Origin of the sequence: Pseudomonas sp. NPDC089422, assembly GCF_044749405.1 — a bacterium.
In the GTDB taxonomy this organism is placed as follows: domain Bacteria; phylum Pseudomonadota; class Gammaproteobacteria; order Pseudomonadales; family Pseudomonadaceae; genus Aquipseudomonas.
This window is the reverse complement of the sequence record NZ_JBIVHW010000016.1, coordinates 1-55,984: the sequence shown is the minus strand read 5'-3', so window position 1 is coordinate 55,984 and position 55,984 is coordinate 1. Positions and strand designations below refer to the sequence as shown.

The window sequence follows — 55,984 nt, the reverse complement described above, 5'->3', positions numbered from 1 at the left end:
AGCATCAGCGGCACGGCGCCGAACAGCGCGGCCAGGGTGGTCATCAGGATCGGCCGGAAGCGCAGCAGCGCCGCCTGGTAGATCGCATCGCGCGGGCTCATGCCCTGGTGGCGCTCGGCTTCGAGGGCGAAGTCGATCATCATGATCGCGTTCTTCTTGACGATGCCGATCAGCAGGATGATGCCGATGATGGCGATCATGCCCAGGTCGTTGCCGCTGAGGATCAACGCCAGCAAGGCACCAACCGCCGCCGACGGCAAGGTCGAGAGGATGGTCACCGGGTGGATGTAGCTCTCATAGAGCACGCCCAGCACGATGTACATGGTCACCACGGCCGCCAGGATCAGCAGCAAGGTGCTCGACAGCGAGGCCTGGAAGGCTTCGGCGGCGCCCTGGAAGCGGGTCTGCACGCCGAGGGGCATGCCGATGTCCTGCTGCACCTGTTCGATCGCCTTGACCGCCTCGCCCAGCGACGCACCATGGGCCAGGTTGAACGACAGGGTCACCGCCGGGAACTGGCCGATGTGCGAAATGGCCAGCTGCGCCTGGCGCTGCTCGATACGTGCCAGCGCCGATAGCCGCACCTGGCCGCCATCGGTGGCCTTGACGTGGATCGACTCCAGCGCCTGCGGGCCGATGACCGCCGCGTCCTGCGCCTGCAGCACCACGCGGTACTGGCTGGCCTGGGTGTAGATGGTGGAAATCTGCCGTTGGCCGAAGGCGTCGTACAGGGCGTTGGTGATCTGCGACACGGTGATGCCCAGGCGGCTGGCCATGTCACGGTCGATCACCAGGTACACCTGCAGGCCCTTGTCCTGCAGGTCACTGGCCACGTCCTGCAGTTCCGGGCGTTCCTGCAGGGCCTGCACCAGCTTGCCGCTCCACTGCGCCAGCAGGTCGGCATCGGGCGACGACAGGCTGAACTGGTACTGGGTGCGGCTGACCCGGTCCTCGATGCTCAAGTCTTGCACCGGCTGCATGAACAGGCGGATACCGACCAGCTTGTCGAGCTGCGGTTGCAGGCGGTTGATGACTTCACTGGCGGTGACGTCACGCTCGCCGTGGGGCTTGAGGTTGATCAGCAGGCGACCGCTGTTGAGCGTGGCATTGTCGCCGTCGACACCGATGTAGGACGACAGGCTCTGCACTGCCGGGTCCTGCAGGATGACCTTGCTCAGGGCCTGCTGGCGCTCGCTCATGGCGGCGAACGAAGTCGACTGCGGCGCTTCGGAAATACCCTGGATCACCCCCGTGTCCTGCTGAGGGAAGAAACCCTTGGGCACCACCATGTACAGCAGCACGGTCAACGCCAGGGTGGCCACGGCCACCAGCAGGGTCAGCGGCTGGTGCTTGAGCACCCACTGCAGGCCGCGGCCGTAGTGTTCGATCATCCAGTCGATCCAGGCACCGCTGGCGCGGTAGAAACGGCCCTGCTCTTCCTCCTTGGGCTCGCGCTTGAGCAGGCGCGCGCACATCATCGGGGTCAGGGTCAGCGACACCACCAGGGAAATCAGGATGGCCACCGCCAGGGTGATGGCGAATTCGCGGAACAAGCGGCCGACCACGTCGGCCATGAACAGCAGCGGAATCAGTACGGCGATCAGCGAGAAGGTCAGCGAGATCAGGGTAAAGCCGATCTGCCTGGCGCCCTTCAGCGCTGCCTGCAGCGGCGTTTCGCCTTCTTCGATGTGGCGCGAGATGTTCTCGAGCATGACGATGGCGTCGTCGACCACGAAGCCGGTGGCGATGGTCAGGGCCATCAGCGTCAGGTTGTTGACCGAGAAGCCGGCCAGGTACATCACGCCGAAGGTGCCGACCAGTGACAGCGGTACCGCGATCGAGGGAATGATCGTGGCGCTGAAGCGGCGCAGGAACACGAAGGTGACCATGACCACCAGCACGATCGCTATCAGCAGCTCATGCTGCACGTCCTTGACCGCCGCGCGGATGGTCTGGGTGCGGTCGGTGAGCACCGAGACATCGAGGCCGGCCGGCAGGTTGTCGGTGATCGAGGGCAGCAGTTCCTTGATGCGGTCGACCACCTCGATGACGTTGGCACCCGGCTGACGCTGGATGTTCAGCAGCACGGCCTGGTTCTGGTTGGCCCAGGCGGCCAAACGTTCGTTCTCGGCGCCGTCGACGATCTCGGCAACATCCTTCAGGCGCAGCGGCGCGCCATTGTTGTAGGCGAGGATGAGGTTGGCGTATTCCTCGGGCGAGCGCAGCTGGTCGTTGGCGTCGAGCATCGATACCCGGGTCGGGCCATCAAAGTTGCCCTTGGGCTGGTTGACGTTGGACGCGCCAATCAGGGTGCGCACGTCGTCGAGGTTGAGGCCGTTGGCCGCCAGCGCATCGACGTTGACCTTGATCCGCACGGCCTGGCGCTGGCCGCCGGCGATGCTGACCATGCCCACGCCACTGATCTGCGCGAGCTTCTGCGCCACGCGGGTGTCGACCAGGTCGTTGAGCTTGGGCAGCGGCATGGTCTTGCTGGTGATGGCCAGGGTGAGCACCGGGGTGTCGGCCGGGTTGACCTTGTTGTACACCGGCGGCGCCGGCAGGTCGCTGGGCAGCAGGTTGCTGGCGGCGTTGATCGCGGCCTGCACCTGTTGCTCGGCAACATCCATGTTCATGTCCAGGCTGAAGCGCAGGGTCAGCACCGAGGCACCACCGGAACTGGTCGATGCCATCTGCTCGAGGCCCGGCATCTGGCCGAACTGGCGCTCCAGCGGGGCGGTGACCGCACTGGTCATGACCTGCGGGCTGGCGCCCGGGTAAAGGGTCATGACCCGGATGGTCGGGTAGTCGACCTGGGGCAAGGCCGACACCGGCAGCAGCTTGTAGGCGATCAGGCCGGCCAGGACGATGGCCAGCATGGTCAGCGTGGTGGCGACCGGGCGGAGGATGAAGAGGCGTGACAGGTTCATGCGCCCGCCTTGCCTGCCGCTTTGCCGGAAGGTGCTTCATCGGTCTGCGCCGAACCCTTGGCGTCCTGGCCCTGCAGGTGCTGGCCGGGGGTGGTCGGCACTTGCGAGCTGTCTTCGACCACTTCGACCTTGGTGCCTTCACGCAGGCGGTCGGTGCCTTCCAGCACCAGGCGCTCACCGGCCTTGAGGCCGTCGAGGATGACACTGTTCTGGCCATCGCTGGCACCCACCTTGAGCTTGCGGATATTGACCGTGCTCTGGTCATTGACCACATAGGCGAAGGTGCCGTCGTTGCCGAACTGCACGGCCGCTGCCGGCGCCATCACCACCTGCTTGAGGGTGTCGGCCAGCAGGCGCACGTTGACGAACTGGTTGGGGAACAGGGCCAGGTCCTTGTTCTCGAAGCGGCCCTTGAACTTCAAGGTACCGGTGGTGGTGTCGATCTGGTTGTCGATGCTGCCCAGCACACCGGTCGACTGCAGTTTGCTGTCGCTGCGGTCCCAGGCTTCGACCGGCAGGCTGGCGCCGCTGCGGTAACGGTCGAGCACGGTGCTCAGCTCGGTTTCGGGCAGGGTGAAGGCAACACTGATCGGCTCGGTCTGGGTGATCACCACCAGGGCGGTGGTGTCGTTGGCCGCCACCAGGTTGCCCAGGTCGATCTGGCGCAGGCCCACGCGGCCATTGATTGGCGCGCGAATCTGGGTGAAATCGAGGTTCAGGCGGGCATCATTGACCTGGGCCTGGTTGGTCTTGACCAGCCCCAGGAACTGCGCGACCTGGGCTTCGGCGGTGTCGAGGGTCTGCTTGGCGATGCTGTCCTGGGCGTACAGGCCCTTGTAACGGGCCAGGTCGACCTGGGCGTTTTTCAGTTGCGCCTGGTTCTGTGCCAGGGTGCCTTCGGCCTGCTGCAGGGCGATGCGGTAGGGGCGCGGGTCGATTTCAGCGAGCAGGTCGCCGGCCTTGACCTGCTGGCCCTCCTTGAAGAGGATCTTGACCAGTTCGCCGGCCACACGGCTGCGCACATTCACCGTGTTGGTCGCGGTGACCGTGCCCAAGGCCTTGTAGTAGAGCGGGAAGTCGCCCACCCGCACCGGTTCGACGCGCACCGGCACCGGGTCGGTGGAGCCGCCGAAGCCCGGCCGGCCCATGCCCATCCCCATGCCTTTGCCGCCGCGCCCGCCTCCGGCCGCTTTGTGGGCAGGCGTTGCCGCAGGCCACAGCCACCAGGCCAGCAAGGCCACCAGCAGCAGGATCAGCAGGCCGACGAGCCAGCGACGAGGGGATCGGGAATTGGACACTTGCATGGGTTGAACGAACCTTGTTCGGAAATGGCGACTTGGGAGATTGAACGATAAGCACTGGCATCGTTCTAGCAAAGGCTCTTTACCAGAGGTTTACCTTTGCCTGACGTTGCCAAAAGGTTGAACTTTAAACGAAAACGGCCCGGAAAGCGTTCCGGGCCGTTACAGGGTGTTGCTTGGAGAGGGGCCAGACAGAAGAGTTCCTTGACCCTCCCCCAGGCAATTCTTACTTCAGTACAGCCAGGGCTGCTTCGTAGTTCGGCTCGTCAGCGATTTCGCCAACCAGCTCGCTGTGCAGCACCTTGTCGTTCTCGTCCAGTACCACCACGGCACGGGCAGCCAGGCCGGCCAGCGGGCCGTCGGCGATGGCAACGCCGTAGTTCTGCAGGAACTCGGCACCGCGCAGGGTCGACAGGTTCTTCACGTTCTCCAGGCCTTCGGCACCGCAGAAACGCGCCTGGGCGAACGGCAGGTCGGCCGAGATGCACAGCACCACGGTGTTGGCCACGTCGTTGGCCTGGGCGTTGAACTTGCGCACGGAAGTGGCGCAGGTCGGGGTGTCGACGCTCGGGAAGATGTTCAGCACCTTGCGCTTGCCGGCGTAGTCCTTCAGCGACTTGTCAGCCAGGCCTTCACCGACCAGGGAGAAAGCTGGAGCCTGGGCGCCGGCCTGTGGCAGGTTGCCGTTGACCTGAACCGGGTTGCCTTTGAGGGTCACTTGAGCCATGACGAAATCCTTATGCGGGGTTTGAAAAGGACACTGAGTTAATCATGAAGGCGGCCGGGTGCCTATGGGCACATTTAAATTGTTCTATTGCCAGACAATTTCTGTGGACAAAAAAAGGCCCGGATGGCGACAAACGCTCCGGGCCTTTTCTGTTTCAGGCAGCGAATCAGCCGATCAGGCCGTACACCACCGAGGTCAGCGCAACCACACCGATCACCACAACGAACACGTTCGACAGCGCACCGCTGTACTTGCGCATCGACGGCACGCGACGGATGGCGTACATCGGCATCAGGAACAGCAGCACGGCGAGGATCGGGCCGCCCAGCGATTCGATCATGCCGAGGATGCTCGGGTTGAGGGTGGCGACGATCCAGCAGACCACCAGCATCAGCGCGGCGACCACGCGGTCCAGGGTCTTGGCGCCCGGGCGCGCGCCGGTCTTGGCGATGATGCCCTTGAGGCCTTCACTGGCACCGATGTAGTGGCCCAGGAACGACTTGGCAATCGCGACGAAGGCGATCAGCGGCGCGGCAAAGGCAATGGTCGGGTTGCTGAAGTGGTTGGCCAGGTACGACAGGATCGACAGGTTCTGTGCCTTGGCTTCGGCCAGCTGGGCGCTGCTCAGGGTGAGCACGCAGCTGAACACGAAGAACAGCACCATCACCACCATCAGCAGGTGGGCACGGCGCAGGATCTGGCCGCTGCGCTCGTCGGCGTGCTCGCCGTAGCTGCGCTTCTGGTCGACGGCAAAGGCCGAGATGATCGGCGAATGGTTGAACGAGAACACCATCACCGGAATGGCCAGCCACAGCGTATGCAGGAAGGCCGAGCCCGACGGCACCTGGGCAGCGCTGTCGAGGATGCCACCGGTCCAGTGCGGGACCAGGTACAGGCCGAGCAGCCCCAGGGCCACGATGAACGGGTACACCAGCAGGCTCATGACCTTGACCGTGGCCTGTTCGCCGCAGCGCACGATAGCCAGCAGGCCGAGGATCAGCACGAACGACAGGATGACCCGTGGTGGCGGCGCCATGTGCAGCTGGTGCTCCATGAAGCTGCTGACGGTGTTGGTCAGCGCCACGCTATAAATGAGCAGGATCGGGAAGATCGCGAAGAAGTACAGCACGGTGATCAACGCACCGGCCTTGATGCCGAAATGCTCTTCGACCACTTCGGTGATGTCGCCCCCGTTACGCCCGGACAGCACGAAGCGGGTCAGGCCACGGTGGGAGAAATAGGTCATCGGGAAAGCCAGTGCGGCCAGGATCAGCAGCGGCCAGAAGCCGCCGAGGCCGGCGTTGATCGGCAGGAACAAGGTCCCCGCGCCGATGGCTGTGCCGAACAGGCCCAGCATCCAGGTAGTGTCGTTACGCGACCAGGCGCCGAGGGTGGCGGGGGTCGATTCTACAAAGCGTTGTTCAACGCTTGGGGCCTGCTCATTCATTCCGGGTGAAGCTCCACTCGCAAGACTGCAACAGGCTGAGAATGGCGAACTAGACGATTCGCCCAACTCAACCGGGGAAGAGGGGCGCGATTGTGCACGGAAAGGTTGCACTTGCGAAGCCCCTTTCCGAGGAGCGGTTGCACTTGTCTTTACAAGCGGGTTGTGCCCGGGGCCGCAAAGCGGCCCCGTGCAGTTTTACTTCTGTACCGCGGCGAAGGCCTCGGCAACCCGTTGCAGGTTGGCCGGGCGCAGGCCGGACATGCACACCCGGCCGCTGTCGATCAGGTACACGCCGAACTCGTCACGCAGGCGACGCACCTGCTCGACGCTGAAGCCGGTGTAGCTGAACATGCCGCGCTGGCGCAGGAAGAACTGGAAGTCCTGGCCTGGCAGCAGCACCGCCAGGGCATCGACCAGCGCCTGGCGCATGTCGAGGATACGCTTGCGCATCACTTCCACTTCTGCGGCCCACTGGGCGTTGAGTGCGGCATCGCCGAGCACGCCAGCCACCAGCTGGGCACCGAAGTTGGGCGGGCTGGAATAGTTGCGGCGCACGGTGGCTTTGAGCTGGCCGAGCACGCTCTGGGTGGTGGCTTCGTCGTCGCAGACCACCGACAGGCCCCCTACCCGCTCGCCGTACAGCGAGAAGATCTTGGAGAACGAGTTGCTGACCAGGCACGGCACGCCGGCACGGGCCATTTCGCGGATGGCGTAGGCGTCTTCCACCAGGCCTTCGCCGAAGCCCTGGTAGGCGATGTCGAGGAACGGGATCAGCTGACGCGCCTTGACCACTTCCACCACCTGTTGCCACTGCGCAGGCTCCAGGTCGGCACCGGTCGGGTTGTGGCAGCACGGGTGCAGCAGCACGATACTGTTGGCCGGCAGGCCCTGCAGGGCTTGCAGCATGCCGTCGAAGTCGACGCCACGGCTGGCCTGGTCGAAGTACGGGTAGGTATGCACCTTGAACCCGGCACCTTCGAAGATGGCGCGGTGGTTGTCCCAGGTCGGGTTGCTGACCCAGACTTCCGACTGCGGGAAGTAGCGCTTGAGGAAGTCGGCACCGACTTTCAGCGCGCCGGAGCCGCCAACGGTCTGCACGGTGGCCACGCGCTTGCCGGTCACCGCCGGGTGATCGGCACCGAACAGCAGCGCCTGGATCGCCTGGCGGTAGCTGGCCAGGCCTTCCATCGGCAGGTACAGCGAGGCTTCATGGGCCTGGCCGGCAATGCGTTTTTCCACCGCATCCACCGCTGCCAGCTGCGGCACCACACCGGCCTCATCGTAATACAGGCCGATGCTCAGGTTGACCTTGTCGGCGCGCGGGTCGGCCTTGAAGGTTTCCATCAACGAGAGGATCGGGTCGCCGGCATAGGCATCGACATGTTTGAACACAGCGTGCAGCTCCTTGGATCAGGACAGTTCGGAAAGACTGCCCTGAGGATACCCGGACTCGGGCCCAAGGAACATCACATAAGTGCAAGGTTGTCTATGCAACTTTGCACAACGGCTCAATCCAGCAGCGCCTTAAGGCCCTGCAGTTCCTGTTCGGTCAGTGCCACCCCTTCCCGCTCGGCCAGTTCCCGCTCGCGGTAGCGGCGTTCGCCAGGCATGCGCGACAACCCTGCGGCGTGCATGTGCTCGACCAGTTCGCGGCTGCGCTGGGCAAACCGGCTACCCTCGGCCTTGCTCGGGTCGATGACGATGATCAGTTGCCCGGTCCACGGCGTCTTCGCCCCCGGATGCCCCGACCAGTCGAACTCCCAGGAGAAATGCCCGCCGGTCAGCGCCGCCGCCAGCAACTCGACCATCATCGACAGCGCCGAGCCCTTGTGCCCGCCAAACGGCAACAGCGCGCCACCTTCGAGAATGGCCTTGGGGTCGGTGGTCGGCTGGCCCTGGGCATCCACGCCCATGCCCTCAGGCAATGCCTGGCCGGCCCGCGCGGCGATCTGCACGTCGCCATGGGCCATGGCGCTGGTGGCCATGTCGAAGACGATCGGGTCATGCCCCGCACACGGCGCGGCGAAGGCAATCGGGTTGGTGCCGAACAGCGGTTTGCGCGCACCGTGCGGCACCACGCAGGTCATGCTGTTGACCACGCTCAGTGCCACCAGGCCCTCATCGGCAAAGGGTTCGACATCAGGCCACAGCGCGGCGAAATGGTGCGAGTTATGGATCGCCAGCACCGCGATGCCGGCGCTGCGGGCCTTTTCCACCAGCAACCCACGGGCCGCTGCCAGGGCGGGCTGGGCGAAGCCACCGGCGGCATCCACGCGCACGTAGGCCGACGCCACATCGGTCACCTGCGGTGTCGCACGCCCATCGACCCAGCCACTGGCCAGGGTCGAAACGTAACCGGGAATACGAAACACACCATGGCTGTGAGCGCCATCGCGCTGGGCACTGGTGCAGTTGTGGGCCAGCACGGTGGCGACCGTTTCGCTGCAGCCGTGGCGCTGAAAAATCGCTTGCAACAACCCCTGCAGTTCGCTGAAGGGCACGCGCACGAGCGGGCTGGTGGAAGGTGCGGACATCTGTAGCTCCTTTATTGGAATTGGAATGGCAACAGCGTATGCGACGACAAAAACTTTCCGATAAGTGACAGCTATCTGTCAAATGTTGACGGCATGACAGAAAACAGCCATTTTCTATTCCACGCCTCACTGGAGCAGCAGCATGAGCCAACCGATCAAGCAACGCCTGGAAAACAGCCTGCAAGGGGCCGCAGCCTCGGGCCGCAAGATCGCCAGCTACATGCTCGCCAACCTGCACGAACTGCCGTTCCAAACCTCAGCCAGCATTGCCGACAAGCTAGGTGTCAGCGAGTCCAGCGTTGGCCGTTTCTGCCGCTCCCTCGGTTATGCCCATCTCAAGGCGCTCAAGCAAGACCTGCAGAGCGACCTCGGCGACGGGCCATGGCTGATGGGTGATCGCTTGCAAGAATATCGCCAGAACCAGGATATCAGCGACAACGCCGGCAGCCTGGAGCGGGAAATCGCGGCCTTGGTGCGCGTGCACGAATACCGCCAGAGCGATGCCTGGCACGCCGTGGCGCAGCGCCTGGCGGTAAAGCCACGGGTGTGCATCGCCGGTTTCCAGACCGAGCGCGGCATCGCCATGTGCATGAGCCACCTGCTGCAATACCTGCGCGACGGCGTGCAACTGGTCGATGGCAGCGCCGGGCACTTCGGCGACGTGCTGCTCGGCCGCAGCGAGGACACCGCACTGGTGGTGTTCGAGGCCCGTCGCTATTCACGCCATGCCCTGCAGCTGTGCCAGAAGGCGCGCGCCGCCGGCATCCCGGTCACCCTGGTGACCGACACCTTCTGCGAATGGGCCGATGCCCATGCCGACGAAGTGTTCCGCATCCCCACCGAATTCAACCTGTTCTGGGAGTCCACCGCGACCATGCTGTCGTGGGTGCACCTGATGGTCAACGAGGTCTGCAAGAAGCTCGGGCCTGATGTTGAAAAACGCTTGGAAGCGACTGCCGCTCTACATAACGAGTTCGTCGGCTACACCTCGTGGCCCGCGGGCAAACAACAATAGCAAGAGTGCAAGAGGTGCGAGATGAACAAGACCATGGCTTTGCTGGGTGCGTGTGCCCTGCTGCTGGCGGGTAACGCCAGCGCCGAGACCCTGCGCTTCGCCACCGAAGGTGCCTACCCGCCCTTCAACTATGTCGATGCCGATAACCAGCTGCACGGCTTCGATATCGACATTACCCACGCCCTGTGCGAACAGATGAAGGTCGAATGCACCCTGGTCGCCCAGGACTGGGAAGGCATCATTCCGGCCTTGATGGCGCGCAAGTACGATGCCGTGGTGGCGTCGATGATCGATACCGAAGAACGGCGCAAGAAAATCGCCTTCACCGACCACTATTACCGCACCCCGCTGACCGTGGCCGTGGCCAAGGACAGCAAGATCAGCGACGCCCAGAGCAAATTCGACGGCTACACGGTCGGCGCCCAGTCGTCCTCGACCCAGGCCATCTATGCCGAAGACGTGTACGCCAAGGCCGGCGCCGACGTGAAGCTGTACCCGACCATGGACGAGGCCAACGCCGACCTCGCCGCCGGCCGCCTGGACGGGGTGATTGCCGACAAGTTCCCGCTGCACGAGTGGATGAACAAGAACGGCAGCGACTGCTGCAAGATCCTCGGCGACGTTGCCGACACCAAGGCCAACGCCGCCATTGCCGTGCGCAAGGACGACGACGCCCTGCGCCAGCGGCTGAACACCGCACTGGCCGAGATCGTCGCCAACGGCACCTACCAGAAGATCGCCAGCAAGTACTTTGCCTTCGATATCTACAACTGATCTCCAAGCCAGCTTTGCCTGATCGGGCCTCATCGCCGGCAAGCCGGCTCCCACAGGTAGCTCACTGGCCTTGAATACAGTGGGGTACCTGTGGGAGCTGGCTTGCCAGCGATGAGGCCGGTGAGGTCAACACAAGGTGTTCGTCATGCTCGATCAATTGTCCTTGCTGTCCTTCGCCAGTGGTGGCTGGGGCCAGGCGCTGCTGGCCGGCGCCCTGGTCACCGTTTCCCTGGCCCTCGCCTGTCTGCCCGTCGGCCTGCCGCTGGGCCTGGCCGTTGCCCTGGCGGCGCGTTCGCGCAAGCGCCTGCCACGGGCCTGGGCCACTACCTTTTCCACGGTGTTCCGCGGCCTGCCCGAGCTGCTGACCTTGCTGATCATCTATTACGGCTGCCAGATCGCCGCGCAAAAGCTGCTGGCGGCGATGGGTTATGAAGGTGAATTCCTGATCAACACCTTCCTGGCCGCGATGATCGCCTTCAGCCTGGTATTCGCCGCGTTCTCCAGCGAAATCTGGCTGGCGGCGTTCAAGACCCTGCCCAAAGGGCAACTGGAAGCCTGCTCGGCGCTGGGCCTGAGCAAGCGCACCGGGTTCTTCAAGGTAGTGCTGCCGCAACTGACCCGCATCGCCCTGCCAGGCCTGTCGAACAACTGGCTGTCGCTGCTCAAGGACACCTCGCTGGTGTCGACCATCTCGCTGGTCGACCTGATGCGCCAGACCAACCTGGCGGTCAGCGTGACCAAGGAGCCGATGTTCTTCTATGGCGTCGCCTGCCTGGGCTACCTGCTGTTCTCGGCCGCCTCGGGACGGGTGTTCGCCTATATAGAACGCCGCAGCAACCGCCACCTGCAAGGAACACGCGCATGAGTGCCGAACAACTGCTGGGCCTGGTGCTGGACCCCGAGCTGCTGGAACGCTACGGCCCGCGCTTCGTCGATGGCCTGCTGGTGACCGCCAAGCTGGTGGCGATTTCCTTCAGTCTGGGCGCCGTGCTCGGCTTGCTGCTGGCCCTGGCGCGCATGTCGCGTCACCGGCTGCTGCAGCGCATCGCGGCTGGCTACATCTACTTCTTCCGCGGCTCGCCGCTGCTGGCACAGCTGTTCCTGCTGTATTACGGCCTGGGCTCGCTCAAAGGCTTCTGGCAGGACGTCGGCCTCTGGTGGTTCTTCCGTGAAGCCTGGTTCTGCACCTTGCTGGCGTTCACCCTGAACACCGCCGCCTACCAGGCCGAGATCTTCCGCGGCAGCCTGATGGCCGTGGCGCCCGGCCAGTACGAAGCGGCACGGGCGCTGAACCTGAAACGCTCGACCACCTTCTTCAAGGTGATCCTGCCGCAATCGTTGCTGGTGGCCATCGGCCCCCTGGGCAACGAGCTGATCCTGATGATCAAGGCCAGCGCCATCGCCTCGCTGGTGACCATCTACGACCTGATGGGCGTGACCAAACTGGCGTTCTCACGCAGCTTCGACTTCCAGATCTACCTGTGGGCCGCGGTGCTCTACCTGGTGATCGTCGAACTGGTCCGGCGCTTGCTCAAACACCTGGAAGCCCGCCTGGGCCGCCACCTGAACTGACCGAAGGATACATCCATGCATTGCCAGACCCTTGTTCTCGGCGCCGGCATCGTCGGCGTCAGTACCGCACTGCACCTGCAGGCCCGCGGGCGCCAGGTGATCCTGATCGACCGCGATGACCCCGGCAGCGGCACCAGCCATGGCAATGCCGGGCTGATCGAGCGCTCCAGCGTGATCCCCTATGCCTTCCCGCGGCAGTTTGGCGCCTTGCTGCGCTATGGCCTGAACCGTCAGCCCGATGTGCGCTACAGCCTGCTGCACCTGCCCAAGGCGGCGCCCTGGCTGTTGCGCTACTGGCAGCAGTCGGCGCCCGGTCGCCTGGCCGGGGCGGCGGCCGACATGCTGCCGCTGGTGCAGCGCAGCGTCGATGAACACGATGCGTTGATCCACGCCGCCGGCCTCGAGGGGCTGGTCCAGGCCAAAGGCTGGATCGAGGTCTATCGCCAACCGGCGCTGTTCGAGCAGGCCAAGGCCGAGCTCAAGGGCCTGGCCCGTTACGGCCTGCAGTACGAAATCCTCGAACGCAGCCAGCTGCAGGCGCGCGAACAGCAGCTCGACAGCACGGTGGTCGGTGGCATCCACTGGCTCGACCCGAAGACCGTCAGCAACCCCGGCGCCCTCACCCGTGGTTACGCGGCGCTGTTCGTGCAGCGTGGCGGGCAGTTCCTGCATGGCGATGCACGCAGCCTGCGCCAGGTCGATGGTCAATGGCAGGTCGACAGCCAACGGGGCCCGATTACCGCCGACGAGGTGGTGGCCTGCCTGGGCCCGCAGTCGGGTGACCTGTTCGAGCGCCTGGGCTACCGCATTCCGCTGGGTATCAAGCGTGGCTACCACATGCACTACGGCACCCGTGAAGGCGCGCAGCTGCAGCATTCGATCTGCGACACCCAGGGCGGCTATGTGCTGGCCCCCATGGCCCGCGGCGTGCGCCTGACCACCGGCATCGAGTTCGCCGCCAGTGACGCGCCGGGCAACGAAATCCAGCTCAAGCGCTGCGAAGCCCTGGCCCGCAAGCTGTTCCCGGCCCTGGGCGAGCGCCTCGATGACAAACCCTGGCTCGGCCGTCGGCCCTGCCTGCCCGACATGCGCCCGGTGATCGGCCCGGCGCCCCGGCACAAAGGCCTGTGGTTCAACTTCGGCCACGCCCACCACGGCCTCACCCTCGGCCCGGTCAGCGGCCGCCTGGTGGCCGAACTGCTCACCGGCGAGCGCCCTTTCACCGACCCTGCGCCCTACAGCGCGGCACGTTTCGACTGACACCCAGCGGGAGAACAACAACATGACCGCCCCCATGAGCGTTGCCAGCCTTGCCCCCGAACCTGACCCACGCCCGGAGCTGATCCGCATCGAGGGCCTGAACAAGCACTATGGCGCCTTCCATGTGCTGCGCGACATCGACCTGCAGGTGCGCGAAGGCGAGCGCATTGTCCTGTGTGGCCCGTCCGGCTCGGGCAAATCGACGCTGATCCGCTGCATCAATCGCCTGGAAATCGCCCAGCAGGGCAGCATCCAGGTTGCCGGCACCGACCTGGCCGCCAATACGCGCCAGGCGGCTCAGGTGCGCAGCGAGATCGGCATGGTGTTCCAGCACTTCAACCTGTTCCCGCACATGAGCGTGCTCGACAACTGCCTGCTCGCCCCCACCAGCGTGCGCGGCCTGTCGCGCAAGGACGCCGAGGAGCGGGCGCGCATGTACCTGAGCAAGGTGGGTATCGAGAGCCAGGCGCACAAGTACCCCAGCCAGTTGTCCGGCGGCCAGCAGCAGCGCGTGGCCATCGCCCGGGCGCTGTGCATGAAGCCACGGATCATGCTGTTCGACGAGCCGACCTCGGCGCTCGACCCGGAAATGGTCGCCGAGGTGCTGGATGTGCTGGTGCAGCTGGCCGGCACTGGCATGACCATGCTGTGCGTCACCCATGAAATGGGCTTTGCCCGGCAGGTGGCGGAGCGGGTGCTGTTCCTCGAAGGCGGGCAGATCATCGAGGACAGCCCGCCCCAGGTGTTCTTCAGCCAGCCGCGCACGGCGCGGGCCAAGGCGTTCCTGGCGCAGATACTGCACTGAGCCGTTGATCATTGCAGCGCTGCAATGATCCAACTGCGTCGTTAAATATAATTGACCTTACCCCCTGCCAAACCCTTGCCGGCTCAGGCTCGCAAGGGTTCAGCCCCCGTATTTCGGCGCCTTAACGGCTTTTTGCTCGTTTGACATATCGAACGGCTCTGGCAAGCTATCTACAAGCCCCGACCGGAATCGTCCAGTGACGAGCCGGCAGTGCTCGGGACTTCAGGTAGCACATCGAGGCCACGGGCCGTGCACCTGCACAACAACGACAGGCAGAGCCCTGTCATAAGGTGACATATGTCCAACAGCAACATTGGCAACAAGCAACCCTCCCTGCGCAAACCCGTCGTCCTGATGACCATGGGCAGCCAAGAGCGCAAAGGCCATGACTATCAGGTCATGACCCACAAATACATCACCCCGCTGGTCGACTTCGCCGATTGCGTCCCGGTCCTGGTGCCCACCTGCTGTGGCATCGAAGACCTCGAGACCTATCTGGACATGGCCGACGGCGTGTACCTGACCGGTGCCGGCAGCAACATCGACCCGACCCTGTACGGCCAGGAGAACGAAACCCCCGGCAAGGGCCAGGACAAGAACCGCGACCTGTTCGACATCCCGCTGGTCAAGGCAGCGCTCAAGCGCGGCCTGCCCATCTTCGGCATCTGCCGTGGCATGCAGGAAATCAACGTTGCCCTGGGCGGCGACATCTACCAGAAGGTCTACGCCGAGCCAGGCTTCAACGACCACCGGGAGAACCCGGAAGATCCGGTCGATGTGCAATACGCCCAGGTGCATGGTGTGAAGATCAAGCCGGGCAGCTGGCTGCGTGAAACCCTGGGCACCGACGAAATCCGCGTGAACTCGCTGCACGGCCAGGGCCTGCGCAACCTGGGTGCCGGCATCGAGCCGATCGCCCACGCCGAAGACGGCCTGGTCGAAGCGATCCATGCCCCGAGCATCTCGCCGTTCCTGTTTGCCGTGCAGTGGCACCCGGAGTGGCAAGCGGCGAAGAACCCTGATTCGATCAAGATCTTCCAGGCCTTCGGCGATGCCTGCCGCGCCCAGGTGCGCAAAAGCCAGATCAAGCGCCAACAGGCCGCCTGACACCCGGTTTCAGCTTCGTTAGCTTTGATCGCGGGGCGGCGCAAGGTCGCCCCCGCTTCCTCGATCACCCTCTGCTGGTCCCAGAACACTTCCCGTGGAAGCGGGCGGCGGGCTTGTGCCTGTCTCCGCGATCGTTTTTTTCCTTTTCCCTTTTAAGAGATACGATGACCTTCAGGTGGTTGTCGTAGGATCTTTTGCGCCTGTGAGATCGAGCGCCGCCCGCGCGGCGCATCGCAGGCAAGCCTGCTCCTACATCTGTTTCGGGCCAATTATTTCTGAGGGATTGGCGCGCGGCCCCTTGTTTGGGCGTCGCGATATCGAGCCAAGCACCAATGGCACAGACGTGACTGGCCCGAAACAGATGTAGGAGCAGGCTTGCCTGCGATGCGCCGCGCAGGCGGCGCTCGATATCAGCCCCACTGCAAATCCCGAACTGATCCCCAGAGGCCCACACAAAAAAATTCTGCAAAGGGGACTAGTCATCACACATGTTGTACGATAACTTACCTCCAACGCAGAACAACACCCTTCACCCCAAGCGCCACAGGATGCCTACAACAATGACTCCACAAGAACTGAAATCCATCCTCTCCCACGGCCTGCTGTCTTTCCCGGTCACAGACTTCAATGCCCAGGGCGACTTCAACCAGGCTGGCTACATCAAGCGCCTGGAATGGCTCGCCCCTTACGGCGCCAGCGCCCTGTTCGCCGCCGGTGGCACCGGTGAGTTCTTCTCCCTGGCCGCCAGCGAATACAGCCAGGTGATCAAGACCGCGGTCGACACCTGCGCCAAGTCGGTGCCGATTCTCGCCGGCGTCGGTGGCTCCACCCGCCAGGCCATCGAATACGCGCAAGAAGCCGAGCGCCTGGGCGCCAAGGGCCTGCTGCTGCTGCCGCACTACCTCACCGAAGCCAGCCAGGACGGTGTCGCCGCCCATGTCGAAGCCGTGTGCAAATCGGTCAACATCGGCGTAGTGGTGTACAACCGCAACGTCTGCCGCCTGAATGCCAACCTGCTGGAACAACTGGCCGAGCGTTGCCCGAACCTGATCGGCTACAAGGACGGCCTGGGCGACATCGAACTGATGGTGTCGATCCGTCGCCGCATGGGTGATCGTTTCAGCTACCTGGGTGGCCTGCCGACCGCCGAGGTGTATGCTGCGGCCTACAAGGCACTGGGTGTGCCGGTGTACTCGTCGGCAGTGTTCAACTTCATTCCGAAGACCGCGATGGACTTCTACCACGCCATCGCCCGCGACGATCACGCCACCGTGGCCAAGCTGATCGACGATTTCTTCCTGCCGTACCTGGACATCCGTAACCGCAAGGCCGGCTACGCCGTGAGCATCGTCAAGGCCGGCGCCAAGATCGCCGGTTACGACGCCGGTCCGGTGCGCACCCCACTGACCGACCTGACCGCCGAAGAGTACGAAATGCTCGCAGCGCTGATGGACAAGATGGGTCCGCAATAAGCGCACCCTGCGGCCTGCCATTGCCGCAACCGGAGTGGGCCCGCCCCACTCCGGCTACAACTCGTGAGCCCGCACAAAAATAACTAGTGGGAGTATTACCAGCATGCAAGCGACTAAAAAGACGCATGTGCGCTACCTGATCCTGTTCATGCTGTTTCTGGTGACCACGATCAACTACGCAGACCGAGCCACCATCGCCATCGCAGGCTCCAGCCTGCAGAAAGACCTCGGCATCGACGCCGTCACCCTTGGTTATATTTTCTCCGCCTTCGGATGGGCTTACGTGGCCGGGCAGATCCCCGGTGGCTGGCTGCTGGACCGCTTCGGTTCGAAAAATGTCTATGCCTTCAGCATTTTCACCTGGTCGCTGTTCACCCTGATGCAGGGCTTTGTCGGCGGCCTGCCGGTGGCCTGGGCGGTGGTGACCCTGTTCACCCTGCGCTTCCTCGTCGGTTTCGCCGAAGCACCGTCGTTCCCGGGTAACGCCCGTGTCGTCGCGGCTTGGTTCCCGACCCAGGAACGCGGTACCGCTTCGGCCATCTTCAACTCGGCGCAGTACTTCGCCACCGCACTGTTCGCCCCGATCATGGGCTGGATCGTATTCAGCTTCGGCTGGGAGCACGTGTTCGTGGTCATGGGCGCACTGGGCATCGTGTTCTCCATGGTGTGGCTCAAGACCATCTACAACCCGCGCCAGCACCCACGCATCAGCCAGAGCGAGCTTGAGCACATCGAGCAGAACGGCGGCCTGGTCGACATGGACCAGAAGCGTGGCAACGACGGCCCGAAATGGGGCTACATCAAGCAACTGCTGACCAGCCGCATGCTCCTCGGTGTGTACCTGGGCCAGTACTGCATCAACGCCATCACCTACTTCTTCCTCACCTGGTTCCCGGTGTACCTGGTGCAGGAACGTGGCATGACCATCCTCAAGGCCGGCTTCATCGCCTCGCTACCGGCGGTGTGCGGCTTCATCGGTGGTGTACTCGGTGGCGTGATCTCCGACTGGCTGCTGCGCCGCGGCAACTCGCTGACCTTCTCGCGCAAGCTGCCGATCGTCTGCGGCCTGTTGCTGTCGACCACCATGGTCTTCTGCAACTACGTCGATGCCGAGTGGATGGTGGTCGGTTTCATGACCCTGGCCTTCTTCGGCAAAGGCATCGGCGCGCTGGGCTGGGCCGTGGTGGCAGACACCTCGCCCAAGCAGATCGCCGGGCTATCCGGTGGCCTGTTCAACACCTTCGGCAACATCGCCTCGATCACCACGCCGATCGTCATCGGCTACATCATCAGCGCCACCGGCTCGTTCAAGTGGGCCTTGGTGTACGTAGGGGCCAACGCCCTGGTGGCGGTGTTCAGCTACTTGGTGATCGTCGGCCCGATCAAGCGCATCGAGTTGCGCGACGAAGCCCCAAAGCCACAGCCTGAGCCGGCCGCCAACGGCGAACTGGCCAGCTCGCGGCACTGAGTGAACACGCCCGCGCCGGCCGATGCCCGCGCGGGCGGATGTACAAAAAGCCTGAGAACCTGACAAGTAGGGCCCAAACATGCAGTTGATCGAACATTCCGACTCGCCCCGCTACGTCCGCCTGCACGATGACGACAACGTCGTGGTGGTGGTCAACGACGGCGGCCTGGGCGAAGGCGCCCGCTTCGCCGATGGCCTGACCCTGGTCGAAGGCGTGCCACAGAGCCACAAGGTTGCCACCGTGCTGATCGCCAAGGGCGAACCGGTGCGCCGCTACGGGCAGATCATCGGGTATGCGCTGGAAGACCTGCGCCAGGGCAGCTGGGTGCAGGAAAGCCAGTTGGCCATGCCGGCCGCCCCCGAGCTGGACAGCCTGCCGCGCTGCGACGCGGTACCGGACGCCCTGCCACCACTGGACGGCTTCACCTTCGAAGGCTACCGCAACGCCGACGGCACCGTCGGCACCCGCAATATCCTCGGCATCACCACCACCGTGCAGTGCGTGACCGGCGTACTGGAACACGCGGTCAAGCGCATCCGCGCCGAATTGCTGCCCAAATACCCCAACGTCGATGACGTCGTCGCCCTCACCCACAGCTATGGCTGCGGCGTGGCGATCAACGCCCGCGACGCCTATATCCCGATCCGCACAGTGCGCAACCTGGCACGCAACCCCAACCTCGGTGGCGAAGCACTGGTGATCAGCCTGGGTTGCGAAAAGCTCCAGGCCGGCCAGGTGATGCACGACAACGACCCATCGGTGGACCTCAGCGAACCCTGGCTGTATCGCCTGCAGGACGCCAGCCTGGGCTTTGCCGAGATGATCGAGCAGATCATGGGCCTGGCCGAAACCCGCCTGAAGAAGCTCGACCGGCGCCGCCGTGAGACCGTGCCGGCCAGCGAGCTGATCCTCGGCATGCAGTGCGGCGGCAGTGACGCCTTCTCCGGCATCACCGCCAACCCGGCACTCGGCTTTGCCGCCGACCTGCTGGTGCGCGCCGGCGCCACCGTGCTGTTCTCGGAAGTGACCGAAGTGCGCGATGCCATCTACATGCTCACCTCGCGCGCCGAAAACCAGGCAGTCGCCGATGCCCTGGTGCGCGAGATGGACTGGTACGACCGCTACCTGCAGCAAGGCGCGGCGGACCGCAGCGCCAATACCACACCGGGCAACAAGAAAGGCGGCCTATCGAACATCGTCGAGAAATCCCTCGGTTCGATCGTCAAGTCCGGCAGCGGCGCCATCCAGGGCGTGCTCGGCCCGGGCGAGCGGGTCAACCGCAAGGGCCTGATCTTCTGCGCCACCCCGGCCAGCGACTTCGTCTGCGGCACCCTGCAACTGGCTGCCGGCATGAACCTGCACGTGTTCACTACCGGCCGCGGCACGCCGTACGGCCTGGCCATGGCCCCCGTGGTCAAGGTCTGCACCCGTACCGAGCTGGCCCAGCGCTGGCCGGACCTGATCGACATCGACGCCGGGCGCATCGCCAGTGGCCGCTCGACCATCGAAGAACTGGGCTGGGAGCTGTTCCACTACTACCTGGACGTGGCCAGTGGTCGCAAGCAGACCTGGGCCGAACAGCACCGCCTGCACAACGACATCACCTTGTTCAACCCGGCACCGATTACCTGAACATTCAACCCTAGGAGCCCCACATGCCAGAGATCCTCGGCCACAACTTCATCGCCGGCCAGCGCAGTGCCGCTGGCGCGCAACGCCTGCAGAGCCTGGACGCCACCACCGGCGAGGCCCTGCCGTACAGCTTCGTCCAGGCCACCGAAGCCGAAGTGGACCAGGCAGCCAAAGCCGCCGCCGCCGCCTTTGTAGAATTCCGCAACCTGAAACCGGCCCGCCGCGCCGAATTCCTCGACGCGATCGCTGCCGAACTGGACGAGCTTGATGACGCCTTCGTCGCCATCGTCTGCCGTGAAACAGCCCTGCCTGCCGCCCGCATCCAGGGCGAGCGCGGCCGCACCAGCGGGCAGATGCGCCTGTTCGCCCAAGTGCTGCGCCGTGGCGATTTCCTCGGTGCGCGCATCGACCTGGCCCTGCCTGAGCGCCATCCGCTGCCACGGGTAGACCTGCGCCAGATGCGCATCGGCGTCGGCCCGGTCGCCGTGTTCGGTGCCAGCAACTTCCCGCTGGCCTTCTCGACTGCCGGTGGTGACACCGCCGCAGCCCTGGCCGCCGGCTGCCCGGTGGTGTTCAAGGCACACAGCGGCCACATGGCCACCGCCGACCTGGTCGGTTGCGCCATCCAGCGCGCCGCCGAGCGCACCGGCATGCCCAAAGGTGTGTTCAACATGGTGTTCGGCGCTGGCGTCGGCGAACCGCTGGTCAAGCACCCGGCCATCCAGGCCGTCGGCTTCACCGGTTCGCTCAAGGGCGGCGACGCCCTGTGCCGCATGGCCGCCGAGCGCCCGCAGCCGATTCCGGTGTTCGCCGAGATGTCCAGCATCAACCCGGTGATCATCCTGCCGGGCGCCCTGGCCAAGCGTGGCGAGGCCATCGCCCGTGAGCTGGCCGGCTCCGTATGCATGGGCGCCGGGCAGTTTTGCACCAACCCGGGCCTGGTGATCGGCCTGCAGTCGCCGCAGTACAGCCAGCTGCTCGCCGACCTCGGCCAGCACCTGGACCAGCAAGCCGGGCAGACCATGCTCAACGCCGGCGGCCTGCGCAGCTATGTCGGTGGCCTGGAGCACCTGCACGCCCACGCCGGTATCGAGCACCTGGCCGGCCAGGCTCAGGAAGGCAGCCAGGCCCGCGCCCAGCTGTTCAAGGCCGATGCCCGCCTGCTGGTGGAGGCCGACCCGCTGCTGCAGGAAGAAGTGTTCGGGCCGACCACCGTGGCGGTCGAGGTCAAGGACAATGCGCAACTGCGTGACGCCCTGCTCGGCCTGCGCGGCCAGCTGACCGCGACGCTGATCGGCGAGCCGGAGGACTTCGAGGCCTTTGCCTGGTTGGTGCCGCTGCTGGAAGAAAAAGTCGGCCGCATTCTGGTCAATGGCTACCCGACCGGTGTGGAAGTGTGTGACGCGATGGTCCACGGCGGCCCGTATCCGGCCACCTCCGATGCCCGCGGCACCTCGGTCGGCACCTTGGCCATCGACCGCTTCCTGCGCCCGGTGTGCTACCAGAACTACCCGCAGGCGCTGCTGCCGGAAGCACTGCGTGACGGCAACCCGCTGGGGCTGCGTCGCCTGGTCAACGGGCAGTGGAGCGACGGCGCGCTCTGAGTGCCTTTGTAACAAGAAAGCCCCGCACATGCGGGGCTTTTCTTTTTCCTGTGCCGGCCTCTTCGCGGGCTCAGGCCCCCTGCGCTTCGGCTTCTTCATGGGCCTGGCGCAAGCGCTCACGGCTGTTGCTCAGGTGCATGCGCATGGCCATCTTCGCGCCTTCGCTGTCGCGCCGGGCAATGGCTTCATAGATCGCTTCATGCTCATGCATCAGCCGGCTCATGTAATGCGCCTGGTCATCATGGGCCAAGCGCGCCGAATTCAACCGGGTACGTGGAATGATGCTGGTACCCAGGTGGTTGATGATATCGGCGAAATAGTGGTTGCCGCTGGCCTGGGCGATACGCAGGTGGAACTGGAAGTCCGCCGATACCGCGTCGGTGGCATGCGCCGCCCCCTCGTTCAGCTCGTCGAGCGCCGCACGCATGCCGGCCAGCTCTTCATCGCTGCGCCGTTGCGCCGCCAGGCCCGCCGATTCGATTTCCAGGGCGATGCGCAGCTCCAGCACCGCCAGCACCTCGCGCAAGGTCACCACGGTCGCCGGGTCGATACGGAAGCCCCCGGTTGCCGGCGCATCCAGCACGAAGGTGCCGATGCCATGGCGCGTCTCGACCTGCCCGGCCGCCTGCAGCCGGGAGATCGCCTCACGCACCACGGTACGGCTGACGCCCTCTTCGGCCATAATCTGCGATTCGGTCGGCAGCTTGTCGCCGCGCTTGAGCTGGCCGCTGCGAATGCGCTCGGTCAGCACCGTGACCAGTTCCTGGGCCAGACTGCGCGGCTTGCGCCGGGTCCTTGCCTGTACCTGCTGCTCTGTCATGCCCTGTATTTCACCTTGAAAGACAGCCGTCATCATAACGCAAGCAGTTGTACGATCACATACACCCGACACGGTATTTCTTGCCGGCTTCGGCCGCCGTGAATTCAGGTACAGTGAGCCTTTTCCATGGAAGGAAAGCCGCGCATGAAACCGCTCGACCGTGCCTTGCTCGCCCGTGGTCTGCTGATCCCTTTCCCGCCCAGGCCTACCCCGGCGATGACCACCTGCAACACGCCATGAGCCAGCTCGGCGCCACAGGTGCACCGACCTAACGCTGGTCGCCGCTGCTCAACAACTTCACCCTCGCCGTGCTCTTCGCCTTGTTCGCGGCCTGTTTCCCTGCGACCAGGGCTGTGCGCCAGCCGAGCCGTCCAGTACCAACGCCTGAACTACGGCGTGTCGGTCATGTGGATCGCCGGCTTGGCGTTGAGCAGCCTGCGCCCCGCACTGGCAAATCGCTTTCGCATCGCCACTACCTGATAGGAAAATGCTGGCCCCCAGGCGTTGCTAGCGAAGGCAAACTCCGTTCATCTTCATATGCTTAGGACAGCAACATGCGAACAATTCTAGCAACGATGGCCGGCTGCCTGCTGGCCACTGTCGGCTTCGGCGCCCAGGCCAAGGCGCTGAGCCAGAACGATCGCAACGTCTGTGGCTGGGGTTCGCAGATCGCCGCCGAGGCCCAGCAAGCCAAGCTCTCCGGGGTCACCCTGTATGCCACGCGCAAGAAGCTGCAGGTGCGCCGGTTCGACAAGCCTTGGATGCGCATGACCGCCTTCGGCATCACCGAACAGACCTACAACAGTCGTTCGAAGCTGCAGCCGTCAGCGATCAAGCAGACGTATTACGAGCAGTGCGTCCAGCACGCAGTTGCTAAACGATAAATCTATATATTTCATATAGTTGAAATATTTTAATAATGTGTTTTCGAGAGTCGGTCAGCCTGGGTTCGCCAGGGCGGGCCATCCTTGAAACGCTCCTCGATCCATGCCTTGAACGCCCCCATGGCCGCGCTGTTCAGCCGCGCTGAGGGGCGCACCAGGTAGATCCCCGCTGCCACGTCCAACTGCCATTGCGGCAGCACTCGCACGAGGCGCCCGGCGGCGAGGTCCTCGCCCATCAGCCAGTCGCCACCGGCCAGAATGCCCACGCCCCGCCGCGCGGCCTCAAGCAGGGCCTCATTGTCGTTGCCGCGTAACGAGCCGCTGACCCGGACACTCACTTGCTGCTTTCCACTGTTAAGCCGCCATTCAGGAAATGAACGTAAGCCACTGAAACCTAAGCAGTTATGCTCAGTAAGTTGCTGAGGATCGAGCGGCTCACCCTGGCGTGCAAGGTAGGCCGGTGAAGCGCACAGAATGCGCAGGTGATCACCCAGCTTGCGCGCCACCAGGCGATTGTCTGCCAGCTCGCCAACGCGGATGGCTGCATCGAAACCCTCACCGACCAGGTCAACGAAACGGTCGGCATACTCGGCTTCGATGGTCACCTGCGGGTAAGCCAGCACAAAATCCGCCAGCAGGCCGCTCAGCCAGCGGCGGCCCATGGCGGCAGGCAAGGCCAGGCGCAGGCGGCCACGCACCGCTGCGGCGCCCTCGGCGGCCTCCTGCTCGGCCTCGGCAATCAGGCGGCTGGCCTCGCGCACGCGGGCGACCAGCCGCTCACCTTCGTCGGTGAAGCGCAGCTGCCGTGTGGTGCGCTCCACCAGGCGTATGCCCAGGCGCTGTTCCAGGGCGTTCAGGCGCTTCGACAGCACCGTGGGATGGCGCTCCAGCTGGCGGCCGGCAGCGGCAAACGAACGTTGGTCGTGCAAGGCCAGCAAGGTGGCGAGTTCATCAGCGCGGCGGCTGTCAAAGGCATCCATGGCAAGGCTCGGTGGTGAAATCGGTATCAGGCGGTGAGAATCAGCGCCCCTTCCGACAGCCCTTGCTCCAGGTCCCCATGGGCCCTGGCCACATCGGCCAGCGGGTAGCGGCGCCACACGCGTGGCTGAATGATACCTGCGCCGATCGCTGCCAGCACATCGGCTGCGCGCTGCTGATACTCCTCGGCCGTGGCGGTGTGGGCGGCCAGGGACGGTCGGGTCAGGTACAGCGACCCCTTGGCATTCAGTGTGGCCACTTCGATGGGGGCCGGTACCCCGGAGATCGCCCCGCACGACACCAGCAGGCCGCGGGGGCGCAAGCTGTCCAGCGATGCCTGCAGCGACAGTTTGCCCACGCTGTCATACACCACGTCGACGCCCTGCCCCTCGGTCAGCGCACGCACCTGGCTGGCCAGGCTCGCCGCATCGAATACCAGTACAGCGTCACAACCCGCAGCTTGCGCCCGCGCGACGCTCTGTGGCTTCGACACCACACCAATCACCCGAGCCCCCAGGTGGCGCGCCCAGGGCGCCATGAGCTGGCCAAGGGCGCCGGCGGCGCCATACAGCAGGATCTGCGTGCCAGGCCCCACCGGGTAGGTGGCCTTGAGCAGGTACTGCGCAGTGATGCCCTTGAACAGCACGGCAGCGGCCGCTTCATCGTCCACGCTCGGCGGCAGCTTCACCAGGCGCTCCGCCGGATACAGCCGGCCGCTGGCATAGGCGCCCACGGGGCCGGTGGCATAGGCAACGCGATCACCGACCAGGACATTGCTCACCCCGGCACCCACCGCGGTCACTCGCCCGGCCCCCTCCAGCCCCAACCCTGAAGGCAGTGCCAGCGCTGCGCCGCCTTTGCGCTGCAGCACATCGAGAGGGTTCACGCCCATTGCAGTCTGCTCCAGCCATACCTGCCCGGGGCCAGGCTGCAGGGGCTGCATATGTTCCAGGTGCATGACGTCGGCAGCGCCAGTGGCGCTCAGGGCAATTCGGCTAGCCATGTTCGGTTCCTTGCGGGAGTGAAAGACCGGATCAGGCTAATTGGCAGGCGAAATTCGAACAATCGGGCCAGGTGCAGATGATTGCTGCACTTGGTGAAGCAATGCTTAGCAGGGATAAACCGGCTCGCAGCGCACTTCTGTCTTCACCGAGTTGGCGATGAAGCAGGCGTCGTGGGCCAGATGATGCAGTTGATCGAGCTGCTCAGCCGTCGGCTGGCGCTCCCCGGAAAACTCGACCCGCGGCCGCAAGGTGACCACGGTCATTGCCATGCGCCCGGCCTCATTGCGCGCCATCACCCCTTCGGCGTCGTCGGCATAGTGCTCGACGCAAAAGCGCTGCTTGGCCGCCAGCGACAGGAACCACAGCATGTGGCAGCTGGACAGCGCGGCGATGAAGGCCTCTTCCGGGTCCACGGCCGAGGCATCGGACAATTGATTTCAGCAGCCGCTGAGCGCCACCGGGCGGCGTTCGCCGGCAAAGAACATCGGGCGCAGGCGCACGCCGATCAGGTTGCCGGCGTAAGCCGCGATCAGCCACAACCAGCCGTGCACGCTGCCCGACGCGATACCGCTGAAGTAGGCGCCGATGTTACAGCCATAGGCCAGGCGCGAACCATAGCCCAGCAGGAGACCGCCGATCACTGCGGCGATCAGCGAGGGCAGCGGGATCTTCAGGCTGGGCGCGAAGCGACCTGCCAGGCCTGCCGCCATCAGCGCACCGAGTACGATGCCGATGTCCATCACCGTGGTGATGTCCTGCCACAGCGGTGCAGCCAGCGCCTTGGCGTTGGCCGGCGCCTGCCAGAACACCCAGCTGCCGACGTCCACGCCGAAGCTGGAAAGGGTCTTGGCGCCCCACAGGGCGAAGGCCGAAGTGATACCCCACGGGCGCCCAGCCAGGGCCAGGGTGGCGTAGTTGAGCAAGGCCAGGACAATCGCGCCCCACAGCAGCGGCCAAGGGCCGCGCAGGAAGCGGCGCAGGCCGTGATGCTCGCTGCTCAGCGGCGCTTCCAGGGCACCATGGCGACGCTTTTCCAGCACCACCGTGGCCCAGGCGATCAACGCAAACACGGCAACGCTGACCAGCAGTGCTGGCGCCACGCCCCAGGCCTGGACAATCGAAGTGGCCGGGAACGACGGCAGCGCGAACCACCAGTCGGCATGGTGGGTGGCGCTTACCGAGCCGATGATGAAGAACAGCAGGGTCACCAGCATCCGCGCATTGCCGCCGCCGACCGTGAACAGTGTGCCCGAGGCACAGCCGCCACCCAGTTGCATGCCGATGCCGAAGATGAACGCACCGAACACCACCGACACGCCAGCCGGCGCGACCAGGCCGGTGACCGGGGTGCCGAACAGGCTGCCGGCCGACAGCGCCGGGAAGAACAGCAGCACGGCCAGGGTCAGCATGACCATCTGCGCGCGCAGACCGGCGCCGCGGCGTTCGTTGATGAACACGCGCCAGGCCGAGGTAAAGCCGAAAGCGGCGTGATAGAGGGTCAGACCCAAGGCAGCGCCGACCATCAGCAGCAGCATCTGCTTGAAGCCGGCATTGAGGTTGAGGAACCAGGCGCCAACCAGCAGCAGGGCCAAGGCGATCAAGGGCGCACCGAGGCGGCGCGGTTCGGGTGTGGCGGTTGCGGAAAGACCCATTGAAATACTCGGATTACAGTGAAACGGGGGGCGAGTATAACCCCGTCAGGTGCTTTGTGTGACCTGTACCGGCCCCTTCGCGGGCTTACCCGCGAAGGGGTCGGTTCATCTGTTAGGCTGATAATCACCTGTCAAAGCCACCAGAAGCATTCGCCCCATGGATGAACTGCGCAAGATCGACCTCAACCTGCTGCTCACCCTGCATGCCCTGCTCAGCGAAAAGCACGTGACCCGCGCCGCCCTGCGCCTGCACCGCAGCCAACCCGCCGTCAGTCATGCCCTGGCGCAGCTACGTGCACACTTCGACGACCCGTTGCTGATCCGTCAGCACGGCCAGATGGCCCTGACCGCCCGCGCACAGTCCCTGGCCAAACCGCTGCAGGATGCCCTCGGCAGCCTCAACGGCCTGCTGGCGACGCCACAGTTCGACCCCGCCCGTGCCCGACGCCGCTTCAGGCTGTCGTTGTCCGACTATTCCTCGCGCATCATCTTGCCGCCGCTGGTTCGCCACCTGCGCCAGGTCGCCCCTGGCGTCGATCTGGCGATCAGCCAGGCCAGCCGCGAAACCATGCTCGCGCAGTTGCTCGATGGCGAACTCGACCTGGCCCTGGGTATCTTCCCGGAACTGCCGGCCGACATCACCGCCCAGACCTTGTTCGAAGACCGCTTCATCAGCGTCGCCGATCGCCAGGTCCTGCCAGCCAAGGGCGGGCTTGCCCTGGATGATTGGCTGGCGCGCCCGCATGTGCTCATGGCCATGCACCCGGATGCGCACGATGAGATCGAGCGGGCCTTGGCTGAACAAGGTCTGCGCCGGCACATCGCGCTGGCGCTACCCCATTGGAGCGCAGCGGTCGAACTGCTCACGGGCACCGACCTGATCCTCACAGTGGCCCGCAGAGCGGTAGGCCCGATGCGCCAGCACCCGTCACTGCGCCAGTTCACGCCGCCACTGCCGATCCCTGCCCTCGCCTATCAACAAGCCTGGCATGGGCGAAAGGACAGCGACCCCGGCCATCGCTGGCTGCGTGAAGCGGTCTGGGCGTGCAGCCAGTCCGGGCATTGATCAGCGTTCGATCACGGCCTGGCCGGACGACGGGGTCGAGGTCCAGCCGCCCTGCACCAGCAACACACCACCGAGGATCAGCAGTACGCCGGCAACCCTGGCCAGGTTCACCGGCTTGCTGGCAACGCCCATCAGCCCCAAGTGATCGACGATCACCGAGGTCAGGATCTGCCCTGCCACCACCAGCACCAGGAAACCCGCCGTGCCCAGCTTGGGTGTCAATGCGGCAGCGCCAGCCACGTAGAGGGCACCCAGCACGCCACCGATCCATAGCCACCACGGGCCTTGCAACGCTTTGCTCAGGTCAGGCATGGGCACCCGCAAGATCAGCAACGCCGTGATTATCACCACCGAACTGATCGTCAACGAGGTGAAGGCGCCCCACAACCAGTGCCCCAGGGCACGGCCGACGGCAGCGTTGCTGGCAGCCTGATAAGGCAGCACAAAGCCTGCAAGCAGGGCCATCATCACTGGAAGGAATGCAAGCAGCAGGGTCTTGTAGGACATGATGGTTCTCATCTGAAGTCAGGATGAGACCATGATCGATAAATCGGCGATGCTTATGGAAATCGAAAAGGTGCACGTGCTGTATTCGTCACACGCATACAGCCAGATGCGGGCCTGCCGAAGCCTGCCCGCCGCCCGACCTCAGCGCCAGGTATCGACCCGCAGCACTTCGGTGTAGATTGCATCGACGGTCTGGCCGACCTTGAGGTTCTTCATGCGTTTCTGCAGGTCCGGGTTCTCGACCTTGACCACCTGCAGCTTGCCTTCCGGCGGCAACAGGGTCACTTCATGTGTCTTCAGGTCGATCTTCTTGATCTGCGAGGTTACTCGAACCTGGCGAAACGCTTCGCCGCCCGGGTTGGGATTGTCCTTGGTGGCACGAATGGTGCCGGATTCCTCGCTCGCTTTGGGTGCGCCGCCCACATTGCTGTTGAGCACGTAGGCGATTGCCCGGGTGACATAGATGTCAACGTTGTCACCGACCTTCAGGTTGGGCAGCGCCTTGGCCTTTTCTGTCAGTTGCAGGGTGACATCCTTGTCGTTCGGCCCTTTGACCGTGACTTGGCGGTTGGCCAGGTCGATGGCAGTAACCTGGGTTTTGACGTGGCTTTCCAACGCCTGGCTGCCAATCGGAATCTCGGCAGCCTGCACCGTGAAGGTGGCAGCGGACATCAGCGTGGCGAGGGCAACAGCGCGAGCGAGCGTGCAAATAGGTTTCATAGGCCTGCTTCCATGTGTTCGAGACCGGGTTTGTGCGTGAAATGTTTACGCGCAAACAAGCATAGTCATTGCCCGCCACTCTGCGCCATTGGGCAGCACCTGGCTCTGGCGCGGGATCCTCAGGTCAGTGGCAATGGCCGTTGCGCTCAAGAAGGGGTCACCTTGACGTTCGGATAGTTCACCGCTTGGCTTGATAGAAATATCCTGAAAGACTCTGCACGTCAGAACGAGGGATAACATGAGCATTTGCAGAACACGACCTTACGCGTACTGGACTGCGCATGCCTTGCTGGCCATCAGCCTGGCACTCAATGCCGGCTGTTCGAGCAAAAACGGCAAGGCCCGCTACTACGCCGCCGCCCCGAGCTCCAACTGTTTCGCCAAGGCGCTGCCGAGCACCGGCGAAGGCGGCCTGGCCTGGGGCAACACACTGGGCATTGCCAAGCAGAAGTCGCTGAACAACTGCATCCGCTATGCCGGCCGCTCAGGCGGCACGCCAGACACCTGCCAGGTGGTGCTGGCCAAGTGCAAGAACTAGCCGCAGCGTCGTTCAGCGACGGGTGATGACCACCTCCAGGTACTCGCTGGGTACAACCAGTGAGTCCCCACCGCCGATGTTGCTCTCATCCAGCAACTGTGTGAGTTCTCGCTCCAGCGCGCTGGCCGCTTCCGGGTCGAGCGAGGCGAACGCCTTGTGCACCGGTCCATACCAGGTACGGAACACTTCGATGAAATGCGCAGCCGAGCGATAGCGAAAGTTAAAGTACTGCGGGTTGACGTCAAGCATCCCGACCGCCCCTTCGAACAGGGCCCGCAAAGCCGCCTCATCGCCCCAGCGCGATGGCGGCAGGGCGCCGGGAGGCGGTGGCACATGCCGGCCGAGGGTCTTGAACATCTGCCCGACGAAACCCTGTGGCGTCCAGTTGGCCAGGCCGATACGCCCACCCGGACGGCAGACGCGGGCCATCTCCCGCGCAGCCTGCGGCTGGTCAGGGGCGAACATCACGCCAAAGGTCGACAGCACCACATCGAAGATACCGTCCTTGTAGGGCAGCGCCTCCGCATCGGCGACTTCGAAATCGACCTTGAAGTGCTCCGCACGGGCACGCTCTTCACCGCGCTTGAGCAGTTCGGCCACGTAGTCGGTGGACGTGACCCGGCAGCCGCGCCGGGCGGCGGCCAGGGTGGCGTTGCCATTGCCGGCCGCGACATCCAGCACCTGCTCGTCCCAGCGCAAATCGCAGGCTTCGGCCAGGCGTTCACCGACCAGTTGCAGGGTAGTGCCGATCACCGCGTAGTCGCCGCTGGCCCATGCCGCTTGCTGGCGGGCCTTCAGTGCATTGGTATCCAGAGGAGTGCTCATGGTCTGCGCCTTCTGGTTGTGCGCGGCCGAGGTCCTTCTGGCGGTCTACGCGCCATGGAATGGAATAGGTTTGAGCGGAATTCAGCTAAGCGCTGATGGGATGATGCGGCAAGGGCGATGTAATACGGATTAGCGATTGATGCATGAACTTTTGGCTATTTGGGGGCGCTTTGCGCCCCCAAAATGGATCAGGCAAACCTGGCCCGCGCAGCATGCAGCTTCTTGTAGCTCTCGATCAGGCGCAGGTGGCGGTCCAGCCCTTCGAGCTTCATGCTGGTCGGGGTCAGCCCATGGAAGCGCACGCTGCCGTCGACCGAGCCCAGCACGGCGTCCATCCGCGGGTTGCCGAACATGCGGCGGAAGTTGGCCTCGTAGTCGGCCATTTCCAGCTCTTCATCCAGCTGCACTTCCAGCACCACGTTCAGCGCCTGGTAGAACAGGCCGCGCTCGACCGTGTTGTCGTTGAACTGCAGGAACGCCTCGACCAGTTCCTTGGCATCCTCAAAGCGCTTGAGCGCCAGGCAGATCAGCAGCTTCAGTTCAAGAATGGTCAACTGGCCCCACACCGTGTTCTCGTCGAACTCGACGCCGATCAACGTGGTGATGGTGGTGTAGTCATCCACCTCGCACTTGTCCAGGCGCCGGCGCAGCGCGCGCAGGGCGCGGTCGTCGAGGCTGTGCAGGTTGAGGATGTCGGCACGGAAGCCCAGGGCGCGGTTGGTGTTGTCCCAGATCAGGTCCTCGACCGGGTAGATCTCGGAATAACCCGGTACCAGGATGCGGCAGGCAGTGGCGCCGAGGTTGTCGTAAACCGCCATGTACACCTCTTTGCCGAGGTCTTCGAGAATGCCGAACAGGGTCGCGGCCTCCTGGATGTTGGAGTCCTCGCCATGGCCGGAGAAGTCCCACTCGACGAATTCGAAATCGGCCTTGGCACTGAAGAAGCGCCACGACACCACGCCGCTGGAATCGATGAAGTGCTCGACGAAGTTGTTCGGCTCGGTCAGCGCATGGCTTTCGAAGGTCGGTTGCGGCAGGTCGTTGAGGCCTTCGAAGCTGCGGCCCTGCAGCAGTTCGGTGAGGCTGCGCTCCAGTGCCACTTCAAAGCTCGGGTGGGCGCCGAAAGAGGCGAACACGCCGCCGGTGCGCGGGTTCATCAAGGTCACGCACATCACCGGGAACTCACCGCCCAGCGAGGCATCCTTGACCAGCACCGGGAAGCCCTGCTCTTCCAGGCCCTGGATGCCAGCAAGGATGCCCGGGTACTTGGCCAGCACGTCCTGGGGAACATCCGGCAGGGCCAGCTCGCCCTCGAGGATTTCGCGCTTGACCGCGCGTTCGAAGATTTCCGACAGGCACTGCACCTGGGCTTCGGCCAGGGTGTTGCCGGCGCTCATGCCGTTGCTGAGGAACAGGTTCTCGATCAGGTTGGACGGGAAGTACACCACCTGCTCATCGGACTGGCGCACGAACGGCAGCGAGCAGATGCCGCGTTCGGTGTTGCCCGAGTTGGTGTCGTACAGGTGCGAACCGCGCAGCTCACCGTCGGCGTTGTAGATTTCCAGGCAGTGTTCGTCGAGGATTTCTGCCGGCAGCGCGTCTTGCGGGCCTGGTTTGAACCACTGCTCGTTCGGGTAGTGCACGAACGGCGCGTTGGCGATGTCCTCACCCCAGAACTGGTCGTTGTAGAAGAAGTTGCAGTTCAGTCGCTCGATGAACTCGCCCAGCGCCGAGGCCAGCGCGGCCTCCTTGGTCGAACCCTTGCCGTTGGTGAAGCACATCGGCGACTGCGCATCGCGCACGTGCAGCGACCAGACGTTGGGCACGATGTTGCGCCACGAGGCGATCTCGATCTTCATGCCAAGGCCGGCGAGGATGCCGGACATGTTGGCGATGGTCTGCTCCAGCGGCAGGTCCTTGCCGGGGATGTAGGTGGTGGTGTCGGCCACCGGCATCAGCAGACCCTGGGCATCGGCGTCGAGGTTGTCGACTTCTTCGATGATGAACTCGGGGCCGGTCTGTACCACTTTCTTCACGGTGCAGCGGTCGATGGAGCGCAGGATGCCCTGGCGGTCCTTCTCGGAAATGTCCTCGGGCAGCTCGACCTGGATCTTGAAGATCTGGTTGTAGCGGTTCTCCGGGTCGACGATGTTGTTCTGCGACAGGCGGATATTCTCGGTGGGAATATCACGGGTCTGGCAGTACAGCTTGACGAAGTACGCCGCGCACAGGGCCGACGAGGCCAGGAAATAGTCGAACGGGCCTGGGGCCGAACCATCGCCCTTGTAGCGGATCGGCTGGTCGGCGATCACCGTGAAGTCGTCGAACTTGGCTTCAAGACGAAGGTTGTCGAGAAAATTGACCTTGATTTCCATGCGGGGATTACCGTGATTTAAGCGTGCAAAACGAAATTGGCCGGCATTATCCGGGTTTTCGGCCCGGAAGTCCTCTCCGCGTAGTCGGCGCCGGCGTGAGGTATTGTGCATTCCACCGAATTGCTTGCCTGATCCTCCGGACCTGCGCCCACCACCAGACCAGTGGTCGTACCACTGTGCTAGCGTTTCTGGATTGGGGAACAACGTATTCCCCAGCAGACCGTAAACGCCATCAACCGATGATCAGCAGGTGAGCCATGGAACTTCGTATCAACCAGAAGACCTACCAGGTCGACGCCGATGCCGACACGCCGCTGCTGTGGGTGCTGCGTGACGACCTGGGCATGACTGGCACCAAGTATGGCTGCGGCCTGGCCCAGTGCGGCGCCTGCTCGGTGCTGGTGGATGGCAACGTCGTGCGTGCCTGTGTCACCCCCGTGGCCGGCGTGGTCGGGCGCGAGGTGACCACCATCGAAGCGGTCGAGGCCGACCCGGTGGGCAAGCGCGTGGTGGCGGCCTGGGTCGAGCATCAGGTCGCACAGTGCGGCTACTGCCAGTCCGGCCAGGTAATGGCGGCTACCGCGCTGCTCAAGCACACCCCCAAGCCCAGCGATGAGCAGATCGGCGCGGCGATGGTCAACCTCTGCCGCTGCGGCACCTACAACGCCATCCATGCCGCCGTGCATGCACTCGCCCAAGGGGAGCAGGCCTGATGAACACGCCCGTCGATACCCCCGCAGCACTGCTCAGGTTACAACTGGGCGAAACCGTCAACCTGTCGCGTCGACGCTTCCTGGCCGGCACCGCGGTCGGTGCCCTGGTGCTGGGTTTCGGCCTGCCGATGGGCGCGAGCCGCGTGCAGGCAGCGGCGGCAGCCACCCCGGAACGCGGCACCCAGGTGCCGGCGTTCCTGGAAATCCGCCCGGACGGCAAGGTGCGCCTGCTCAGCCCGTTCATGGAGGGTGGCCAAGGCCCCTTCACGGCCATGGCCCAGATCGTGGGTGAAGAACTCGACGTCGACCCGGCCAACTTCCTGGTCGAAAGCGCACCGCCCGGGGAAACTTACGTGGTCATGGAAAACGGCCTGCGCATCACCGGTGGCAGCATGTCGGTGCGCATGAGCTACCCGACCATGCGTCGCCTCGGCGGCCTGGCCAGGGCCATGCTGCTGCAGGCAGCGGCCGAGCAATGGGGCGTACCGGTCGGCGAGCTGTCCACCGAGCCTGGCAAGGTCGTTCATGCTGCTTCTGGCCGCTCGCTGGCCTATGGCGAACTGGCCAGCCGGGCCATGGACCTGCCGGTGCCGGACCCGGCCAGCATCAAGCTGCGCGACCCCAGCCAGTTCCGCTGGATCGGCAAGCCGGTGCGGCGCCTGGATGCCTACGACAAATCCACCGGCAAGGCCCAGTACTGCATCGACATCAAGGTTGACGGCATGCTCCACGCCGCCGTGCAGCACGCGCCCCGCCTGGGCATGACCGTGGGCAGCCTGCGCAACGAGGAACAGGTCAAGGCCATGAAAGGCGTGCACTCGGTGCATCAGTTGCCAGGCGCAGTGGCCGTGGTCGCCGAACGCTGGTGGCACGCCAAGCGCGCAGTGGAGGCCATCCAGGTGGACTGGAAAGAGCCAGGTGCCGACAGCAAGGTGCGGCCGATGCCGGCAGACTTTTCCAGCGACGGCTGGCGCGAGCACCTGGCCACCGTTGAAGGGCCGGCCCGCGACGAGGAAAACGAAGGTGACATCGCTGGCGCCCTGGCCAATGCCAAGACCAAGGTCGAGGCCAGCTACCACAACCAGTACCTCAACCATGCCCAGCTGGAGCCGCCGTCTGCCCTCGCCCGCTTCAACCCGGACGGCACCCTGGATGTCTGGCTACCCAACCAGGCGCCGGACATGTTCCGCGACGACATCGCTAAACGCACCGGCCTGGATGCGGCCCAGATCACCTTGCACTCGCCGCTGCTCGGCGGCTTTTTCGGCCGCCACTTCCTGTACGACTCGGCCAACCCGTACCCACAGGCCATCGCCCTGGCCAAGGCTGTCGGCCGCCCGATCAAGCTGATCTGGAGCCGCGAGGAAGAGTTCCTGCGCGACGTGTTGCGCCCGGTCGCCGTGGTCAAGTTCCGCGCCGGGCTGGATGCCGACGGCCTGCCGGTGGCCATCGAAGCCGTGAGCGCCACCGAAGGCCCGACCGAAGCCCTCGCCGGCAAGCAAGGCGACAAGATCGACCCCACGGCCCTCGAAGGGCTGTCGGGCAAGTCCTACGCCATTGCCAACAAACGCATCGCCCAGATCTACGTCAAGGGCCCGGCCATGCTTGGCTACTGGCGCTCGGTGGGCAATTCGCTGAACGACTTCTTCTATGAATCGTTCCTTGACGAACTGGCCGACAAGGGCGGCAAGGACCCTTACGAACTGCGCCTGCACCTGCTGCGTGACAATCAGCGCCTGACCAACTTGCTGCACGCGGTGGCCGAGCTGTCTGGCGGCTGGAAGCGCGGGCCGTTCACCGCAGAAGACGGCAGCAAGCGCGCCCGAGGCATTGCCATGGCCTCGCCATTCGGCTCCGAGGCCGCGGCGATCGCCGAGGTGTCGATCGAAAACGGCCAGGTCAAGGTACATGACATCTGGCAGGCGATCGACCCCGGCAGCATCGTCAACCCGGCGATCATCGAGCACCAGGTCAACGGCGCGGTGGCCCTGGGCCTGTCGCAGACGCTGGTGGAGGAAGCCGTGTTCATCGACGGCAAGCCGCGTGCACGCAATTACGACCTGTACCCGATCCTGCCACCCTCGCGCATGGCCCGGGTGCATGTGCGTATTGTCGAGAGCGGGGCAAAGATGGGCGGTATCGGCGAGCCGCCGTTGCCGGCGGTGGCGCCTGCCGTGGCCAACGCGGTGGCGCAGCTCACTGGCCAGCGGGTGCGTAGCCTGCCGCTGAGCCGCCACACCTTCAGCTGACCGGACAAGGACTGCCCCATGACCCACAGCCGTTTCGCCCGAACCGCGGGCTGGCTGGCCGTGCCGTGCCTGGTCGCGGCCGGCCTGCTGGCCTGGTACGTGACCCGCGAGCCCGCCTCGCCATTCGTTGCCGCCGCAACCGAAAGCTTCGACCCCGCACAGGTCAGCCGTGGCGAGTATGTCGCCCGGCTCAGCGACTGCGTGGCCTGCCACAGCCTGCCCGACGGCAAGCCGTTTGCCGGGGGCCTGGCAATGGCCACGCCGCTGGGCACGATCCACGCCACCAACGTCACCCCCGACCGCGAAACCGGTATCGGCCACTACAGCCTGGCCGACTTCGACCGCGCCGTGCGCCATGGCGTCGCGCCGGGTGGCCGGCGGTTGTATCCGGCCATGCCCTACCCTTCGTACGCCAAGCTCAGCGACGACGATGTGAAGGCGTTGTATGCCTTCTTCATGAAAGGTATTCAGCCGGCACAACAAGCGAACATTCCCAGCGATATCCCCTGGCCGTTGAACCTGCGCTGGCCCATCGCTTTGTGGAACGGCGTGTTTGCCGCCGACACGCCTTATGCGGCCAAGCCCGGGCAGGACGCGCAGTGGAACCGCGGCGCCTATATCGTCCAGGGGCCTGGCCACTGCGGCAGCTGCCACACGCCACGGGGCCTGGCCTTCAACGAGAAGGCCCTGGATGAGGCCGGTACACCGTTCCTCGCCGGCGCCCTGCTCGATGGCTGGTACGCGCCCAGCCTGCGCAGCGACCACAACACCGGGCTCGGCCGCTGGAGCGAGGCCGAGATCGTCCAGTTCCTCAAGACCGGGCGCAACCCGCATGCCGTGGTGTATGGGTCGATGACCGAGGCGTTCAACAACTCCACGCAGTTCATGAGCGATGACGACCTGGGCGCCATCGCCCACTACCTCAAGTCGCTGCCCGGTGACCCACAGCGTGACGGTACGCCCTGGCAGTACCAGGCAGTTTCCGCGGCCACGCACCTGGACAACCCTGGCGCCCACACCTATGTCACCCGCTGCGCCAGCTGCCACGGCCTGGACGGCAAGGGCCAGGCCGAGTGGATGCCACCGCTGGCCGGTGCCACCTCGGCATTGGCCAGGGAAAACGCCTCGGCAATCAACATCACCCTCAATGGCTCGCAACGCATCGTCGCCGCTGGCGTGCCGGATGCCTACCGCATGCCGGCGTTCCGCGAGCAGCTGTCGGACCAGGAGATCGCCGCTGTGTTGAGCTTCGTGCGCAGCAGCTGGGGCAACGCCGGCGGCGCAGTGGATGCGCAGGCGGTGGGCAAGCTGCGTGGGCACACCGACCCGGCCAGCAGCAGCCCGATCATCTTGCACATGCGCTGAGGAGGCACGGCCCATGGAAAGCATCGACCTGTTGGTCTTGCGCACTGCCCGTGACTGGATACAGGCCGGCGAGCGCGTGCTGCTGGCCACCGTCGCCCGTACCTGGGGCTCGTCGCCACGGCCCGTGGGTTCGATGATGGCCCTGCGCGGCGATGGCCGGGTGGTCGGCAGCGTCTCGGGCGGCTGCATCGAGGACGATCTCATCCACCGCTACACCACGGCCTACCAGGGCGACGGCATGCCAACGGGCCTGCCGCAGGTGGTGCGCTACGGCGTCAGCGCCGATGAAGCGCAGCGCTTCGGCCTGCCCTGCGGCGGCACCCTTGAGCTGATCCTCGAATTCGACCCGGCGCTGGCAAGCCTGGAGCGACTGCTGCCACTGCTGGACAGCGGCAACCTGGTGCGCCGTGAGCTGGACCTGCAGTCCGGCCTGGTTCAACTGACCACCACCGGCGCTCCGGAGCAGTTCGGTTTCGATGGCCGGCGCATGCTCAATACCCTGGGGCCCGGTTATCGTATGTTGCTGATCGGTGCCGGGGTGCTGGCCGAGTACCTGGCGACCATGGCCTTGTTCAATGGTTTCAAGGTGGCGGTCTGCGACCCGCGCCCGGAATACATGGATGGCTGGAACGTGGCTGGCGTAGAGAAAATCGTCGGCATGCCGGATGACGTGGTGCGCGCGTTCGCCCCGGACCTGCGCAGCTGTATTGTCGGCCTCAGCCACGACCCCAAGCTGGACGACCTGGCCCTGCTCGAAGCCTTGCACAGCCCGGCGTTCTACATTGGCGTGATCGGTTCGCGGCGCAATAACCAGTCGCGCCGGGAACGCCTGATCGAGCATTTCGGCGAAAGCGAGACCTCGTTGCAGCGCCTGCACGGGCCGATTGGCATCTTTATCGGCAGCAAGACCCCGGCGGAGATTGCCGTCAGCGTCATGGCCGAGATCCTGGCGACCAAGAACGGCGTCGCCTTGCCCGGTGCAGTCAAGGTCAGCGAGGCCAAGCGGGCGCTGGAGGTTGAGGGGTAGGCTGGCGCTGCACCGCTCAAGGCTGCCCTCCCGCCTGCTGCTGCCGCCACAACTCCAGATTCTTCTCGACCAGCTGCTCGGGCACCGGCCCAGCAACCAGCTCTTTCATTTTTTGCGCCAGCCGCTCGCGCAGCTCGGGTCGGTTGCACTTCGATTTATGCGACAGCGCCAGGTACAACCCTTCGCTGGCCACCGGAGGGTCGAGCACCTTCAATTGCCCCTCCCACCCCTGTGTACGCACAAGCGCCATGCCGGGATACTGCTCGTAGATCAGGTAGTCATTGCGCTTGAGCAGCAGTTTCTCGAACGCCTGCCTGGCGCTGGGCACCGCTTCGAGCCGGAGGTTGGCCCTGGCGTAGTCGTCGAACTGCTGGCCATGGCTGTTGCTGACCAGCGTCCCGCCGTTGTGGCCCTTGAGGTCCGGCCAGTCGCGGTAGGGAAATCCGCCATCCTGGCGAACCCAGACCACGCTGCGCACATGCAGGAACGCCGGGCTGACGAAGTCCATCTGCTGCTGACGCTCGCGGGTCAGGAAGTACCCTGCCATCAGGTCGATACGCCCGCTGCGTACTTCCTCCTGTGCCCTTGACCAGGGCCCGCCGTACACCACCTTCACTTCCAGCCCAAGCGCCTTGCCCACTTCATCGAGCAGGTCGGCATTGGCCCCGATCAGCTGCTCAGGGTTATTCGGGTCACGCCAGAGATACGGGGGGTACTCCGGGTTGCCGGTAGCGGTGAGCTGGCCGCACAACGCCTCTGCCAGCGCCAGTTCGGGCAGCAGGAACATGAAAAGCGACAGCAGCAAAGACTGGCAACGACAGCGTTCGATCATCTATACCCCCTCGTGCGCGCCAGGCGGCACTTAGCCGCCGGGTTGAAACACGCAGACCCGCCCGCGCTGGCGCTTGGCTTGGTACATCGCCTGATCGGCGGCCTTGACCAGTGCATCCAATTCGCTGGCATGGGCAGGCGCGAGGGCAAGGCCGATGCTTGGGGTGACGAAGTCGATGCTCAGCCCCCTGACACTGACCGGCGCGCCCAGCACCATGAGCAAGCGCTGGGCCAGCGCATTGGCTGCCTGGAACTCGGTCTTCGGGACGATCACCGTGAACTCGTCGCCCCCCAGCCGATAGGCCTTGCCCGGCTGTCGCAGCGCATTGCCCAGGCGCTCGGCCATGCACACCAGCAAGGCATCGCCGATATCGTGGCCAAAGCGGTCATTGACCTGCTTGAAGTGGTCGAGATCGAGAAAGATCAATGCCAGCGGCAGGCCACCGCCCTGCAGGTGCCGGGCAAGGTCCTCATGGAACGCCTTGCGATTGCCCAGCCCGGTCAAGGCATCCCGATAGGCCAGGTCGAACAGTTGCTGTTGATGCAGCACATGCTCGCTGACGTCGTGCAGGATGCCGCGATAGCCGATCAGACGCCCCCCTGCGTTGTGCCGCCTGGATATCTGCGTTTCAAAGTGGCCGATGCTGCCGTCGGCGCGCCGCAGTCGAGCCGAGAGCGGGGCCCCGGGTTCGGTTTCGGCGATTGCCGGCTCCGTTGCCGCGCTGGCCTCATGGTCTTCCTGCAGCGAAGCGACGGTTCGGCCGATCACCTGAGCCGCCGGGTAACCGAGCAGCCTGCAGAACGCCGGGTTGACCGACTCGATCCGGGCCAGCTCGTCGAGTTCGAAATAGCCGTCTTCCATGGCGTCGAGAATCGCCCGATCGCGCGCTTCGCTTTGCTCCAGGCGGTCCAGCGCTCGGTTCGCTTCACGCGCCAGCTTGCCCAGCTCATCGCGCCCGTCGTCGGTCAGGCGCCGCCCTGCCGCAGCCGGGCCAATGGCCAGAAGCTCCTGATGCAAGCGGGCAATGCGGCGCAGCAGGGTGACGTCCAGCGCGAGGTAGATCAGCAACCAGGCCAGGCCAATGAGCCCTCCCGTCACGCCGAGGAACACATTGAGTTGCTGCTCGCCCTCCAGGTACAGATGACGCTCGCGGGTCAGTTGCAGGCGCAGCTGCGGCTCGCCAAGACTGTCCTGGAACAGCAGGTCGATGCTCTGATGGCGGGCATCGACCACCTCGCGATTGCCGATGCTCATGAGTTCGGCCTGCAGCACCGGCCGTTGCTGATCGGTGGCCGACGGCAGCCAGGTGAGCTCACCACCCAATTGTTGTTGCAGCATGGCGATGCGCTTGCTATCCAGGAACGTTCCCGCCAGCAGTACACCGCTGGCCCTGTCGCCGCTGCGCGCAGTATCCACGGCAACCAGAATCAGCGGCACCCTGAGTACGGCCAGCAACTGCGCAGGCGGCGCCACATCCTGAGGCTGCAGCAGGCGCGCCAACTGCTGGGCGACGCCGTCATGCAGCGCCTTCAGGTTCAGCGGTGGTGCACCGGCCGGGCGCTCCAGCGCCGCCAGGTCCAGTGGCCGCCAGCTCACCCGCTGCTCACCATTGGCGAAGTAAAGGATGAAATCGAAGCCACTGCGGCCCAGCGTGGCGGCATCGAGCGGAAACGCCGACGGCACCGCCCCCGGAATCGCCTGCGCCCATTGTCGCAGGCGATTGGCGTCACGCTCGAAGCTGTTGCCCAGCAACGCGCGCAGGCGCTCGGCCTCGGCCACCAGTAGCCGCTCGTCCTGCTTGTCCAGCCGCGCCAGCAGCATGCCCTGGGCCGCGAAATAAACGAGCATCAACACCAGCAGCAGCGGCGGTACGAACAGCCAGAGCAATCTTGTGCGTAACTTCATGCGGGCTCCCCATACCCTTGTTCACCCGCATCATGAGGTTGGGCAGGACCTGCCTGGCGCTGCCGTTGCCCGCACGGCCTCGGCCAGCTTGCGCAGGTTGGCCTGATGGGCGTTGACCAGGTTGTTGATGCTGTTGTCGGTGGCGGTCTGGACCGACGTCCGGCAGGTGATTTCGGGCTCGCCTGGCCGTTTCAGGCGCCATTGTGTATCGAGCGAGGCGTATTGGCCGGGCACGCTGTCGAAGCGCTGCACGTCGACCCTCAACACACTGCTGGCGCCAGACACCGGGCCGCGCAGCATGTCCTGCAGGGCACTGCGGAACTCATCCACCAAGTTGGCGCCCCACCACTCCGTTTCCAGAATGGCCAGGCCGCTGCTGCCCTGGCGCACCACCAGTTGCGGGCGGTCCACTTGTGGCGGCAGGCTGACCCGGCTCACCTGCACGTGCTGGCTTGCACCTGGCACCGGCTGGGCCGGGACCAGGGTGTGGTAGTTGTTCGGGGTACTGCTGCAGCCGCTCAGCCAGATCAGCAGGCTGGCCCCACACAGGTTGCGCACTCGATGCATCAGCTGACACTCCTTTGGCCTTTCACGTTCACGGTCTCAAGTCTTGCGCCCCAGCCGCCTTCGGCCGGCCTTGAATCAGCGATTCGGGGTGGCGCCCCAGGTAGTCGGTCAGGTCGCGCAGCGAACGCGACATACGTTCCAGCTCGTCCAGTGTTTCACCCAGCCGTTCACGCTCCGGCGAATTGTCGGCAATGGTCGCGTTGGCCGTCTTCAAGGTCTTTTGCAGGTCGTCGAGGGTAGCTTTTACCCCAGGCAGAGTCTGGCCGTTGAATGTCTTGAGGTTGGCACGCAGGTCACGCAGGGTGCCATCGAGGTTGCTGGCAATGCTTTCCAGTGGCAACTTGCCGATGCGCTCGACGAAATGCTGCAGTTGCTCCTGCAGCATCTCCAGGTTGCCAGGCAAGGTCGGAATCGTGATCGGCTCGGCCGCCATGTCGAACGTGACCTTGGGGGCGTCCGGGTAGAAGTCCAGGGATATGAACATCTGCCCGGTGATCAGGTTGCCGCTGCGCGCCTGCGCCCGCAGGCCATGCTCGACGAAGGTGCCGATCAGGTGCCGGGCGCCATTGAGGTCACCCTCGGTGTGCTTGAACACCGCCAACATCTTCTGATGCACCGGGCCGAGACGTTGCGGGTAGATCACTGCATCTACCACCACCGGGAATATCTGTTTGACCGGGTCGTAATCCAGGTTGATCGAAGTGACACGGCCAAACTCCACGCCCTTGAACTCTACCGGCGCGCCTACCGACAGCCCGCGCATGGACTGGTCGAAGCGCAACTGCAGGTACTGCCCCTTGCCGTGAGGCGGTGCCAGTGCCGCTTCACGATCGGCAAACAGCTGGAAGAGCGCCTGGTCATCGGCAGCCTGAGCGTCCGGGGCAAAGTCAGGGGAACCGAACGCCAGTCCACCGACCAGAATGGACGACAGTGACTCGGTATTGACCGTCAGGCCATTGGCGCCGATCTGCATGTCGACACCACTGGCGTTCCAGAACCGGGTATCGCGGGTGACGAAGGCGTCGTAGGGCGACTGCACGAATATGCCGATGTCCACGCCCTTGCCATCATCCTGCAGGGCATAGGACACCACTTCGCCCACCGGGATCTTGCGGTAGTAGATGGACGCACCGATATCCAGCGAGCCCAGGTCGCTGGCGCTCAGGACAAAACGCTTGCCCTTTTCGCCATAGGTGATCGCTGGCGGAAGCTCCAGGCCAGTGAAGTTCTTTTCCGAGGCTTTTGACTCACCGGCATCGGCGCCAATGAAGCTGCCGGAGAGCAAGGTATCGACGCCGGACACCCCGCCCGCGCCGATCCGTGGGCGTACCACCCAGAAGCGCGCCCCCTCGGTGGCGAACGAGCGTGCATCATTGGCCAGCTGCACCTTGACGATGACGCTGTTGTGGTCCGCGGCAAGGTCCACGGTGGTCACTTCGCCGATCACCACGCTGCGGTACTTGACCTGCGTCTTGTGCGCCACCAGCCCTTCACCGGAGCGAAAGGAAATCGAAATCACCGGCCCCTGCTGCATCCAGTTGCGTACCACCAGCGAAGCCCCGACCAGGATCGCCAGGATCGGCACGATCCACACCAGGGAAATATTCCAGCGTCGGGTGCGTACCTCTGCCTGCCCTGCCCCATTTCGCGCATCACTCGCTTGCGCCATCAGTGCGGCCTCCATCGTTGCCAGGGTAATCCCAGATCAAGCGTGGGTCGAAGCTCATTGCCGAAAACATGGTCAGCACCACGACCATGCCGAAAAACAGGATGCCCGGGCGCGGTTCGATGGTGCCCAGGCCCCGCAGCTGCACCAGCGCCGCCACCAGTGCGACCACGATGACATCGAGCATCGACCAGTAACCGATCAGTTCCACGCCACGGTACAGTTGCGAGCGCTGCCGTTGTGCCCAGCTGGAGCGACGCTGGGCGGTGAACAACAGCAGGCCAAGGGAAAAGAACTTGATCGCCGGCACACCGATACTGGCAATGAAGATGATCAGGGCGATGTCCCAGGCGCCTGCCTCCCAGAATTCCAGCACGCCGCCAACGATGGTGCTTTCGCTGCCGTTGCCGAGCATTTCGGTGTGCATCACCGGCAGCAGGTTGGCGGGTACGTAGAACACCAGAGCGGCCAGCAGGAAGGCCCAGCCACGGCTGATGGCGTTGGCCTTGCGCCGGTGCAAGGGCGCACCGCAGCGCGGGCATGTGTGGGCCTTGCCCAGTTCGCACGCCAGCCCGCAGCCGTGGCACAGGCACAGCCCGAGATCATCGGCCAATACGGGCGTGTTCATACCTGCTCCCACAGGTCGCGAACATCGCGACCGGCAATATAGATGATCAGCATGCTCAGGGCGGCCAGCGCGATCAAGCCAATACCTGGAATGACATCGAGCAGGCCGGCCAGCTTGATGACGGCCACCAGCGCGCCGAGCAGGCAGACTTCCAGCATGCTCCAGGGGCGCAAGCCTTCCAGGCAGCGCATGCTCAGTGCAAACCCTGGCGCCCTGCGCCCGGCCAGGGCAAAGCTCAGCAACCAGCACAGCAAGGCGATTTGCAACACCGGCGCAAAGATGATCGCCAGCGCCATGACCAGGGCGATGAAGGTGATGCTGCCACTGCTGAGGATCAGCACCGAATCCCACAGGGTGGCGGAGTTGCTCAACCCTTGCATGCCGATGGTCATGACCGGATAGAGGTTGGCGAACAGCAGCAAGACACCACCCGTGATGCTCAGGGCCAGGCGTTGCTGGATGGTCAGGCCGCCATGCCGGTACAGGACACCCGCACAGCGCGGGCAGAGGGCACGTTGGTGGCGCTGCAGGGGTGCGCGCCGATACACGGCATCGCAATATTCGCAGATGATCAGGGGCTCGGTCTGGCTCATGCGCGGTTCCCGGGTGCAAGTCTGCAGGCGTGCAGTCAACCGTTGATTGACGCAGGGCCGAGCGTCGACATGAGCAAGCGTAGACGGGAATGTTGCGTCACGGAGCCTGGGAACGCACCGCGGCTCCAATGGCGCTAATAGAAGAAAGGCCGGAAAACGATGCGTTGCATCGGTCCCCGGCCTTCTGGATCAGGCGAGCCTGCTGATCGGATTACCCTGGATCACCTGCACATGCGCTTCACGGCGCGCACTGCAGCCGCCTGGAACACCTTGCGCATGGCCTCCAGCTGTTCGGGCGACAGCACCTTGGCACAGGTCAGGCCCTGCAGGAAGCCGATACCCCAGCCTTTGGTTGCAGCCAGCTCCTGGCGGTTCTCGCTGTCGGCGATATCACCCAGGTGCAGCGCTGCAGGGTGTTCGTAGCGGTCTTCCAGCGCCAGTTTGCGCAGTTCCTCCAGCGCTACCTTGAACTCGGCAGCGGCAACATCGTCCAGGCCCAGGTGCTCGTACTGCAGCAGGCTCAGACGGTCGGTGGCGGTCATCTTCGAATCTCCGTTTCACAGTAAAAGGAGCAGGTGCAAGGAAATCACCAGTCAGCCGCGGCGCATCCGGGTGCCGGCGAAGGTGGTGTCGATTACCCTGCTGTATACCACAATTAGGGCCTCTCCCCTAGCGGCGTGCGCCATCCGGGTGCAACGCAGCGACACCGTCTGTCGCTGGCTCGTGGCGATCATTAAATTTAAATTGAATTTAATTTAAAACGCGATCACGCTGCTTGTCATTGCACCGACTCGAGAGCAGCGCATCATGGCCACCACACCACGCGAACCGCGCAAGGATGGCGAAGCCACCCGCACACGCATCCTCCAGGCCGCTGGCGAACTGTTCGCCGCCGTAGGTTATGCCGAAGCCAGCAACAAGGCCGTCGCCGCCAAGGCCGAGGTCGACCTGGCCTCGATCAACTACCACTTCGGCAGCCGCAGCGGCCTGTACCTGGCAGTGCTCGACGAAGCACGGCGGCGCTTCCTGGACATCAGCGACCTGCAGCGGATCACCCTCGGCGAGCAACCAGCGGCGGACAAACTGCGGGCACTGGTCGAACTGGTCGTGCGCAAGGCCACGCAGCGTCGCGACAACTGGCACCTGCGCGTGCTGGCGGCGGAAATCCTCGCACCCAGCCCACACGGCCAGGCCCACATGCAAGCCGAGGCACCGTTGAAGCTGTCGCTGCTCAAGGGCCTGTTCAGCGAAATCACCGCCATCCCCCAGAGCGACCCGGCACTGACCCGCTGCATCCTGTGTGTTACCGCACCCTGGGCGATGCTGCTGATCGGCCCGCGTGGGTCCACCGGGACCCTCCACGAAATCCTCGGCATGCCGGCCGAAGACGTGTCTGCCCAGCTGTTCAGCTTCGCCCTGGCCGGCCTGCAGGAAGCCGGCCGCCAGCACGCCCAGGGCAAAGGCTGCTGACCGCACATGGACGCTCAATCGCACCCCCAGGCTCAAGGCAACGGCATGCAACCGACACCCGCTGACGCGCCCTCCTCCGTCAAGGCCGAACCAGGCACCCAGGCCTCCATCCCGCTGCTGCTCGGCGCCCTGATGCTGGTGATGTTCCTCGCCGCACTGGACCAGACCATCGTCTCCACCGCGCTGCCGACCATCGTCAGCGACCTCGGCGGGTTGCGCTGGCTGTCCTGGGTGGTCACGGCCTATTTGCTGGCGTCCACCGTGGTGGTGCCGCTTTACGGCAAGTTCGGCGACCTCTACGGGCGCAAGCGCGTCCTGCAGATCGCCATTGCCTTGTTCCTGCTCGGCTCGGTGCTGTGCGGGCTGGCCCAGGACATGACCCAGCTGGTCCTGTTCCGCACGTTGCAAGGCCTGGGCGGCGGCGGCCTGATGGTGGTGGCCATGGCGGCCATCGGCGACGTCATTCCGCCCGCCGAACGGGGCCGCTACCAAGGCCTGTTCGGTGGCGTGTTCGGCCTGGCCACCGTGGTTGGCCCGTTGATTGGCGGGTTTCTGGTCGAACACCTGTCATGGCACTGGATCTTCTTCATCAACCTGCCGCTGGGCCTGCTGGCCGTGGTGGTGATCGGCAGCGTGTTCCGCCCGCACGTGGCCCCGGTCAAGCATGTGGTCGACTACATCGGTGCATTTTTCCTCACCGTCACCCTGGGCGCGCTGGTGCTGATTACCAGCCTGGGCGGCGGCTTGCTGCCCTGGGCCTCGCTGGATGTGCTGTGCCTGGCGCTGTTCGCCGTCATCGGCCTGGTCGGTTTCGTGTTTGAACAACGCCGTGCGGCCGAGCCGATCATGCCGCTGCACCTGTTCCGCCACCGGACCTTCGTGCTGGCCGGGTTGATCGGGCTGATTGTCGGCGTGTCGCTGTTCGGTTCGGTGACCTTCCTGCCGCTGTACATGCAGGTGGTCAAGGACGCCTCGCCCACCAGCGCCGGCCTGCAGATGCTGCCGTTGATGGGGGGGTTGCTGGTGGTGTCGGCGATTACCGGGCGGCTGATCAGTCGCTGGGGGCGCTACCGGGTGTTCCCGATCGTTGGCACGCTGCTGCAGGTGGTCGCCCTGGGCCTGCTCAGCCGCCTGGAGCTGGACACACCGATGTGGCGGATGAACCTGTACATGGGGCTGCTGGGCGCGGGCCTGGGCATGGTGATGCAGGTGCTGATCCTGGCGGTGCAGAACAGCGTCGAACGGCGCCACATGGGCGTGGCGACCTCCGGGGCCACGCTGTTCCGTTCGATTGGCGGTTCGGTGGGGGTTTCGGTGTTCGGCGCGTTGTTTTCCCATGCCCTGCTCGATGGCCTGCCGAGCGATTTCGCGGCAGGCAGTGGCGGTGCCGCGAGCCTGTCGCCGACGGCGGTGCATGCCTTGGCGGCGTCACTGCAGCAGGCGTATCTGGAGGCGTTCTCCGGGGCCATGCATGGGGTGTTCCTGGTGGCGGCGGTGATTACCTGTGTGGCCTTTGCCTTGTCCTGGCTGCTGCGCGAGGTACCGCTGCGTACAACCCATTGAGCACAGCACCCAGCTATGCTGTGAGATGCGATTCCTATCCGGTGGAGGTGTGCAATGCGTGCGTTCACGTGGAGTTACGTACTGATAATGCTGTGTGCTGCTTCAGCAGCCCAGGCCCAGTCGGTGGTGCCGCTCAAGGGCCAGAGCAGCCAGCAGATGCAGCTGGACATCAACGACTGCAACAGCGTGGCGACCAACGCCGCGAACAGCGCCAGCAGCGGTTCTTCTGGCAGCCATGTCGGCGGCAGGGTCAAGGGCGCGGCGGCCGGTGCCGCAGCCGGTGCGGTTGGCGCCCAGGTGCGCGGCAATCAGCATGACGAGGTGTATGACCGGGTCAGTGACGATGCCAAGCAGGAATACCGGCAGAACCGTGCCGGCCAAGGGGCCGCCGCCGGTGCTGCGGTAGGCGCCTCGCGGCAACGCCAGGAACGCCGCGAAGACCGGCGCAACCAGGGCCAGGCGCAAAGTTCGGCGCATGCCAGCGCCTACAGCGGGTGCCTGCAGGGGCGTGGTTACCAGGTCAACCCTTGACGATGTCGACCGAGATCTCCACCGCCGTCACTGTGCCGCGATTTTCCAGCCAGTGCGTGGTGTTGTGGTCTTCGGGCCAGCCGACACCAGGGCCGTAGTCGGTGGCTTGGCCATTGCGGTGGTCGGTGATGGTGCCTTGCAGGATGAACACCGTGCCGGGCCGGTCCTTGTGATCATGGACCGGCCCGAACACGCCGCCCGGGGCGATGGTCACCTTGCGCATGCGCAACTGCCGGCCCGCCATGCCTTCGATTTCCGGCCCCAGATCGACCGTTGCCAGTAACTCCACCGTCACGCCTCGGGTGTCGGGTGCTGCCTGTTCGTTGTTCATGGGGTGCGCTCAGTGGGGTGTCATCTATCAGTGAAGCGCGCTTTGCTGATGTTTGCCTCAATGCCTCAGTTGCGGCTAAACCAGGATCGGGTAGCTTCATAGGCCGCTTCAAGTCCCATCTCAGGCGTAAACAGCGCCGAAGGTGTCTCCACACTGACCTGCACATCGGCTGGCAATGCATTCAGCAGTGCGATCAACGGCAATTGCCCGTCCCCCGGCAACAACCGCCCTTCCCGTGCCTCCTGAATGATCAACGCCTCGACCGGCGCCTGCAGCGGCGCATCGCACAACTGCACCGCCCGCAGGTAACGCGGGTCAATCTGGGCTAGCGCTTGCTCATCCCCACCCGAGCGATACAGGTGCAGCGCATCCACCAGCACCCCACCATTCCCCTGCCCGGCCCCGGCCACCACGGCCACCGCTTGCTGCACGTTCGCCACCGCCCGCCAGCGCATGAACTCGAGGTCCACGCGCAGGTCGTAGCCACTGGCCAACTCACAGAGCGCCGCAAAAGTGTGGGTAAGCCGCACCGGGTCGTCGTCATCCCCTGATACGGTAAGGCTGACGGCCCCCAGCTCAGCCCCCGCCGCCAGCAATGCCTCGCATTCGGCGACCTGCAATTGCGCAGTGAGCGACACGAACTCGATATCGCTCACCCGCATGCCCTCGCCCGCCAGCACCCGCTGCAGTTCACGGGCAGCGGGGCTACCGACTGGTTGCGGGTAGGCCAGCGCGCCCGGCATTACCGGATGCAGGCGCAGCCCCACGCTACTGAACCCGGCTCGCGCCGCCTCTCGCACCAACACCGCCGGCGCCAGGTCCAGCGCCGTCAGGTGGGCAACCCCCAGCGGCCTCAATAGGTTGCCCTCCCGCCACTGAGGTCGAACACGAACCCGGTGGTGAAGCTGCATTCCGGCCCGGCGATCCAGGTCACCATGTTGGCGATCTCATCCACCTTGAGGAAGCGCCCCATGGGGATCTTGGCCTTGCTGGCGGCGATGTGTTCCGGGGTCATTTCCGCCATCAGCGGGGTCTCGACCATGGCCGGGGCAATACAGTTGAGCAGCACGCCGTCCTGGGCCAGCTCCTTGGCCGCCGCCTTGGTAAAGGCGATGACACCGGCCTTGGCCGCCGAGTACGCCGAGATGTACTGCACGCCGTCCTTGCCGGCCATCGAAGCGACGTTGACGATGCGCCCATAGCCGCGCTCACGCATGTGCGGGATGGCGGTGCGGCAGCAGTAGAAGACACCGTTGAGGTCGATGGCGATAACCTTGTCCCAGGCTTCTGGCGGGTACTCCCAGGAGGCGACCACCGGGCCGTTGATACCGGCGTTGTTGACCAGGATCTCGACCTGGCCGACATGGGCCAGCGCTTGGCCGAAAGCAGCCTCCACCGAAGCCAGCGAGGATACATCCACGGCCTGGCGCAGCACCGGCTCGAAGCCGTTTTCAGCAGTGTTCCAGCCATCGACCGCGAGGTCCCAGATCACCACCTGGGCGCCGGCCCGGTGCAGGCGCTGGGCGATGGCCAGGCCGATGCCGCGCATGCCGCCGGTGACGATTGCAGTTTGCCCGTGCAGGGGTTGGCTCATTGTCTTGCTCCATTTTCAACAGAAGGGATATCCGGCAGGCGACGCAGGTCGCGCACCATGAACAGGTAGCACAGCGCACCCAGCGCGGTGATCGTCGAGACGAAGGCCAGCGCCCAGACGAACGAGCCGGTGGCGCTGACGATCAGGCCGATGGTCAGCGGGGTGACGATGCCGGCCGCGTTGGCGAACAGGTTGAACAAGCCGCCGCTCAGGCCCAGCAGCCCTTTGGGCGCAATGTCGGACACGATCATCCAGGCCAGGGCCGACATGCCTTGGGCGAAGTACGCGACACAGAGAATGCCGATCACCAGCACATCCGACTCGACATAGTTGGCCAGCACGATGATCGATGCGGTCAGCAACCCGGCAATCACCGGCAGCTTGCGCGCGAGGTTCAGCGAGTAGCCCCGGCGCAGCAACGCATCGGAAATCCAGCCGCCGACCAGCGTGCCCAGCGACGCGGCAATGAACGGCAGCACCGCCACCCAACCCACCTTGAGCCAGGGCATGTGGCGCTCGGTGACCAGGTAAGTGGGGAACCAGGTCAGGAAGAACACATTGGTCGAGTTGCAGGCGAACTGCCCCAGGCAGATGCCGAGCATGTTGCGGTGCTTGAGCAGCGCCGGGATCTGCGACCAGTGGAACTGCGTGGCTTTCTGCCCACCATCGACCACCCCGCCGCCGGCGGCGATGTAGTCGAGCTCTGCCTGGTTGGCCGAAGTCGACTGGTGCGGCTCGTGGTACTTGCGCCACCACACCAGGCCATAGAGGATGCCCAGCAGCCCCACTGCCATCAGCAGGAAGCGCCAGCCATAGGCATGCAGCACCCAGAACAGCAACGGCGTCAGGAACGCAAGCCCCGTGTACTCGGCAAAGGTGTAGATGCCGGTTGCCCGGGCCCGCTCGCGCTGCGGGAACCAGGTCGCCACCACGCGGCTGTTGGTGGGGAAGCACGGCGCCTCGGTCACGCCGACCAGAAATCGCATGCCCAGCAGCGACAGAAAGCCCTGGGCCAGGCCCTGCAGGCCGGTGAACAGCGACCACAGGGTCAGCGCCAGCCAGTAGGTGAACTTGGTACCGAGGCGGTCGATAAGGATGCCGCCGGGGATTTGCGCAGCGGCGTAGGTCCAGGAAAACGCCGAGAAGATCACCCCCATCATCGCCGCGTTCAGGCCCAGGTCGGAGCTGATGCTCGGGGCGGCGATGCCCATCACGCTGCGATCCAGGTAGTTGATCATGGTGCCACCGGAAATCAGCGCCAGGATCATGAAACGGGTCCGGGTGCGTTGTTGCGCGCGCGCCGGGGTGTCGAACACCCCGACGCCGATTGGCTGCTCAGTGCTCATGGCGATTGCTCTCTTGTTATTGGAATGGCAAGTGCTGCGAATCAGGCAAAACCGAACAGGCGCCGCGGGGTGTCCCACATGACCTTGCGGCGCAGACGGGCGTCCGGCATCAGGCGTTCGGCCAGTTTCAGCAGCGGGCCATAGTCGACCCGCGCCTGCTGGCGGATGAACGGCCAGTCCGAGCCCCACACGCAGGCATCCGGGCCGAACGCATCGAGCAGCACCCGCACGTAGGCGTGGCTTTGCTCATACAGGCCATCGGCATCGGCAAACTTCTGCATGCCTGACAGCTTGACGCTGGCCCGCCCGCTGCGGGCCAGCCGCAGCAGGGCCTGGAAGCCGGCTTGGCGCAGGCCGGCGGCGGCATCCGGGCGGCCACAATGGTCGATCAACAGGCGCGCCGAGGTACCCTCGACCAGCCATTGCAGGTCCAGCAACTGGTCTTCGCAGACCTGAACCTGGGCGAACATGCCCAGTTCGGCCAGCTTGCCGAACAGCGGCTCGGCATCACGCATGCTCGCCACGCCGTACAGTGCCGGGTTGAAGGCGACACCGACCACGCCCTGTTCGCGCAACGCCGCCAGGGCGTCCAGGCCGATCTGCCACTCGACCACCGCAACCCCCTTGAAGCGCCCGTGGCCAGCCGCCAGGGCGTGGAGCAGCAGGCCATTGTCGGTGTGGTAGCCGCTGTTCGGTTGCACCAGCAAGGCATGGCGCACGCCATAGGCGTCCATCACCTGGCTGAACTGGGCCAGGGTAGCGACCTCCTGGCCGGAGGGCGCGTAAGGCGCATTGGGGTGGTAAGCGAAATGTGCGGGGTCAAACAAATGGTTATGGCAGTCGATCTTGGGTTCGTCGTAGATGTTCAAGCTCGGTTCCTTCAAGCGCCGCTGCGCTTGCCTGCAGATCTTGTTATTGTTCGCCGCCAGGGCGATTTGCCTGGGCTCACGATACTGCGGGCGGTTGCAGAGCGCTCATACACAGATGGCGAAGACCATAACCGGAGGTAATACCCATGCTCGCTGGCCAGGAACGTACAGACGGCAGTGCCATGGTGTTCAAGCTGCGGCACATGGAGGTGTTCCGGGCGGTGATGCTGACCGGCTCGATCAGTGCCGCCGCGAAGCTGCTGTATGTCTCGCAGCCGGCAGTGAGCAAGCTGATCGGCTACATCGAAGGGCGCCTGAGCTACCGATTGTTCGAGCGCATCAACAACCGCCTGGTGCCCACGGCCGAAGCGCAGGTCCTTTATCGCGAGGTCGAACGGGTGTACCAGGCGGCGCTGCAGGTCAACGAGTGCGCGCTGTCCCTGGCCTCGGGCGGCCAGCGCAAGCTGCGAATTTCCTGCAGCGCCTCGCTGTCGACAGTGGTCATCCCCACGGCGCTGGCCCAGCTCAAGCGCGAATCGCCGTCACTGCAGATCGAGTGGCAGACCTCGCTCATGCATGCCATGCCCTACCAGATCCTGTCGAAAACCGTCGACCTGTCGATCGCCGCGTTGCCGGTGATCCACGACCACCTGCACTCCCAGGCCTTCATGCGCGGGCGGATGGTGGTGGTGATGCCGGCCGACCATGCCCTGGCGCAAGCCTCGTCATTGACGCTGAAACAGCTGCAGGGCCATGCGCTGTTGCTGTTCCGCCCGGACATGCCGTTCGGCCAGCTGTTGGCCGAACATATCCAGCGGCGCGGCCTGCAGCTGGATTCACTGCTGTCGTTTACCAATGCCAACGAAGCCGTGGCCCTGGTCAAGCAGGGCATGGGCATCACTGTGATCGACGAGTTCGTCGCGCAGGACAGCGGCCTGCGGGTGGTGCCCCTGGTCGACGAGATCCATTTCGATATCAGCTTCGTCTATTCGCGCTTCGAGCCACTCTCGCAGTCGGCGCTGCACCTGATGCGGGTACTGCATGATCAGGCGTTGAAGCTTGAGCGTGGGATCGACGGGTTCACGCTGGACCCGGCTTGAAGTGTTTGAGGGCTGCAAGGTGTCCACCGAAGCACATTCGGCGCCTGTGAGATCGAGCGCCGCCCGCGCGGCGCATCGCAGGCAAGCCTGCTCCTACATCTGTTTCGGGCCAGTGAGTCCTGTGGCACAGGCGCGCGTACCCCTTGGCGTATGGCTCGATATCGTGTCGTACAAACAAGGGACCGCGCGCCAATGGATGCAGGAGATACTGGCCCGAAACAGATGTAGGAGCAGGCTTGCCTGCGATGCGCCGCGCGGGCGGCGCTCCATCTCACGGGTGGCAAAGCTGTTGTGGCGAACACGTCCCAGCCCCCTCACCCCAGGCGCGGCAACAGGATGGCCACGCTCAAGCCACCCGCCCCGCCCGACTTCGCGCTGATACTGCCCTGGTGCAGCCCGATGGCGCGGCGGGCGATGGCCAGGCCCAGGCCGAAGCCATCGGCGCCGCTGTGCCCGCCCCGGTCGAACGGCTCGAAGATGCTCTGCAGGCGAGCCGGCTCGACCCCAGGGCCCTGGTCGACGATATGCACCTGCAACTGCTCCCCACCGCCCACCAGCCTCGCCTCGACGCGCACTTCGCTGCCCGGCGCGGTATAGCGCACGGCGTTGCGAATCACGTTCTCGAAGGCGCGGTACAGCAACTCCTCATGGCCACGGGTGACGAAAGTGCCGGCGCCCAGCAAGCTGACCTGCGCCTGCTTCATCCCCGCCTCGAAACGGGCGTCCTCGACAATCTGCGCCAGCACCTCGACGGCATCCAGCTCGCCATGCTCGCTTTGGCCGTGTTGCGACTGAACCCGCGCCAGAGTCAACAGCTGCTCGATCAGGTCATCCATGCGCCGCGATTCGCGTTCGATGCGCCCAAGCATTTCCTCACGCTCGGGCTGCTGGCGCAGCAGCCCGATGGCGACATGCAGGCGGGTCAGCGGCGAGCGCAGTTCGTGAGAGATATCGTGCAGCAGTTGCTGCTGCGCTTCGACCAGCGCCTTGAGCTGCCCGGCCATGCGGTCGCAGTCTTCAGCCAGTTCGACGATTTCGTCGCGCCGCCGCCCCAGGCGCGGGCGCACGCGCACGTCGAAACGACCCTGGGCCACCTGGCCCATGGCCTCGCGCAGCCAGGTCAACGGCCGGGTCAGGTAGAGGCTGCAGAGCAAGGCGAACACCGCACTCATCAGCGTCCCGGTCAGCAACGGGCCCATGCCCCGCGGCCGTGGCGCTTCGTCCAGGCGGGTGGCCACCGACGCCCGCAGCACCAGGGCCTGGCCGCCTTCGTCGAGCAGTGCCCGTTCAAAGCGCGGCTCGGCCACGGCGCGGCCGGCCAACAGGTGGCCGGTGCCGTCATACAGGCCCACCTGCACCTCCGGCGGCTGCGGCGACACCTGCAGGTACTGGCGGCCGGCCTGTTCGCCATAACGGTGCAACAGGTTCAGTTCAGTGGCCAGCATCGAGCGCAGCCCGGGGGTGTCACCGCGCAGGTCATCGAGCATGAAGGCCCCGGCACCGACCAGGAAGGTCAGGCTGTTGGCCAGCCAGAAGGCCAGGAACAGCTTCCAGAACAGGCGCCGGCGCATCATTCGACGATCAGCATGTAACCCATGCCCCGCACGCTCTGGATCCAGCTGCTGCCATCGTCACGCGGGCCGAGCTTCTGGCGAATGCTGCTGATGTGCACGTCGATGCGCCGGTCGTAACGGGTCAGTGGCCGGCCCAGGGCGTTCAGCGACAGGTCCTGCTTGCTCACCAACTGGCCGGCCTGACGGACCAGGGCTTCGAGCAGGCTGAACTCGGTACCGGTCAGGTCCAGCGGTATCGGCCCCCATTGCGCCTTGCGCCGCCCGGGCCACAGGGTCAGCGCGCCTCGGCCGATGGACTCGGCACCCTGGCTTTCGGCCAGCATCTGTGGCTGCACCCGGCGCAGGATCGCCCGCAGGCGTGCCACCAGTTCACCCGGTGAGCTGGGCTTGGGCACATAGTCGTCGGCGCCCAGTTCCAGGCCCGCGATGCGGTCGATGTTGTCACCCCGTGCGGTCAGCAGCAGCACCGGCACCTGGCTGCGCGCACGAATGCGCCGCAGCACTTCGATGCCCGAGATGCCCGGCAGCATCACGTCCAGGACCACCAGGCGGTAAAGCCCGCTCAAGGCACGGGCCTCGCCCTCCTCGCCGGTGGCCACGGCGGTGGCCTGGAAGCCCTCGCGGGCCAGGTACAGGGCGAGCATTTCAGTCAGTTCGCGGTCGTCGTCGACCAGCAGTACGGGGATCATGATGGGTCAGGTGCCAGGTTCTGCAAAAGCCGCATGATCGCCCCGTCGTAGCGGGCCGTGGGCGAACTTTACACATCTTTACCCTCGGTTAACCGCGCCGAACACAGCCCGCCCGTATGCTCATCGCCCGCTTCCCGGCAGCCCCGTGCTGCTCTTCTACGCCCGCCTGGAACCCTCGATGAACTACCCGCGACTGTTGTTCTCCATCCTGCTGCTCAATGCCTCCATGGCCCAGGCCGCGTCGTTCAGGATCGCCGACATCCGCGTCAACGGCCTGCAGCGGGTATCCGCTGGCAGCGTGTTCGGCGCCTTGCCGCTCAACGTTGGCGACCAGGCTGACGACCGCCGCCTGGTGGA

51 protein-coding genes and 2 pseudogenes (1 of these 53 cut by a window edge) are annotated in these 55,984 nt (G+C 64.8%); 24 read left to right on the top strand and 29 right to left on the bottom strand.

Annotated elements, in window-relative coordinates:
* The 6 genes from ACIPZ8_RS25005 to ACIPZ8_RS24980 form a co-directional block, all read right to left on the bottom strand.
* A protein-coding gene (locus tag ACIPZ8_RS25005; protein WP_400728982.1) for an MdtB/MuxB family multidrug efflux RND transporter permease subunit crosses the window boundary here: on the bottom strand, positions 1-2,927 show its 5' portion. Its footprint begins 172 nt before the window's first position; only the first 2,927 of its 3,099 coding nucleotides appear in the window; its start codon is at positions 2,925-2,927; its stop codon lies beyond the left edge, outside the window.
* Positions 2,924-4,231, bottom strand: a complete 1,308-nt coding sequence (locus tag ACIPZ8_RS25000) for an MdtA/MuxA family multidrug efflux RND transporter periplasmic adaptor subunit (protein ID WP_400728979.1) — start codon at positions 4,229-4,231, stop codon at positions 2,924-2,926. Before ACIPZ8_RS25000 ends, ACIPZ8_RS25005 begins: the two co-directional genes overlap by 4 nt.
* Before the next feature lie 223 nt (positions 4,232-4,454).
* Entirely contained in the window at positions 4,455-4,955 is a 501-nt protein-coding gene (tpx, locus tag ACIPZ8_RS24995; protein ID WP_152957577.1) for a thiol peroxidase, read from the bottom strand.
* 166 nt (positions 4,956-5,121) lie between these two features.
* Positions 5,122-6,402, bottom strand: coding sequence for a serine/threonine transporter (locus ACIPZ8_RS24990; protein WP_400728976.1), 1,281 nt, complete (start codon positions 6,400-6,402; stop codon positions 5,122-5,124).
* A 195-nt stretch (positions 6,403-6,597) separates the two neighbouring features.
* Entirely contained in the window at positions 6,598-7,794 is a 1,197-nt protein-coding gene (locus ACIPZ8_RS24985; protein ID WP_400728973.1) for an aromatic amino acid transaminase, read from the bottom strand.
* 116 nt (positions 7,795-7,910) lie between these two features.
* Complete coding sequence (locus ACIPZ8_RS24980; RefSeq protein WP_400728970.1) at positions 7,911-8,936, bottom strand: Ldh family oxidoreductase; 1,026 nt, start codon at positions 8,934-8,936, stop codon at positions 7,911-7,913.
* A gap of 142 nt (positions 8,937-9,078) precedes the next feature.
* Here ACIPZ8_RS24980 and ACIPZ8_RS24975 point away from each other — a divergent pair, with 142 nt between their 5' ends.
* The 11 genes from ACIPZ8_RS24975 to ACIPZ8_RS24925 all read left to right on the top strand — a co-directional run bounded on the left by ACIPZ8_RS24975 (position 9,079) and on the right by ACIPZ8_RS24925 (position 21,646).
* Positions 9,079-9,951 (top strand): MurR/RpiR family transcriptional regulator, encoded by an 873-nt coding sequence (locus ACIPZ8_RS24975; protein WP_400728967.1) that lies wholly within the window; start codon positions 9,079-9,081, stop codon positions 9,949-9,951.
* A gap of 21 nt (positions 9,952-9,972) precedes the next feature.
* Positions 9,973-10,725, top strand: coding sequence for a transporter substrate-binding domain-containing protein (locus tag ACIPZ8_RS24970; RefSeq protein ID WP_400728964.1), 753 nt, complete (start codon positions 9,973-9,975; stop codon positions 10,723-10,725).
* 145 nt (positions 10,726-10,870) lie between these two features.
* Positions 10,871-11,590: an ABC transporter permease gene (locus ACIPZ8_RS24965; protein WP_400728961.1), complete on the top strand. Its 720-nt coding sequence runs from the start codon at positions 10,871-10,873 to the stop codon at positions 11,588-11,590.
* On the top strand, positions 11,587-12,297 hold the full coding sequence (locus tag ACIPZ8_RS24960) for an ABC transporter permease (protein WP_400728958.1): 711 nt from the start codon (positions 11,587-11,589) through the stop codon (positions 12,295-12,297). Before ACIPZ8_RS24965 ends, ACIPZ8_RS24960 begins: the two co-directional genes overlap by 4 nt.
* Before the next feature lie 15 nt (positions 12,298-12,312).
* Positions 12,313-13,557 (top strand): NAD(P)/FAD-dependent oxidoreductase, encoded by a 1,245-nt coding sequence (locus tag ACIPZ8_RS24955; protein WP_400728955.1) that lies wholly within the window; start codon positions 12,313-12,315, stop codon positions 13,555-13,557.
* 22 nt (positions 13,558-13,579) lie between these two features.
* Positions 13,580-14,362: an amino acid ABC transporter ATP-binding protein gene (locus ACIPZ8_RS24950; protein WP_400728953.1), complete on the top strand. Its 783-nt coding sequence runs from the start codon at positions 13,580-13,582 to the stop codon at positions 14,360-14,362.
* Positions 14,363-14,659: 297 nt separating this feature from the next.
* On the top strand, positions 14,660-15,469 hold the full coding sequence (locus tag ACIPZ8_RS24945) for a gamma-glutamyl-gamma-aminobutyrate hydrolase family protein (RefSeq protein WP_110638090.1): 810 nt from the start codon (positions 14,660-14,662) through the stop codon (positions 15,467-15,469).
* Positions 15,470-16,029: 560 nt separating this feature from the next.
* Positions 16,030-16,941, top strand: coding sequence for a 5-dehydro-4-deoxyglucarate dehydratase (gene kdgD / locus ACIPZ8_RS24940; RefSeq protein WP_110638091.1), 912 nt, complete (start codon positions 16,030-16,032; stop codon positions 16,939-16,941).
* 103 nt (positions 16,942-17,044) lie between these two features.
* Complete coding sequence (locus ACIPZ8_RS24935; protein ID WP_400728948.1) at positions 17,045-18,409, top strand: MFS transporter; 1,365 nt, start codon at positions 17,045-17,047, stop codon at positions 18,407-18,409.
* Positions 18,410-18,488: 79 nt separating this feature from the next.
* Positions 18,489-20,042: a galactarate dehydratase gene (gene garD / locus ACIPZ8_RS24930; protein ID WP_400728945.1), complete on the top strand. Its 1,554-nt coding sequence runs from the start codon at positions 18,489-18,491 to the stop codon at positions 20,040-20,042.
* A 23-nt stretch (positions 20,043-20,065) separates the two neighbouring features.
* Positions 20,066-21,646 carry an aldehyde dehydrogenase (NADP(+)) gene (locus ACIPZ8_RS24925; protein WP_400728942.1) on the top strand — a complete coding sequence of 527 codons (1,581 nt, stop codon included), beginning with the start codon at positions 20,066-20,068 and terminating at the stop codon, positions 21,644-21,646.
* Between the two features lie 70 nt (positions 21,647-21,716).
* Here ACIPZ8_RS24925 and ACIPZ8_RS24920 read toward each other — a convergent pair whose 3' ends face one another.
* Positions 21,717-22,466, bottom strand: a complete 750-nt coding sequence (locus ACIPZ8_RS24920) for a FadR/GntR family transcriptional regulator (protein WP_085678821.1) — start codon at positions 22,464-22,466, stop codon at positions 21,717-21,719.
* A gap of 144 nt (positions 22,467-22,610) precedes the next feature.
* On the opposite strand from ACIPZ8_RS24920, the pseudogene ACIPZ8_RS24915 reads away from it, so the two are divergent.
* Both ACIPZ8_RS24915 and ACIPZ8_RS24910 read left to right on the top strand, forming a co-directional pair.
* Positions 22,611-22,735, top strand: a pseudogene (locus ACIPZ8_RS24915) (DUF998 domain-containing protein); the annotation flags it as partial.
* Between the two features lie 285 nt (positions 22,736-23,020).
* Positions 23,021-23,350, top strand: a complete 330-nt coding sequence (locus ACIPZ8_RS24910; RefSeq protein WP_294334925.1) for a hypothetical protein — start codon at positions 23,021-23,023, stop codon at positions 23,348-23,350.
* Between the two features lie 29 nt (positions 23,351-23,379).
* Here ACIPZ8_RS24910 and ACIPZ8_RS24905 read toward each other — a convergent pair whose 3' ends face one another.
* From ACIPZ8_RS24905 to ACIPZ8_RS24890, 4 genes are all read right to left on the bottom strand, one after another.
* Positions 23,380-24,330 (bottom strand): LysR family transcriptional regulator, encoded by a 951-nt coding sequence (locus ACIPZ8_RS24905; RefSeq protein ID WP_400728938.1) that lies wholly within the window; start codon positions 24,328-24,330, stop codon positions 23,380-23,382.
* A 26-nt stretch (positions 24,331-24,356) separates the two neighbouring features.
* On the bottom strand, positions 24,357-25,331 hold the full coding sequence (locus ACIPZ8_RS24900) for a quinone oxidoreductase family protein (protein ID WP_400728936.1): 975 nt from the start codon (positions 25,329-25,331) through the stop codon (positions 24,357-24,359).
* 105 nt (positions 25,332-25,436) lie between these two features.
* A complete protein-coding gene (locus ACIPZ8_RS24895) occupies positions 25,437-25,763 on the bottom strand; it encodes an OsmC family protein (protein ID WP_400728933.1) in 327 nt (108 codons plus the stop codon).
* A 6-nt stretch (positions 25,764-25,769) separates the two neighbouring features.
* The gene (locus tag ACIPZ8_RS24890; protein WP_400728930.1) at positions 25,770-26,984 is read right to left on the bottom strand and encodes a YeeE/YedE family protein; all 1,215 of its coding nucleotides are present in this window, start codon (positions 26,982-26,984) and stop codon (positions 25,770-25,772) included.
* A 157-nt stretch (positions 26,985-27,141) separates the two neighbouring features.
* Here ACIPZ8_RS24890 and ACIPZ8_RS24885 point away from each other — a divergent pair, with 157 nt between their 5' ends.
* Entirely contained in the window at positions 27,142-28,050 is a 909-nt protein-coding gene (locus ACIPZ8_RS24885) for a LysR family transcriptional regulator (protein ID WP_400728927.1), read from the top strand.
* Here the strand turns inward: ACIPZ8_RS24885 and ACIPZ8_RS24880 are convergent, their stop codons facing one another.
* On the bottom strand, positions 28,051-28,557 hold the full coding sequence (locus ACIPZ8_RS24880; protein WP_400728924.1) for a DMT family transporter: 507 nt from the start codon (positions 28,555-28,557) through the stop codon (positions 28,051-28,053).
* Positions 28,558-28,698: 141 nt separating this feature from the next.
* Positions 28,699-29,277 carry a hypothetical protein gene (locus ACIPZ8_RS24875; RefSeq protein ID WP_400728921.1) on the bottom strand — a complete coding sequence of 193 codons (579 nt, stop codon included), beginning with the start codon at positions 29,275-29,277 and terminating at the stop codon, positions 28,699-28,701.
* Positions 29,278-29,515: 238 nt separating this feature from the next.
* Between ACIPZ8_RS24875 and ACIPZ8_RS24870 the strand changes: the two genes are divergently transcribed.
* Positions 29,516-29,815: a hypothetical protein gene (locus ACIPZ8_RS24870; RefSeq protein ID WP_400728919.1), complete on the top strand. Its 300-nt coding sequence runs from the start codon at positions 29,516-29,518 to the stop codon at positions 29,813-29,815.
* Positions 29,816-29,827: 12 nt separating this feature from the next.
* Here ACIPZ8_RS24870 and ACIPZ8_RS24865 read toward each other — a convergent pair whose 3' ends face one another.
* Complete coding sequence (locus tag ACIPZ8_RS24865) at positions 29,828-30,640, bottom strand: class I SAM-dependent methyltransferase (protein ID WP_400728917.1); 813 nt, start codon at positions 30,638-30,640, stop codon at positions 29,828-29,830.
* A gap of 188 nt (positions 30,641-30,828) precedes the next feature.
* Positions 30,829-33,015: an OsmC domain/YcaO domain-containing protein gene (locus ACIPZ8_RS24860; RefSeq protein ID WP_400728914.1), complete on the bottom strand. Its 2,187-nt coding sequence runs from the start codon at positions 33,013-33,015 to the stop codon at positions 30,829-30,831.
* 257 nt (positions 33,016-33,272) lie between these two features.
* Here ACIPZ8_RS24860 and ACIPZ8_RS24855 point away from each other — a divergent pair, with 257 nt between their 5' ends.
* From ACIPZ8_RS24855 to ACIPZ8_RS24840, 4 genes are read left to right on the top strand one after another with little or no spacing between them, the layout of a single operon-like run.
* On the top strand, positions 33,273-33,728 hold the full coding sequence (locus ACIPZ8_RS24855) for a (2Fe-2S)-binding protein (RefSeq protein ID WP_400728911.1): 456 nt from the start codon (positions 33,273-33,275) through the stop codon (positions 33,726-33,728).
* Entirely contained in the window at positions 33,728-35,977 is a 2,250-nt protein-coding gene (locus tag ACIPZ8_RS24850; RefSeq protein ID WP_400728908.1) for a molybdopterin cofactor-binding domain-containing protein, read from the top strand. Before ACIPZ8_RS24855 ends, ACIPZ8_RS24850 begins: the two co-directional genes overlap by 1 nt.
* An 18-nt stretch (positions 35,978-35,995) precedes the next feature.
* A complete protein-coding gene (locus ACIPZ8_RS24845) occupies positions 35,996-37,342 on the top strand; it encodes a c-type cytochrome (RefSeq protein ID WP_400728906.1) in 1,347 nt (448 codons plus the stop codon).
* 13 nt (positions 37,343-37,355) lie between these two features.
* Positions 37,356-38,369 carry an XdhC family protein gene (locus ACIPZ8_RS24840; protein WP_400728903.1) on the top strand — a complete coding sequence of 338 codons (1,014 nt, stop codon included), beginning with the start codon at positions 37,356-37,358 and terminating at the stop codon, positions 38,367-38,369.
* Between the two features lie 16 nt (positions 38,370-38,385).
* Here ACIPZ8_RS24840 and ACIPZ8_RS24835 read toward each other — a convergent pair whose 3' ends face one another.
* From ACIPZ8_RS24835 to ACIPZ8_RS24805, 7 genes are all read right to left on the bottom strand, one after another.
* A complete protein-coding gene (locus tag ACIPZ8_RS24835; RefSeq protein ID WP_400728900.1) occupies positions 38,386-39,201 on the bottom strand; it encodes a substrate-binding periplasmic protein in 816 nt (271 codons plus the stop codon).
* A gap of 30 nt (positions 39,202-39,231) precedes the next feature.
* Positions 39,232-41,106 (bottom strand): diguanylate cyclase domain-containing protein, encoded by a 1,875-nt coding sequence (locus ACIPZ8_RS24830; RefSeq protein WP_400728897.1) that lies wholly within the window; start codon positions 41,104-41,106, stop codon positions 39,232-39,234.
* Positions 41,107-41,136: 30 nt separating this feature from the next.
* Complete coding sequence (locus ACIPZ8_RS24825) at positions 41,137-41,673, bottom strand: membrane integrity-associated transporter subunit PqiC (RefSeq protein ID WP_400728894.1); 537 nt, start codon at positions 41,671-41,673, stop codon at positions 41,137-41,139.
* A 28-nt stretch (positions 41,674-41,701) separates the two neighbouring features.
* Positions 41,702-43,342, bottom strand: coding sequence for an intermembrane transport protein PqiB (locus ACIPZ8_RS24820; RefSeq protein WP_400728891.1), 1,641 nt, complete (start codon positions 43,340-43,342; stop codon positions 41,702-41,704).
* On the bottom strand, positions 43,326-43,967 hold the full coding sequence (locus ACIPZ8_RS24815; RefSeq protein ID WP_400728888.1) for a paraquat-inducible protein A: 642 nt from the start codon (positions 43,965-43,967) through the stop codon (positions 43,326-43,328). Before ACIPZ8_RS24815 ends, ACIPZ8_RS24820 begins: the two co-directional genes overlap by 17 nt.
* The gene (locus ACIPZ8_RS24810; RefSeq protein WP_400728885.1) at positions 43,964-44,560 is read right to left on the bottom strand and encodes a paraquat-inducible protein A; all 597 of its coding nucleotides are present in this window, start codon (positions 44,558-44,560) and stop codon (positions 43,964-43,966) included. Before ACIPZ8_RS24810 ends, ACIPZ8_RS24815 begins: the two co-directional genes overlap by 4 nt.
* A 221-nt stretch (positions 44,561-44,781) precedes the next feature.
* Positions 44,782-45,102 carry a hypothetical protein gene (locus ACIPZ8_RS24805; protein ID WP_400728883.1) on the bottom strand — a complete coding sequence of 107 codons (321 nt, stop codon included), beginning with the start codon at positions 45,100-45,102 and terminating at the stop codon, positions 44,782-44,784.
* A gap of 265 nt (positions 45,103-45,367) precedes the next feature.
* Here ACIPZ8_RS24805 and ACIPZ8_RS24800 point away from each other — a divergent pair, with 265 nt between their 5' ends.
* From ACIPZ8_RS24800 to ACIPZ8_RS24790, 3 genes are read left to right on the top strand one after another with little or no spacing between them, the layout of a single operon-like run.
* A complete protein-coding gene (locus ACIPZ8_RS24800; RefSeq protein ID WP_400728880.1) occupies positions 45,368-46,030 on the top strand; it encodes a TetR/AcrR family transcriptional regulator in 663 nt (220 codons plus the stop codon).
* Between the two features lie 45 nt (positions 46,031-46,075).
* A complete protein-coding gene (locus ACIPZ8_RS24795; RefSeq protein ID WP_400728878.1) occupies positions 46,076-47,593 on the top strand; it encodes an MDR family MFS transporter in 1,518 nt (505 codons plus the stop codon).
* A 54-nt stretch (positions 47,594-47,647) separates the two neighbouring features.
* Complete coding sequence (locus ACIPZ8_RS24790) at positions 47,648-48,124, top strand: hypothetical protein (RefSeq protein ID WP_400728875.1); 477 nt, start codon at positions 47,648-47,650, stop codon at positions 48,122-48,124.
* Here the strand turns inward: ACIPZ8_RS24790 and ACIPZ8_RS24785 are convergent.
* From ACIPZ8_RS24785 to ACIPZ8_RS24765, 5 genes are all read right to left on the bottom strand, one after another.
* The gene (locus ACIPZ8_RS24785; RefSeq protein ID WP_400728873.1) at positions 48,114-48,455 is read right to left on the bottom strand and encodes a cupin domain-containing protein; all 342 of its coding nucleotides are present in this window, start codon (positions 48,453-48,455) and stop codon (positions 48,114-48,116) included. The two genes, ACIPZ8_RS24790 and ACIPZ8_RS24785, sit on opposite strands and share 11 nt — an antisense overlap.
* Positions 48,456-48,520: 65 nt before the next feature.
* Positions 48,521-49,312, bottom strand: a complete 792-nt coding sequence (locus ACIPZ8_RS24780) for a sugar phosphate isomerase/epimerase family protein (protein ID WP_400728870.1) — start codon at positions 49,310-49,312, stop codon at positions 48,521-48,523.
* Entirely contained in the window at positions 49,309-50,049 is a 741-nt protein-coding gene (locus ACIPZ8_RS24775; protein WP_400728867.1) for an SDR family NAD(P)-dependent oxidoreductase, read from the bottom strand. Before ACIPZ8_RS24775 ends, ACIPZ8_RS24780 begins: the two co-directional genes overlap by 4 nt.
* Positions 50,046-51,395: an MFS transporter gene (locus ACIPZ8_RS24770; protein ID WP_400728864.1), complete on the bottom strand. Its 1,350-nt coding sequence runs from the start codon at positions 51,393-51,395 to the stop codon at positions 50,046-50,048. The genes ACIPZ8_RS24775 and ACIPZ8_RS24770 overlap by 4 nt, the downstream gene beginning before the upstream one ends.
* Before the next feature lie 41 nt (positions 51,396-51,436).
* Positions 51,437-52,264 (bottom strand): amidohydrolase family protein, encoded by an 828-nt coding sequence (locus ACIPZ8_RS24765; protein WP_400728861.1) that lies wholly within the window; start codon positions 52,262-52,264, stop codon positions 51,437-51,439.
* 146 nt (positions 52,265-52,410) lie between these two features.
* Here ACIPZ8_RS24765 and ACIPZ8_RS24760 point away from each other — a divergent pair, with 146 nt between their 5' ends.
* Positions 52,411-53,364, top strand: coding sequence for a LysR family transcriptional regulator (locus ACIPZ8_RS24760; RefSeq protein ID WP_400728859.1), 954 nt, complete (start codon positions 52,411-52,413; stop codon positions 53,362-53,364).
* Between the two features lie 314 nt (positions 53,365-53,678).
* Here ACIPZ8_RS24760 and ACIPZ8_RS24755 read toward each other — a convergent pair whose 3' ends face one another.
* Together ACIPZ8_RS24755 and ACIPZ8_RS24750 are read right to left on the bottom strand one after the other, a co-directional pair.
* Complete coding sequence (locus ACIPZ8_RS24755) at positions 53,679-54,938, bottom strand: ATP-binding protein (protein ID WP_400728857.1); 1,260 nt, start codon at positions 54,936-54,938, stop codon at positions 53,679-53,681.
* A complete protein-coding gene (locus tag ACIPZ8_RS24750) occupies positions 54,935-55,627 on the bottom strand; it encodes a response regulator (RefSeq protein WP_400728854.1) in 693 nt (230 codons plus the stop codon). The genes ACIPZ8_RS24755 and ACIPZ8_RS24750 overlap by 4 nt, the downstream gene beginning before the upstream one ends.
* 178 nt (positions 55,628-55,805) lie before the next feature.
* Between ACIPZ8_RS24750 and ACIPZ8_RS24745 the strand changes: the two are divergent.
* Positions 55,806-55,984 (top strand): annotated as a pseudogene (locus ACIPZ8_RS24745) (outer membrane assembly protein); the annotation flags it as partial.

Excerpts from the sequence above, each read along its gene's own strand:
- ACIPZ8_RS25000 (WP_400728979.1), bottom strand. The coding sequence starts at position 4,231 with ATGCAAGTGTCCAATTCCCGATCCCCTCGTCGCTGGCTCGTCGGCCTG.
- tpx (WP_152957577.1), bottom strand. The coding sequence starts at position 4,955 with ATGGCTCAAGTGACCCTCAAAGGCAACCCGGTTCAGGTCAACGGCAAC.
- ACIPZ8_RS24990 (WP_400728976.1), bottom strand. The coding sequence starts at position 6,402 with ATGAATGAGCAGGCCCCAAGCGTTGAACAACGCTTTGTAGAATCGACC.
- ACIPZ8_RS24980 (WP_400728970.1), bottom strand. The coding sequence starts at position 8,936 with ATGTCCGCACCTTCCACCAGCCCGCTCGTGCGCGTGCCCTTCAGCGAA.
- ACIPZ8_RS24975 (WP_400728967.1), top strand. The coding sequence starts at position 9,079 with ATGAGCCAACCGATCAAGCAACGCCTGGAAAACAGCCTGCAAGGGGCC.
- ACIPZ8_RS24970 (WP_400728964.1), top strand. The coding sequence starts at position 9,973 with ATGAACAAGACCATGGCTTTGCTGGGTGCGTGTGCCCTGCTGCTGGCG.
- ACIPZ8_RS24965 (WP_400728961.1), top strand. The coding sequence starts at position 10,871 with ATGCTCGATCAATTGTCCTTGCTGTCCTTCGCCAGTGGTGGCTGGGGC.
- ACIPZ8_RS24960 (WP_400728958.1), top strand. The coding sequence starts at position 11,587 with ATGAGTGCCGAACAACTGCTGGGCCTGGTGCTGGACCCCGAGCTGCTG.
- ACIPZ8_RS24955 (WP_400728955.1), top strand. The coding sequence starts at position 12,313 with ATGCATTGCCAGACCCTTGTTCTCGGCGCCGGCATCGTCGGCGTCAGT.
- ACIPZ8_RS24950 (WP_400728953.1), top strand. The coding sequence starts at position 13,580 with ATGACCGCCCCCATGAGCGTTGCCAGCCTTGCCCCCGAACCTGACCCA.
- ACIPZ8_RS24945 (WP_110638090.1), top strand. The coding sequence starts at position 14,660 with ATGTCCAACAGCAACATTGGCAACAAGCAACCCTCCCTGCGCAAACCC.
- kdgD (WP_110638091.1), top strand. The coding sequence starts at position 16,030 with ATGACTCCACAAGAACTGAAATCCATCCTCTCCCACGGCCTGCTGTCT.
- ACIPZ8_RS24935 (WP_400728948.1), top strand. The coding sequence starts at position 17,045 with ATGCAAGCGACTAAAAAGACGCATGTGCGCTACCTGATCCTGTTCATG.
- garD (WP_400728945.1), top strand. The coding sequence starts at position 18,489 with ATGCAGTTGATCGAACATTCCGACTCGCCCCGCTACGTCCGCCTGCAC.
- ACIPZ8_RS24925 (WP_400728942.1), top strand. The coding sequence starts at position 20,066 with ATGCCAGAGATCCTCGGCCACAACTTCATCGCCGGCCAGCGCAGTGCC.
- ACIPZ8_RS24920 (WP_085678821.1), bottom strand. The coding sequence starts at position 22,466 with ATGACAGAGCAGCAGGTACAGGCAAGGACCCGGCGCAAGCCGCGCAGT.
- ACIPZ8_RS24910 (WP_294334925.1), top strand. The coding sequence starts at position 23,021 with ATGCGAACAATTCTAGCAACGATGGCCGGCTGCCTGCTGGCCACTGTC.
- ACIPZ8_RS24905 (WP_400728938.1), bottom strand. The coding sequence starts at position 24,330 with ATGGATGCCTTTGACAGCCGCCGCGCTGATGAACTCGCCACCTTGCTG.
- ACIPZ8_RS24900 (WP_400728936.1), bottom strand. The coding sequence starts at position 25,331 with ATGGCTAGCCGAATTGCCCTGAGCGCCACTGGCGCTGCCGACGTCATG.
- ACIPZ8_RS24890 (WP_400728930.1), bottom strand. The coding sequence starts at position 26,984 with ATGGGTCTTTCCGCAACCGCCACACCCGAACCGCGCCGCCTCGGTGCG.
- ACIPZ8_RS24885 (WP_400728927.1), top strand. The coding sequence starts at position 27,142 with ATGGATGAACTGCGCAAGATCGACCTCAACCTGCTGCTCACCCTGCAT.
- ACIPZ8_RS24880 (WP_400728924.1), bottom strand. The coding sequence starts at position 28,557 with ATGTCCTACAAGACCCTGCTGCTTGCATTCCTTCCAGTGATGATGGCC.
- ACIPZ8_RS24875 (WP_400728921.1), bottom strand. The coding sequence starts at position 29,277 with ATGAAACCTATTTGCACGCTCGCTCGCGCTGTTGCCCTCGCCACGCTG.
- ACIPZ8_RS24870 (WP_400728919.1), top strand. The coding sequence starts at position 29,516 with ATGAGCATTTGCAGAACACGACCTTACGCGTACTGGACTGCGCATGCC.
- ACIPZ8_RS24865 (WP_400728917.1), bottom strand. The coding sequence starts at position 30,640 with ATGAGCACTCCTCTGGATACCAATGCACTGAAGGCCCGCCAGCAAGCG.
- ACIPZ8_RS24860 (WP_400728914.1), bottom strand. The coding sequence starts at position 33,015 with ATGGAAATCAAGGTCAATTTTCTCGACAACCTTCGTCTTGAAGCCAAG.
- ACIPZ8_RS24855 (WP_400728911.1), top strand. The coding sequence starts at position 33,273 with ATGGAACTTCGTATCAACCAGAAGACCTACCAGGTCGACGCCGATGCC.
- ACIPZ8_RS24850 (WP_400728908.1), top strand. The coding sequence starts at position 33,728 with ATGAACACGCCCGTCGATACCCCCGCAGCACTGCTCAGGTTACAACTG.
- ACIPZ8_RS24845 (WP_400728906.1), top strand. The coding sequence starts at position 35,996 with ATGACCCACAGCCGTTTCGCCCGAACCGCGGGCTGGCTGGCCGTGCCG.
- ACIPZ8_RS24840 (WP_400728903.1), top strand. The coding sequence starts at position 37,356 with ATGGAAAGCATCGACCTGTTGGTCTTGCGCACTGCCCGTGACTGGATA.
- ACIPZ8_RS24835 (WP_400728900.1), bottom strand. The coding sequence starts at position 39,201 with ATGATCGAACGCTGTCGTTGCCAGTCTTTGCTGCTGTCGCTTTTCATG.
- ACIPZ8_RS24830 (WP_400728897.1), bottom strand. The coding sequence starts at position 41,106 with ATGAAGTTACGCACAAGATTGCTCTGGCTGTTCGTACCGCCGCTGCTG.
- ACIPZ8_RS24825 (WP_400728894.1), bottom strand. The coding sequence starts at position 41,673 with ATGCATCGAGTGCGCAACCTGTGTGGGGCCAGCCTGCTGATCTGGCTG.
- ACIPZ8_RS24820 (WP_400728891.1), bottom strand. The coding sequence starts at position 43,342 with ATGGCGCAAGCGAGTGATGCGCGAAATGGGGCAGGGCAGGCAGAGGTA.
- ACIPZ8_RS24815 (WP_400728888.1), bottom strand. The coding sequence starts at position 43,967 with ATGAACACGCCCGTATTGGCCGATGATCTCGGGCTGTGCCTGTGCCAC.
- ACIPZ8_RS24810 (WP_400728885.1), bottom strand. The coding sequence starts at position 44,560 with ATGAGCCAGACCGAGCCCCTGATCATCTGCGAATATTGCGATGCCGTG.
- ACIPZ8_RS24805 (WP_400728883.1), bottom strand. The coding sequence starts at position 45,102 with ATGACCGCCACCGACCGTCTGAGCCTGCTGCAGTACGAGCACCTGGGC.
- ACIPZ8_RS24800 (WP_400728880.1), top strand. The coding sequence starts at position 45,368 with ATGGCCACCACACCACGCGAACCGCGCAAGGATGGCGAAGCCACCCGC.
- ACIPZ8_RS24795 (WP_400728878.1), top strand. The coding sequence starts at position 46,076 with ATGCAACCGACACCCGCTGACGCGCCCTCCTCCGTCAAGGCCGAACCA.
- ACIPZ8_RS24790 (WP_400728875.1), top strand. The coding sequence starts at position 47,648 with ATGCGTGCGTTCACGTGGAGTTACGTACTGATAATGCTGTGTGCTGCT.
- ACIPZ8_RS24785 (WP_400728873.1), bottom strand. The coding sequence starts at position 48,455 with ATGAACAACGAACAGGCAGCACCCGACACCCGAGGCGTGACGGTGGAG.
- ACIPZ8_RS24775 (WP_400728867.1), bottom strand. The coding sequence starts at position 50,049 with ATGAGCCAACCCCTGCACGGGCAAACTGCAATCGTCACCGGCGGCATG.
- ACIPZ8_RS24770 (WP_400728864.1), bottom strand. The coding sequence starts at position 51,395 with ATGAGCACTGAGCAGCCAATCGGCGTCGGGGTGTTCGACACCCCGGCG.
- ACIPZ8_RS24760 (WP_400728859.1), top strand. The coding sequence starts at position 52,411 with ATGCTCGCTGGCCAGGAACGTACAGACGGCAGTGCCATGGTGTTCAAG.
- ACIPZ8_RS24755 (WP_400728857.1), bottom strand. The coding sequence starts at position 54,938 with ATGATGCGCCGGCGCCTGTTCTGGAAGCTGTTCCTGGCCTTCTGGCTG.
- ACIPZ8_RS24750 (WP_400728854.1), bottom strand. The coding sequence starts at position 55,627 with ATGATCCCCGTACTGCTGGTCGACGACGACCGCGAACTGACTGAAATG.